The following is a 56,031-nucleotide window of genomic DNA, read 5'->3' as shown; positions in this document are numbered from 1 at the left end:
CGGCATGGCTGCACTGTTCGCCAACGCCAAGCAGTTGAAGAAATGAGCGGCACGCAGGAGGTGGGCGCGAGCAGCGCCTTCTCCCGCCTGCTCGGGCTGGAGATTTTGCAAGTCGGTGGTGGCGAGGCGCGCGTGCGCCTGGCGCTGACCGACGACTTGCGCAACCTGCACGGCAAGCTGCATGGCGGCGCACTGTTTTCGCTGATCGACACGGCCATGGGCCAGGCCAGCCACAGCCTGGGCGATGGCGGGCCAAGCAGTGTGACGCTGGAATGCAAGATCAACTACATCCGCCCGGTCAGCGAGGGCAGCGTGCTGTGCCACGCCAAGGTGCTGCACGCCGGGCGTCGCACGCAGGTGGTCGAAGCCGAGGTGTGGCAGGACGACAAACTGGTCGCCAAGGCACAAGGCACCTTCGCCTGCATATAAGCAGCCGCAAGCTGCAAGCCATAAGCTGCACCTAAATGCCCGCGCGCCTTTACTTGTAGCTTGCGGCTTGAAGCTTGCCGCTGCAGTCCTCATATTGTGGCGACTGCCCAGTTAGGAATTGCATCTTGAGCGATCTTCTCTCCCGCCGCCTGGCCCAGCTCGGTGAGTCGGCCAATCTGTCCCTGCTGGGTAAATGTCTGCACGGCATCGAGCGCGAATGCCTGCGCGTCGACCGCGACGGCCAACTGGCCCTGACCCCGCACCCGCAGGCGCTGGGCTCGGCACTGACCCACGCGCAGATCACCACCGACTATTCCGAGTCGTTGCTGGAATTCATCACCGGCACCGCCACCAACCCGGCCAGCACGCTGGACGAACTCGAGCGCATCCATCGCTTCACCTACACCAAGCTCGGCAGCGAACTGCTGTGGAGCCCGTCGATGCCCTGCCAACTGCCGGACGAGGACACCATCCCCATCGCCCGCTATGGCAGCTCGCATATCGGCCAGCTCAAGTACGTCTACCGCAAGGGTCTGGCCCTGCGTTACGGCAAGACCATGCAGTGCATCGCCGGCATCCACTACAACTTCTCCTTGCCCGAAGGCCTGTGGCAACTGCAGCAGCAGGCCGAAGGCGACACAGTGAGTGCACGCGATTACCAATCGGCACGCTATATCGCGCTGATCCGCAATTTCCGCCGTTACAGTTGGCTGCTGATGTACCTGTTCGGCGCCTCGCCAGCGCTGGACAAAGGCTTTATGCGCGGTCGCCCGCACCAATTGCAGGAGCTGGACGCCAGCACCCTGTACCTGCCCTACGCCACCAGTCTGCGCATGAGCGACCTGGGCTACCAGAGCAGCGCACAGTCCGGTCTCACCCCGTGCTACAACGACCTGGCCAGCTACACCGACAGCCTGCGCCTGGCGGTCGGCACGCCCTACCCGGCCTATGTCGAGGCAGGCACCAAACGCGGCGACGAGTGGCTGCAACTGAACACCAACATCCTGCAGATCGAAAACGAGTACTACTCGAGCATTCGCCCGAAGCGCGTGACCTACAGTGGCGAGCGTCCGATCCAGGCGCTGATGAGCCGTGGCGTGCAGTATGTGGAAGTGCGCTGCCTGGACATCAACCCCTTCCTGCCCCTGGGCATCGACCTGGCGCAGGCGCGCTTCATCGACGCCTTCCTGCTGTTCTGCGCGCTGGAAGACAGCCCGCAGTTGGCGAACAGCGAATGCAGCAACTGCACCGACAACTTCCTCAAGGTGGTTACACAAGGACGCCGCCCCGGCCTGCAATTGCAGCGCGCGGGTCAGCCGGTAGAGCTGAAGAGCTGGGCAGGCGAGTTGCTCGAACGCATACGCCCGCTGGCCGAGCTACTGGACCGCGCTCATGGCAGTGACGCCCATGCACAGGCTCTGGCCCAACAGCAAGCCAAGGTCGACGACGCCGAGCGCACCCCATCTGCGCAGGTGCTGGCAGCGCTGCGCCAGGGCATGAGTTTTACCGAGTTTGCCCTGCAACAGAGCCGCCAACATGCCGCATACTTCCAGGCCCATCCATTGGAGGCTGAACAGCACGCAGCACTGGAGCTGGCAGCCCACCAATCGCTGGCCGAACAGTCAGCGCTTGAAGGACAGCAGGAAGGTGACTTCGATGCCTTTGTCGCGGCGTACCAGGCAAGCATCCTTGCTGTCGCCGTGTGAGCGCCGTCACAAAAGCCAGCCAACGGAGCAAAAGGGCAGATAAGCGGCCATACGCGCCTGTGTGCGGGCAGCTAGCATAAGTCCTAACGGACTGAATGGGAGCACGCCAAATGGTGCCCGCGCAACGCGATACCTCGCCCCAATGGAGCCTGGAAGGCCTCACCAAGGCGTACCAACAAGGGTATATGGCAGGCCTTGCCAGACTACCCCGCACACGCCAACCCTATCGTGACGAAGTGCCCGCCGCCGCCTGGGAAGCGGGCTGGGATGACGGCCACGCACAACTGCGCCTGCATCAGCGCAGCGCAGCGCAGCGCCTGACATCTTAGCCTCCCCTGCGTAGGGGCGGCTTCAGCCGCAAAGCTCGCGGATAAATCCGCTCCTACAGTTCGTTGCACAGCGCTGTAGGGTGGGCTTCAGCCCACCGATTCCATGCCGTCGCCCCGTCACCGACACCCAACAGGCAAAGGATTCGTCGCGTCCCTATAGAGCCTTCTCGAACACCTTCGAATTACGCTGATAGTTGTACAGCGAGGCGCGCGCTGTAGGCATGCGCTCGACACTACTGGGCTCGAAGCCGCGCTCGCGGAACCAGTGCGCGGTGCGAGTGGTAAGCACGAACAACGTCTTAATGCCCTGCGCTCGCGCCCTGGCTTCGATACGTTCAAGCAGTTCGTCGCCGCGACCGCCATGTCGATAGTCAGGATTGACCGCCAGGCAGGCCAGCTCGCCACAGTTGGATTCAGCAATCGGGTACAGCGCGGCGCAGGCGATGATCAGCCCTTCGCGCTCGACGATGCTGAACTGCTCGATCTCCCGCTCCAACACCTCGCGCGAACGACGAACCAGGATGCCCTGCTCTTCCAGCGGGCGGATCAGCTCGATCAAGCCACCGACATCCTCGATGGTGGCCTCACGCAGCGACTCGAACTGTTCCTGGGCCACCAGCGTGCCGTTACCGGCGCGGGTAAACAGCTCGCTGAGCAGGGCGCCATCCTCGGCATAGCTGACGATATGGCTGCGCTTGACCCCACCACGACAGGCCTGGGCGGCGGCATCGAGCAATTCGCCCTGATAGTTGCTGCCCAGACGCGCCAGGTGCGCAGGCACTTGCTGTGGCCGCAACTCGCGCACCAGCTTGCCGCTCTCGTCGAGCAGACCATCCTCGGCGCCGAACAGCAGCAGCTTGTCGGCGCCCAGATCGATAGCCGCACGGGTGGCAACGTCTTCGCAGGCCAGGTTGAAAATCTCCCCGGTAGGCGAATAGCCCAGTGGCGACAACAGCACAATGCTGCGCTCGTCGAGCTGGCGACCGATACCTTTGCGGTCAATACGGCGCACTTCGCCGGTATGGTGGTAGTCGATGCCATCGACCACACCGATTGGTCGCGCGGTGACGAAGTTGCCGCTGGTCAGGCGCAGACGTGAGCCCTGCATCGGCGAGGCAGCCAGATCCATCGACAGACGCGCCTCGATGGCAATACGCAGTTGGCCCACCGCGTCGATCACGCACTCCAGAGTAGGCGCGTCGGTAATGCGCAGGTCACGGTGATAATGCGGCGTCAGGCCACGCGCAGCCAGACGCGCCTCGATCTGTGGGCGCGAGCCATGCACCAGTACCAAGCGCACGCCGAGGCTGTGCAGCAGTACCAGGTCGTGAACGATATTGGCGAAATTGGGGTGAGCGACACCCTCTCCCGGCAGCATGACCACGAAGGTGCAGTCGCGGTGAGCGTTGATGTAGGGCGAAGCGTGGCGTAACCAGTTGACGTAGTCGTGCATGTAAAAATCCGTGAGCGTCGAAACGTAGGGCGGGTGCAACCCGCCATGGACATTCGGCGGGTTGCACCCGCCCTAGCTCTCATCGTCGTTGCACCTCATCACTCCGGCTCAGGCAATAGTGCTGGATCAATTGGCGCAGCAGCGTCACGGTGGGTTCGATGCGGGCCAGCTCCAGGTGTTCCCCCGGCTGATGCGCGCAGTCGATATCGCCTGGGCCGAGCACCAACGTCTCGCAACCGACGCGCTGCAGGTAAGGCGCTTCGGTGCCGAATGCCACCGCCTGCGCGGTATGCCCGGTCAGGCGTTCGGCCAGGCGCACCAGCTCGGCATCGGCGGCCTGCTCGAACGGCGGCACCGCCGGGAATAGCGGGCCGTAGTCGATACGCACCTGATGCTTGAGCGCCAACGGCTGCAGCTTGCTGCGGATTGCCTCGCGCAGTTGCTCAGGATCCATACCGGGCAGGGGCCGCAGATCGAACTCCAGCGCGCACTGGCCGCAGATGCGGTTGGGGTTGTCGCCGCCGTGAATGCACCCCAGATTGAGGGTCGGCTGCGGCACGCTGAACTGCGGGTTGTTGTACTCGCGCTGCCACTGCGCGCGCAGGCCGCGCAGCTCACCCATCACATCCTGCATGGCTTCGAGCGCGCTATGGCCGAGCGCCGGGTTCGAGGAGTGACCGCTCTGCCCGAGAATATCGATGCGCTCCATCATCACGCCCTTGTGCAGGCGCACGGGCTTGAGGCCGGTCGGCTCACCGATGACCGCCGCGCGGCCAAGCGGACGCCCAGCATCGGCCAGCGCACGGGCGCCAGACATCGAGCTTTCCTCATCACAGGTGGCGAGAATCAGCAGCGGCTGCTGGAAAGGCTGATCGAGCAAAGGCCGCACGGCTTCAATGGCCAGGGCGAAGAAGCCTTTCATGTCGCAACTGCCCAGACCCACCCAGCGGTCGCCTACTTCGGTCAGCTTGAGCGGGTCGGTCTGCCATAGGGCGGCATCGAAGGGCACGGTATCACTGTGACCGGCTAGCACCAGACCACCGGGACCGGAGCCATAGCTGGCGAGCAGGTTGAACTTGCCGGGAGCGATCTGCTGGGTTTCGCAGGTAAAACCGAGATCGCCAAGCCAAGCTGCGAGCAGCTCGATGACGGGGGCGTTGCTTTGATCCCAATTGGGCTGGGTACAGCTCACCGACGGTGCTGCGATCAGCGCGGAGAACTGCTCTCGGAAGGACGGCAGGGGCATCGGCGATCTCCTAAAAACGATGCCCCATCATAGGGGCATCGTCTTGTCGGTGAAACCGCCGAAGTGGAATCAGGCCCCGCCGAACAGCGCGCGCAGGATGAAGAAGAAGATGATCGACAGCACCGCGCCAGCCGGCAAGGTGATGATCCAGGACAGGAAGATCTTGCCGATCATGCCCAGATTCAGCGCACCAATACCGCGCGCCAGGCCAACACCGAGAATGGCGCCGACCAGGGTGTGCGTGGTGGAGACCGGCAGACCCAACCCCGAAGCGCTGACCACGGTGGTGGCGGCAGCCAGTTCGGCAGCGAAGCCACGGCTAGGGGTCAGCTCAGTGATTTCCTTGCCGATGGTGGCGATCACCTTGTAGCCGTAGGTGGCCAGGCCGACCACGATACCCAGCGCGCCTAGCAGCAGGATCCAACCCGGCACCATGGCCTTGCTGCCCACGGCCAGATCACCGCCGCTCTGGATCACACCTACAATCGCCGCCAGCGGGCCGACGGCATTGGCCACGTCGTTGGAGCCGTGGGCGAAGGCCATGGAGCAGGCGGTGAAGATCATCAGGATGGCGAACACCTTCTCCACACTGGAGAAATGGAAGGCCTTGTCCGCCTCGGCATCGACGTGGATGCGGCTGAGCAGAGCGATGCCGAGCAGCATGACCAGCACGCCGATACCCAGCGAAAGCAAGAAGCCTTCAGTGCTAGTGAGATTCAGGCCAACATGCTTGAGGCCCTTGCTCAGAGTCATCAGCGAGATCATGAAACCGGTGATGAACATATACAGCGGCACGAAGCGCTTGGCGTTCTTGAACGGGTTGTCGGTATCGATGATCAGCTTCTGCACGCTGACGAACAGGCAGAAGGAGATGATTCCGGCCAGCATCGGGGTGACCACCCAGCTCGCGACGATCGGGCCAACACCGCTCCAGTGCACGGCATCCACCGACACGCCGACGGCAGCGAAGCCAATCACCGCACCGACGATGGTGTGGGTGGTGGACACCGGCCAGCCGCGCATCGACGCCACCAGCAGCCAAGTACCGGCGGCCAACAGCGCCGACATCATGCCCAGCACCATCAGGTTAGGACTGATCAGGTTGGCATCGACGATGCCACTTTTGATGGTTTCGGTCACTTCGCCGCCGGCCAGGTAAGCCCCGCAGAACTCGAAGACCATGGCAATGATGATCGCCTGACGAATGGTCAACGCACGCGAGCCGACCGAAGTACCCATAGCGTTGGCCACGTCATTCGCGCCAACGCCCCAGGCCATGAAAAAGCCAAAAAGGCAGGCAAGTACGAGCAAAATCAGCCCGTAGTCCGCAATCAGAGACATAAATTAGTTTCCGTAGATCCCAGAAAGGATACTGGCGCTTAGCGCGCCAGCAGTTGTTCCAGTCGGTTGCCCACTCGTTGGGCTCGGTCGGCGACGTCGCCGACCCAATCGATGATCTGATAGAGGAACATCACATCGACCGGGGGAAGATCCTTCTCCAGCTTGAACAGGGCGCGACGCACATCGATCTGCAGGCGATCGGTGTCATGCTCGATCACTCCAAGCTCCTCGATCAGCGTTTCCACCAGCACGGCCTCACGGCCGGCAAAACCGGTTTCGAGCAACTCGTCGAGCTCGTTCATCGCCTTCAGCGCCTGCGCGCTGGCATCCACGCTGCGCTGCACATAGGTACGCATCAAGGGCTGCAGCGCCTGCGGAATGGCCATCTGCCGCCCCAGCATCAGGCCGGCGATGTCCTTGGCACGGTTGGCGACTTTGTCCTGTACACTGAGCAGCTCAAGCAGATCCGAACGCGGAACCGGCAGGAACAGGCTCTTGGGCAGATGCAGACGGACGCTTTTCTTCAGCTTGTCCGCTTCATGCTCCAGCCGGGACATGTCCTGTTGCACTTGCTCGACCTTGGCCCAGTCCTCGACCATCACGGCCTCGAAGAAGGGCACCAGATTCGCCGCACACTCATGCGCCTTGGCGATATGCTGCTGCATAGGGCCGATGGGCGAACGGCCGAACAGGCTGACAAAAGGATTGATAGGCATAGGGCTAACCCCTGTTTTGAGAAGGCCGCAAGTATAGGGATCGACTTCGCAGGCCGCCAGCGTGCGTCATCGGACTGTCACAATTTCATATCTAGGCGTCATAGCTCCTGATCATGGTCAAAGAAACCGAAATCAAACTGCGCGCCAGCCGCGCCACCCTGGCCGCACTGCGTGAGCACCCGCTGCTGAAAAAGCGCAACAAGAGCGGCTGGCAGCACACACCGCTGTTCAACCAGTACTACGACACGCCCGCGCGTGACCTGGCCGGTGCCAAGGTCGCCCTGCGCCTTCGCCGCGACGGCGAGCAGTTCATCCAGACCCTGAAAAGCCGTGGCCAGAGCGTAGCCGGGCTGTCCGAGCGTAACGAGTGGGACTGGTACCTGGACAAACCCGAGCTCGACCTCGGCAAGCTCGACGACCAATGCTGGCCGGCCAGCCTGGCCGAGCTGGACAAAACCAGCCTGATGCCGCTGTTCACCACCGACTTCATCCGTGAAAAAGCCGAAATTGCCTGGGGCCGCGGCAAAGCCAAGGTGGTCATCGAGGCAGCCCTGGATCTGGGCAAAGTGATCGCCGGTGAAGGCGAGGAAGAAATCTGCGAGCTGGAGCTGGAGCTGCGTCAAGGCGAGCCTGCCGCATTGTTGGAGCTGGCCTGCGAGCTGGCCGAAGGCCTGCCGTTGATGCCCTGCGACATCAGCAAGGCCGAGCGCGGCTATCGCCTGTTCGATGCCGCCAGCTACAGCCTGAGCCTACCGGCGCCGACGCTGAGCGCCGATATGAGCCTGGACGATGCCTTCGCCGCCCTCGCCTGGCATTTGCTCGGCGCCAGCCAGCGCCTGGCCGAACAATACCGCTGGAACGGCCACTGGCGCCTGCTGGCCGAATGGATCGAGCGCCTGGGCGAATTGCGCGCCCTGCTCGGCAGCCTCGGCCAAGCCGCACCGCGTGCCAGCAGCCGCGAACTGCGCCAGGGTCTGGACGCCCTGCTCGACGACTGGCGCCCACGCCTGTCGGCTGGCCAGGATGACGAAACGATGCGCCAGGCAGCACCCGCCCTGTTCGCCAGTGAACTCGACTCGCCACGCTGGGGCCTGCTGTCGCTGCAACTGGCACGCTGGCTGCTGGCGGCAGGCTGGCGCGAGGGCCGCAACGCGCGAGGTCAGCGTCAGGGCGAGGCCGCACTGGTCAACTGGCTGAGCACACTACTGGCCGACGAGGCCACCCAGCTCAATCTGCGCAGCTACCAGACCCAACCACTGCGCCTCACCGAACAGCAGCCGCGCCTGGAGCGCCTGCTGGTCTGGCTACGTCTGGCCCGCCAGGTACTCGACCTGGCAGAAGCCGACCGCCTGTATGGCGAACTGGCCAAGTTGAGCGAACTGGCACAACAGGCCGACACAACCGGCGCAGTCGCCGAGCAATGCATCAAGGTGCAGCAACTGCGCGCCTGGAAAGCCCTGCTGCGCTAAACCGACGCCTACTGCGCCCACAGTGGCTGCGAGAGGGTTAGCCTCACTCGCAGCCACTGCCACCACCCCGAACAGCGCACTCACCACCTGGATCACAGCTTGCGTGCCGCTGCAGCCTGAAACAGGCACGCGTTCACGCCAAGCCTTCGCGCAACCCTGATTTTTCGGGCATCCTAGCTCGGCCATCCTTGTCCAGGCCGACTCGAGGAACCCGCATGCCTGCCATACACACCCCGCCTGCCGACCGCGTATTGGATCTCTCCGACCTGCTGCGCGAGCTGGTCAGTGAAGGCCGCGTGGAGCAGGACGTGGCCGAGCAGTGCCTGGCGATCCGCCGCAGCACACTGAACAACCAGCAGCATCCGCTGGAGTTTCTCGCCGCACAGCAAGTGGACGATCAGGCCCGCCCAGGCAAGAAGCTCGACCTGGAAACCCTCACCCTATGGCTGGCCAAGTTCACCGGCCAACCCTATTTGCGCATCGACCCGCTAAAAATCGACGTGCCAAGCATTACCCCGCTGATGTCCTACGCCTTCGCCCAGCGCCACAAGATCCTCGCCGTAGCGGTGGATAGCGAGAGCGTGACCATCGCCAGCAGCCAGCCGCTGGTGCATAGCTGGGAAGCCAACCTGATCCACGTGCTCAAACGCCCGATCAAGCGGGTAGTGGCCAACCCGGTGGACATCCAGCGCTTCACCACCGAATTCTATCGCCTGGCGCGCTCGGTCAGCGGTGCCAACGCCATCGACCAGAAGGTCAGCAGCGTCGGCAACTTCGAACAATTGCTCAGCCTCGGCGCGCAGGATCAGGAGCCAGATGCCAACGACGCGCACATCATCAACATCGTCGACTGGCTGTTCCAGTATGCCTTTCAACAGCGCGCCAGCGATATCCACATCGAGCCACGCCGCGAACAAGGCACCGTGCGCTTTCGCATCGACGGCGTACTGCACACCGTCTACCAATTCCCGGCGCAGGTCACCATGGCGGTGGTCAGCCGCCTGAAAAACCTGGGCCGCATGAACATCGCCGAGAAGCGCAAACCGCAGGACGGCCGGGTCAAGACCAAAACCCCGGACGGCAGCGAGGTGGAGCTGCGCCTGTCGACACTGCCCACCGCCTTCGGCGAGAAGATGGTGATGCGGATTTTCGACCCGGAAGTGTTGCTGAAAACCCCGGATCAGCTCGGTTTTTCCCCTGAAGACCGGCGCCGCTGGGAAAGCATGACCAGCCAGCCCAATGGCATCATTTTGGTCACCGGCCCCACCGGTTCAGGCAAGACCACCACGCTGTACACCACGCTCAAGCAACTTGCGACCGAAGAGGTGAACGTCTGCACCATCGAAGACCCCATCGAGATGATCGAAGGCGCCTTTAACCAGATGCAGGTGCAGCACAACATTGACCTCACCTTTGCCAGCGGCGTGCGCGCGCTGATGCGCCAGGACCCGGACATCATCATGGTCGGCGAGATCCGCGACCTGGAAACCGCCGAAATGGCCATTCAGGCGGCGCTGACCGGCCACCTGGTGCTCTCCACCCTGCACACCAACGACGCCCCCAGCGCCATCACCCGCCTGCTCGAACTGGGCGTACCGCACTATCTACTCAAAGCCACCCTGCTCGGCGTGATGGCACAGCGCCTGGTGCGAACCCTGTGCCCACATTGCAAGGCTCCGGTACAACTGGACGAGGATACCTGGAACGGCCTGACTCGCCCCTGGAGCTCGCCCCTGCCGAATCAGGCACAGCATGCCGTCGGCTGCCTGGAATGCCGTGAAACTGGCTATCGCGGGCGCGCCGGCGTGTACGAAATCATGCTGCTGGGCGATGCAATCAAAGCGCTGATCACTGCCGATACCGATATCACCGCTCTGCGCCGCGCCGCCTTCAAAGACGGCATGCGCAGCCTGCGCCTGTCCGGTGCGCAGAAGGTCGCCGCAGGCCTGACCACCATCGAGGAAGTGCTGCGCGTTACCCCGCAAAGCGAGCAGCGTTAAGGCCACCGGAGAGACCTAACCCCCGAACGCCCAAGCATCGCGCCAATACCTGTAAGTACCGTTGTAGTAACCGCACACGCAGATCAGCCTGAGCCACGCCAGGCTAGCCGATACAGCAAGAAACACCCTTTCTGCCCAGCCTGCGAAGGGGTCGGCAGCGCCCCAAGTAGGTCTATGCTTAGATGCACGACCGCAACTGGAGCCCAGCGATGTTCAGCAGCACGAACCGCGAAGACCGCAGCAGCACATCCACCAGACGCCTCATATGATCACTTACCTGCAGCACCTCGCATGCTGGGATTGGCTCGCCCTGACAACTGTATGCCTGGTTATCGAGGTATTCGGCACAGGCGGCTATCTGCTGTGGGTAGGACTCAGCGCCGTCACGCTGGGCGCACTGACCTTTCTAATCCCTGACCTGCCCTGGGCACTGCAAGTCTTGCTGTTTCTCATCGCCGCCATGCTCAGCACCCTACTCTGGTGGCGCCACCAGCAGAGCGCTCGCCGAAGCCACTAACCGGCCATCGCCTCGCGGGAACCACATCAGCGCTTCGCCACTCCTAGCATTACCTATCCACCGCACAGGAGTGCCACCATGCGAGTACTGAGCCGAGCCGCCCTCGTGCTGGGCGGTTGCATGATCGTTCAGGCAGCGTCAGCCGACGGGATGCTACGCGACATCCTCTCATCGGGCGCAACCACCGCCTCCACCTACCTCACCTTCAAAGACCGCAAGCTAGTCGCCGCAGCCGAAGAAGATGCCAGCAGCTTCGTGGCCAGCAATGGAGAGATCCGCGGCCCACATTTGGAGGCGGCCCTGCAGAAGCTGCGCGCAGGCAACCCACAACTGCAAAAGACTGACGACATGACTCTGGCCAGCGCCATATTGGCAGAATCGACGAGCACCGCTTCGCCGACCATGAGCGCAGAATGAAAAAGCCCGCATCGATATGATGCGGGCTTTTTATGACAGCCAGGCAGGGACTAAGCCCACCGGCCCTCGCTTATAGCAGCGGCAGGGTGTAGCTGACGATCAGGCGGTTCTGATCGATGTCAGTGCCCGCGTTGCCACGCAGGACACCATAACGCCAGGCCAAACCGAGACCTTTCAGAGCACCGCCCTGGAACGCATAATCCAGACCGATATCACGCTCCCACTCTTTGGCATCAGTGGTATTGGTACGCTTGATATTCGTGCCCTTGAGGTAAGCGACAGAGGCTTTCAGGCCAGGAGCACCCAAGGAAGCGAAGTCATAGCTGTACTGACCAAAGGTAGTGCGCTCACCCGCACGGATGAAGGCACTAACCTGGCGGTCGGTCGGCAGATAAACGCTCGAACCGCTAGAACCTTCAATGTTGCCCTGATTCAACTGAATGAAGTTGCTGTTATCGGATACGCGCTGATGCCCCAGCATCACGGAGTGGCTCTTCAGGGTATAAGTGAAGGCCGCGCTCCAGGTGTTGTTGTCGATTTCACCAGAACCGTCGTTGGTGTAACCGCTCACACCATAGCCTTCTGCGCGACCAGCAGCGTTGCTGTTCTTGCCATCCGAAGTGGTGCGGAAATAACGCAGATCAGTCTTCAGCGAGCCCTCACCCAGCGCCAGGCTGTGGCCAAGACCGGCAAAGTGCTGCTTGTAGTAATCCTCAAGGTTGGCGTAGTAATACTGCGCAGTCAGATCCTTGGTGATCTTCCAATCACCACCAGCGAAGTAGAACTTGTTGCTTTCCTGAGTACCGCCGGCCGCTGCCAGGCCGGTGCTATTGCTGGAGGCACGGCTAGTTGCGTGCTCGATCTGGCCTGCATTCAAGGTCAGATTGTCGATCTCGTTGGAGGTAATCATGCCGCCTTCGAACATCTGCGGCAGCAAACGACCATCGTTGGACTTCAGGATCGGCAGATTCGGCATCAGAGTACCGATGCGCGCCTCGGTCTTGGAGAAACGAACCTTGCCGGTCAGGCCACCCTTGCTGAAGTCATCCACAGCACTGCCGTCGGTCTCCAGCGGGAAAAGCTGACCTGGAGTACGATCACGGTCAGTCTTGCCAACACGACCACCACCATCCAGACGCACACCCAACATGCCAACGGCATCAACGCCGAAGCCAACAGTGCCTTCGGTGAAACCGGAGCTGTAGTTGAAGATGAAACCCTGGCCCCACTCGCTGGCCTCGCCGTCGTTATTGGCGGTGTTCTTCGTGTTCTGGTCGAAGTAGTAGTTGCGCAGAGTCAGGTTGGCCTTGCTGTCACCGACAAAGTCAGCGAAAGCCACTTGGCTCAAGCCCAGGGTGCTGGCGGCTACGGCCAGTGCCAGGGAGGTCTTTCTCATTATGTTTCTCTCCAGTGTGTTTAAGGTGTTGCATCCGCGCCGGGCAGCGGCTTCGCTACGAAGAGGCAGGCCCAGGTCGAATAAGGGTAGCGCACGCACGAGCAATCAACGCGAGCACGCATCGCTAGCAGTACGGCTTAAATCAGAAAGAAGGTACGAGGGACAGGCCCGCAGAGAGGAACAGGCAGCAACACTTGATTGCTTGGTTCATACGTTGGCACTCACATCGTTTTTATTGTGAGCCAGCATCGATAGTGCTGACCCTGGATGCCGAAGGCCAAGGCAGATTGCGTGCCAGCTCCACCCTATTAAGTAAGAGAGCCCTCTGGCACGCGATGTTACACTTTTCAGGCACAAGCGTGAAATCTTGATGAATCATTCACGCAAGCAAAATTCCGCTCATAAAAAAGCCTTTTATGGCGAAATATCGCCGCTTCAACCAATCACGATTTGGTTCTTACCCTGGCGTTTGGCCTGATACATCGCCGCGTCGGCACGGGCGTAAAGTGCCTCCAGGCTAGCGTCGCCAGGACGCAGCACCGTCAGCCCCTGACTGACAGTAATACCGAAGGTTGTGCCGTCATGCTGAAAGCTCAAGCGCTGCACTTCCCGCTGCAAGCGTTCGGCAACTTGCAGGGCGACGTCCGGCTCACAACCCGGAAACAGAGCAGCGAACTCCTCGCCACCAATGCGCCCGAACAGATCATCACGGCGCAATGCGGTAGCACCACAATGAGCAAGGCGCTGCAACACCTGATCCCCCATCTGGTGGCCATAACGGTCGTTGATCTTCTTGAAGTCATCCAGATCCAACAGCAGCAAAGCCATTGACCCACCGTGCTGACGAGCCTGATCGAATTCACGTCGCGCGCATTCGAAGAAGTAACGCCGGTTGCTGCTTTCAGTCAGCACATCCGTGGTGGCCAGGCGATGTAGCTCGCCTTCAAGACGCTTCTTTTCCGTGATGTCTTCGGCAATGCCGACGATGATCGGGCCACGCCCAGGCTCCTGACGCGGGCTGACAAAGCATTTGTCACTGAGCCAGCGCAGTTGCCCATCACTACGAATGATGCGGTATTCACGCTGCTCAACAGCACCGGCCTCCAAGACCGTGGCCAGGCTCTCGGCCGCATAGTCGAGATCGTCAGGGTAAATGCTGTTGCGCCATTCATCGTAGTTGGCCAGCAGCAGGGCGGCAGAACGGCCAAAGATGCGCTCGTAGGCTGGGCTGACATAGATGATCCGCTGCTCGTCCCAATCGAACGCCCACAGCACTGCATTGACGCTGCCCAGCAGGCTGCTGAACAACTGCTCTCGCTCGCCCAGACGCTCAACCTCCGAACGGCTGTGCAACAGCGCCAGCGTAAGCTCTTCCCATTCGGTTACCGCATTGTCGTGTTCGTCCATTACCGCGGCCATACAGCCCCTCTAGCACTCAAGGTATGCATCGTGAGGGCTTGGACAAACGCAAAGGCCCGCCGTTCGGCAGGCCTTTTGCCAGCTTTCGGCCTTATCAGACCGGGACGGTGGCGGGGCGTAGCGAGTAGGTCTTGAGTTGCTCGGCAAACTCTCGCAGCGACTGTATGCCGCTGGCTTCGGCGTCATGCACCCACTGCTTCATCGCTTCGAGCATATCGTGCCCGTTACTGCTGGTTTTCACCCAGATTTGCTGCAGGGCCAGACGCTTCTCGTAAATCACCTTGAGTGCCTGACTCTGCGCCAGCAGGTCGGCGATACGGGCGTGTTGCTGATCGTGCAACAGGCTCGGCTCACGCGACAGAAGGCGCTTGGCGCGGTGAAAAAGGTGACGAACGGACACATCGGCCTTGCCCAATTCCTGCTTGACCAACGGTGCGATAACCAGCTTGCGATACTGCGCCATGATCTGGAAGCGGTTGTTGAGAATGGCCATGGCGGTATCCATGTCCAGGCTGTGCTTACCTTCGACGCGATGGGCAATCGGCGCCACACGCTGCACCTTGGCGAGCCCCAGGAAGCTGAAGAGCTTGATCCAGGCCCAGCCCATGTCGAACTCCCACTTTTTCACCGACAGCTTGGCGCTGTTGGGATAGGTGTGGTGGTTGTTGTGCAGCTCTTCGCCGCCAATGATGATGCCCCAGGGCACCAGATTGGTCGCCGCGTCGCGGCACTCGAAGTTACGGTAGCCTACGGCATGACCCAGACCGTTGATCACACCGGCAGCCCAGAATGGAATCCACATCATCTGCACGGCCCAAACGGTCATGCCAAGCACGCCGAACAAGGCCAGGTCGATGATGGCCATAAGTGTCACACCGCCGATAGGAAAGCGGCTGTATACATTGCGCTCGACCCAGTCATCCGGGCAGTTCTTGCCGTAGATGCGCAGCGTATCCTGATTTTTCGCCTCGGCCTGGTAGAGTTCCGCACCCTTGCGCATGACCGTACCGAGGCCCTTGATTACCGGGCTGTGCGGATCGTCCTCGGTTTCGCACTTGGCATGATGTTTACGGTGAATCGCAGTCCATTCGCGAGTATTCTGGCCCGTACTCAACCACAGCCAGAAACGGAAGAAATGTTTGAGCGCTGGGTGCAGTTCCAGTGCACGGTGCGCGGAGTAGCGGTGCAGGTAGACCGTGACGCTAACGATGGTCACGTGAGTCATAAGCAAGGTCACTGCTACTAACTGCCAGACCGACAGATCAAGTAAACCGTTGTACCACATGGGCGCTGTGCCTCTTGAAGGGGGAACACGGTTTGTCCTACAAGGACAAACCTCGCTGCATTATCCCCGACACACCCCAGAAAACCAGTTGGTCTTTTAGATAAGAATGTTTCAACCTGGCCCGCCTAAATTGCCAGCATTACTATAAGGAGCGTTAACGCTCAGCCATGCGTATCGATGCCACCGCCCTGCGTCTGACTCTGGGCTATCTGGTGCTGGCCGCACTTTGGGTGCTGCTCAGTGATAGGTTCTTGCTCGCCCTCGACTTGTCGAGCAGCCATCAAGAAGGCCTGCAATCGCTCAAAGGATTGCTGTTCGTCATACTCACCGCAGCCCTGCTCTACACAACCCTTCGGCGCCACACCATCCGCTATAACGAGAAAAAGCAGGCACTGAGCGCCAATGAAGAACGCTTGCGCCTGGCACTGGAGGCCTCCCATAGCGGTCTGTGGGATATGGACATGGCCAGCCAACGCATCTTCTTTTCCGAGTGCTATACAGATCTACTCGGTATCGACCAGGCGACCCTTGGCCATACCCGTGAACAGTGGGCCACTTTCCTGCACCCAGACGACCGCGAGCGTGTGCTGCAGAAGATCGAAGTCAGCCTACAGCTCCCGGACTACCAAAACACCTACCGCATGCGCCATGCCGATGGCAGTTATCGCTGGATTCATTCGCGCGGGCGCCTGCTCTTCACGGCAGATGGCAAGCCGATGCGCTTTATCGGCGTAGTCAGCGATATCACCCAGCGCCGCACTGACGAAGACAGCCTGCGCCAAGCGGCTGCGGTGTTCGATGCCACTCAGGAAGGCGTGCTGGTGACCGACGCCAAACGTCGCATCGTGCACATCAACCCCGCTTTTTCCCGCATAACCGGGTACAGCCGCGATGAAATCATCGGCCAAACACCAGGGTTGCTCAAATCAGGCCGCCACGGCGAAGCCTTCTACCAGGACATCTGGAAATCGCTGAGAAAGCACGGCACCTGGGCTGGCGAGATCTGGAACCGGCGCAAGAGCGGCGAAATCTACCCGCAATGGCAGAGCATCCGCGTAATCCATGATACGCAAGGCAATATCAGTCATTACGTTGCGGTGTTCTCCGACATCACCGCGCTCAAGCGCTCGCAACGTGAGCTGGATTACCTGGCTCACCACGACCCGCTGAGCAACCTGCCCAACCGCCTGCTGTTCACCGAGCGCGTGACCCATGCCCTGGAGCGCAGCAGTACCGAGCAGCCGGGCACCGTGCTGCTGATCGACCTGGACCACTTCAAGCACATCAACGAAAGCCTTGGCCACAACGTCGGCGACTTGTTGCTCAGAGCCGTCGGCGAGCGATTGCTGAAGGCCATCCCCAGCGGCTGCACGCTGGCACGCCTGGGCGGCGACGAATTTGGCCTACTTCAAGATCAATGCGGCGAAGCAGCGCTGGCAGCCGAGCTGGCGCAACAACTGCTGCACAGCCTGGAAGCACCGTTCTGTCTCGACAGCCACGAGTTGTACATCAGCGCCAGCATCGGCATCAGCCTGTTTCCGCACGATGCCGATAGCGTGGAACAGGTGTTGCGCAACGCCGACTCAGCCCTGTTCAAGGCCAAGAGTAGCGGCCGCGAAAGCTTCGCCTTCTACGAGCAGGAACTGACCGACTACGCCCGGCAACGCGTGGAACTGGCCAGCAGCCTGCGGCACGCCTTCGAAAACGAAGAACTGCGGGTCTTCTACCAGCCCCTGCACGACCTACGCGACGGCCAAGTGGTCGGTTTTGAAGCGCTGGTGCGTTGGCAACACCCCGAACGCGGCCTGCTGCCACCGGGTGAATTTATCCCGATAGCCGAAGATAACGGCATGATCGGCGCCATTGACCTCTGGGTACTGGAGCAGGCCTGCCGCCAGATGGTGCGTTGGGATCAGAGCAAGAGCGGCCCGAGCTTCGTCGCAGTAAACGTCTCCAGCCGTCTGTTTGGCCGTGGCGAACTGGATCTGCGGGTGGCTCAGGTGCTGGCCGAGACCGGCCTCGCCCCCGCAAAGCTAGAGCTTGAAGTCACGGAGAGCGCCGTGATGGACGACCCGGCCGCGGCGCTCTCACTGCTCACGCGCCTGCAAGCACTGGGCGTGCGCCTGGCAATCGACGACTTCGGCACCGGCTATAGCTCACTGGCGCGCCTCAAACGCCTGCCGGTGCATAAACTCAAGCTCGATCAGAGCTTCGTGCGTGGGCTACCGCACGACTCGGAAGATGCCGCCATCGCCCGCGCGGTGATAACCCTGGGCCACAGCCTGGGGCTCAAGGTGCTGGCCGAAGGTATCGAAGCCGCCGAACAGGCCGAGTTTCTGCGCAATCTCGGCTGCGACTACGGCCAGGGCTACCACTTCGGCCGCCCACAACCGGCAGCGCCGGTCACCGCGCGACACGCTGATGAGTCAAACCCTGTGCCACCACTCGGGCCGCTCGCTGACTGAGCGGCTTTACACGCGCACAACGCTAAGCCACTCACGCAACGCAAAGGCCCAAATGCAGTTGGCCGCCCGCAGGCGGCCAATTCATAGCGACATCACACCTCTTACAGCTTGGCGATAGACACCTCGGTGGATTTAACGAAGGCAATCACCTCGCTACCCACCTGCAGCTCCAGCTCGCGCACGGAACGGGTGGTAATCACCGAGGTGACGATACCGGCAGCAGTCTGCACGTCGATCTCCGACAGCACGTCGCCAATGACGATCTCCTTGATGGTGCCTTTGAACTGGTTACGCACGTTGATGGCTTTGATGGTCATGGGATTTTCTCCTCAGGTCGTTTTACAGGTAGCCCGGATAAAATCCGGGGAAATTGCATAACCGCTCCCGGATTGCATCCGGGCTACGGCATCACAGCGCCCAACGCAGTTGCGTGGGCAGGGGGGATAAAGGTTCGGGCGCGGTCGGCAAATCCGGTTGCGCCAGCACACGGTCAAGCACGCGTGCCTCCAGTGCGGCCAGCAAGGGCGAGCCATGCTGCCGAGGACGGGCCAGTTGCACGTCGAGATCGAGGCCGATCTGGCCGTCTTCGATGAGGATGACGCGGTCGGCCACGGCCACCGCCTCGGCGACATCGTGAGTCACCAGCAGCACAGTGAAACCATGCTGCTGCCACAGCCGTTCGATCAGGCGCTGCATCTCGATACGGGTCAGCGCGTCCAGCGCACCTAGTGGCTCGTCGAGCAGCAGCAGGCGCGGGCGATGGATCAGTGCACGGGCCAGAGCCACGCGCTGTTTCTGCCCGCCGGACAGTGCCGCCGGCCATTCATTGGCGCGATCGGCCAGGCCGACCGCTGCCAGCGCTTGCTCAGCCTGCGCCCGCCAGTTGTCGACAAGGCCCAGACCGACGTTGTCGATCACGCGCTTCCAGGGCAGCAGGCGTGAGTCCTGAAACATCAGGCGAATATCCTCGCGCACCGCGTCGAGCGAACCATTGCCAGCCAGCAACCGGCCAGCGCTGGGCTGCTCCAGCCCAGCCAACAGGCGCAGCAGGGTGCTCTTGCCGCAGCCGCTGCGGCCGACCACCGCGACGAACTGGCCCGCCGGAATATGCAGGTCGATGCCCTTGAGCACCTGGCGCTCGCCAAAGGACTTCTCGATGTTCTCGATGGCCAGGGGTACGCCCTGGCGAATGCTCTGCAATGCAGTCATTGCCCACCTGCCTTGGCCTGATAGGCCGGGTGCCAGCGCAACCAGACGCGCTCAAGACTACGGGCGGCAACGTCGGCCAGCTTGCCGAGCACCGCGTACAGCAGGATCGCCACCACCACCACATCGGTCTGCAGGAACTCGCGGGCGTTCATCGCCAGGTAACCGATACCAGCGCTGGCCGAGATGGTTTCGGCGACGATCAGCGTCAGCCACATGAAGCCGAGGGCAAAACGCACGCCCACCAGAATCGAGGGCAGCGCGCCGGGCAGGATCACCTGGCGGAACAGCGCGAAGCCGGACAACCCATAACTGCGCGCCATCTCCACCAGCGCCGGGTCGACGTTGCGGATGCCGTGGTAGGTGTTGAGGTAGATGGGGAACAGCGTGCCGAGCGCGACCAGGAACACCTTGGCCGCCTCATCGATGCCGAACCACAGAATCACCAGCGGGATCAGCGCCAGGTGCGGCACGTTGCGGATCATCTGCACCGAACTGTCGAGCAGGCGCTCGCCCCACTTTGACAGCCCGGTGATAAAGCCCAGCAGCAAACCGATGCCGCCACCGATGACGAAACCACTGATAGCGCGCTGACCGCTGATCGCCAGGTGCCGCCAGATTTCGCCGCTGGCCAGTAGCTCCCAGCCAGCCGCGACCACGGCGCTGGGCGCTGGCAGAACGCGGCTGGAGAGCACGCCAGTGGCCACCGCCAGTTGCCAGGCCGCCAGCAGCCCCAGCGGCAAGGCCCAGGGCGCAGCGCGCAGGGCCAGTGTGTTGATCGTTATGTTGCTCATATTGGCCTCGAAAAATCCTGTGGTTCTGTCCCCGGATTGCATCCGGGCTACATCGACTGCAGATCGCGCCAGGTAGCAGCCGTAGTCCGTAGCCCGGATGCAATCCGGGAAGACCTCTGCCTACGCCACCCTCAACTCGCCGCAGCCGCCTTCGGCAGAATGTCGTTGGCGATCATTTCGCCGAACGGGCTGACATAGCCGCGACTCGCCGGGCGCTCCACCTGAGCCACATCCAGATGCGGGAACAACAGCTCGGCGACCCGATACGACTCTTCCAGATGCGGATAGCCGGAGAAGATGAAGGTGTCGATGCCCAGATCGGCGTATTCCTTGACCCGCGCCGCCACGGTCGAGCCATCGCCGACCAGCGCGGTGCCAGCGCCGCCGCGCACCAGGCCAACCCCGGCCCACAGGTTCGGCGACACTTCCAGGTTGTCGCGACTGCCGCCGTGCAGCGCGGCCATGCGCTGCTGCCCGACGGAGTCAAAGCGCGCCAGCGCGGCCTGGGCGCGGTCGATGGTGGCCTGATCCAGATGGCTGATCAGGCGATCCGCCGCCGCCCAGGCCTCGTCATTGGTTTCACGCACGATCACATGCAGGCGAATGCCGAAGCGCACTTCGCGGCCCTGCTTGGCCGCCTTCTCGCGCACCTGAGCGATCTTCTCGGCCACAGCGGCCGGCGGCTCGCCCCAGGTCAGGTACAGCTCGACCTGCTCGGCAGCCAGATCCTGCGCAGCATCGGAAGATCCACCGAAATACAACGGTGGACGCGGCTGCTGGATCGGCGGGTAAAGCAGCTTGGCGCCCTTGACCTGAATGTGCTTGCCGTCGTAATCGACGGTTTCACCTTCCAGCACGCGGCGCCAGATGCGGGTGAACTCCACCGAAGCCTCATAGCGCTCGGCATGCGACAGGTGCAGGCCGTCGCCAGCCAGCTCGTCCGGGTCGCCGCCGGTCACCAGGTTGAACAGCGCACGGCCGTTGGACAGACGATCCAGGGTCGCCGCCTGGCGCGCAGCAACGGTCGGCGAAATGATCCCTGGGCGCAGCGCAACGAGGAACTTGAGGTGCTGCGTGACCGGGATCAGTGACGCTGCCACCAGCCAGGAATCCTCGCAGGAACGTCCGGTGGGGATCAGCACACCGCCGAAGCCGAGACGGTCGGCGGCCTGAGCGATTTGTCCGAGATAGGCATGGTCGACGGCACGCGCACCAGCGCTGCTGCCCAGGTATTGGCCGTCGCCGTGGGTGGGCAGGAACCAGAAAATATTGAGGCTCATGGAAGGGTCTCCTTGCTGAAATTGTCGGTGTAGAGCTGGCCTACTGGGCCTGGGCGAGCTTGCTCGGTGCCTGCCAGACCACTTCGGCGATATTCAGGCGCTTGGGGATCAGCTTGAGATCGCTGAAGGTGTCGGCGATCTGCTGCTGCGCGGCCACCACCTGCGGGGTAATCAGTTGCGCGCCGTAGCTCTGCCGCTCGACGGCAGCACGGGTGATATCGGCAGACAAGCCCAGCAGCGGCGCGACCTGCGCGGTGGTTGCGTCGTGGTGCGTGCGCGTCCACTCACCGGTCTTGCGGATTTCCTCGACCAGGGCGGCCACCACCTGCGGGTGTTTCTCGGCAAAGGGCCGCGCCGCCAGATAGAACTGGTGGTTGTTCACCAGACCACGGCCATTACGCAGGATGCGCGCCTGCAACTGCTGCTCGGCAGCGGCCAGAAAGGGATCCCAGATCACCCAGGCATCGACGCTGCCGCGCTCGAAGGCGGCGCGAGCATCGGCGGGCGGCAGATAGACCGGTGTGATGTCGCTGTACTTGAGGCCGGCGTCTTCCAGCGCACGCACCAGCAGGTAGTGCACGTTGGAGCCTTTGTTCAGGGCGATTTTCTTGTCCTTGAGCTCGGCCACCGACTGGATTGGCGAATCCTTGGGCAGCAGGATCGCCTCACTCAACGGTGCCGACGGCTCGAAAGCCACATAGAGCAGATCAGCCCCCGCTGCCTGGGCGAAGACGGGCGGCGTTTCACCCGTGGTGCCGAAATCGATGGAGCCGACGTTCAACCCCTCAAGCAATTGCGGCCCAGCCGGAAACTCCGTCCATTGCACGTCCACGCCCTGCGCGGCGAGACGCTTCTCCAACTCACCGCTGGACTTGAGCAGCACCAGCGGGCCGTATTTCTGATAACCGATACGCAGCGTCTCGGCCTGTGCATAACTGATGGCGCCGAAAGAAAGAGTCGCGGCAAACAGGGCGACCAGACTCCGACGCAAAGTGTTGGCGCCCATGGCGACCTCCTTTGCAGATTGAGTGTGGGCCTGCTTGCCCGTTGGCGGGCGAGTAAGGCGGGGTATTACGGATGTTTCAGATGCTCCAGCGGGCGTTTACCAGCCGCTCGCTCAACAGCTTCGGGTCAAGCGGTCTGGGCCGTCGCGCCAGGGCGGCAAGCAGTTGTTCCAGCGCCTCATCGAGGCGTTCGCGCAATTCGTCGTCGATGTGCGCGGGGTTGCCTCCTTGTGGGTAGGCGATTTGCTTATCTACGGCGAACACACCGCTGAGCATTTCCTGCGCCTTCAGCGCGGCCAGCACCGGCTTGAGCGCGTAATCCACAGCCAGCAGATGCGCCGGGCTGCCGCCACCGGCCAGGGGTAGCACCACCTTGTGCGCCAGAGCGCGCTCAGGCAGCAGATCCAGCAGCACCTTCAGCGCACCGCTGAAGGACGCCTTGTACACCGGCGTACCGACCACCAGGCCATCGGCGCTAGCCACCAAGGCTTGAAGCTGTTGCACCGTCGGACTATCGAAACGCGCATGCAGCAGATCCTCGGCGGGGAAATCCCGCACCCGCAGCAGGCTCACTTCCACCTGCTGCGCCTCCAGGCGCTGGCGGACGTAATCCAGCAGCAGCTCTGTACGCGAACGCGCGGCGGGGCTGCCGGAGAGCAACACGACGTGCATGCTCAATCCTTATTTGTTGGGTTGCGGCGTTAAACGTAGATAGGGTTTGACCGCGCGATAGCCTTTCGGGAAGCGCTGAGCAATTTCGGCTTCATCCTTGAGCGACGGCACGATCACCACCTCATCACCGTCCTGCCAGTTGGCCGGCGTGGCCACCTTATAGTTGTCGGTCAGTTGCAACGAATCGACCACGCGCAGGATTTCGTTGAAGTTGCGCCCGGTGCTGGCCGGATAGGTGATGGTCAGGCGCACCTTCTTGTTCGGGTCGATGACGAACAGCGAACGCACGGTCAGGGTGTCGTTGGCGTTCGGGTGGATCAGGTCGTAGAGGTCGGACACCTTGCGGTCGGCATCGGCGATGATCGGGAAGTTGACCGCGGTGTTCTGCGTCTCGTTGATGTCGTCGATCCACTTGACGTGCGAATCCACCGGGTCGACCGACAAGGCGATGGCCTTGACGCCGCGCTTGGCAAATTCATCCTTGAGCTTGGCGGTGAAGCCCAGTTCGGTGGTGCACACCGGGGTGAAGTCAGCCGGGTGAGAGAACAAAATGCCCCAGCTCTCGCCCAACCATTCGTGGAAACGGATGCGTCCTTCGCTGGAATCCTGTTCGAAGTCAGGGGCGATGTCGCCCAAACGGATGGTCATATTCGTGCTCCTTGGCAGTCGCTTGCGTGGCGCTCACTATTGCCCAGGAACAAACAAAAATAAAAAGAATAAATAATGATTTATCTATAACCAAAACACCTAACAGCCATCGGCGCGCAGCCGGTAACCGACACCGGCTTCGGTGATCAGGTAGCGCGGCGCGGCCGAGTCGTCGCCGAGCTTCGGCCGCAGATGGCCGACCACCACGCGCAGGCAATGGCTGTCGCCGACATGGCTCGGCCCCCAGATATCGCGCAGCAGTTGCTGCTGCGTTACCACCCGCCCGAGATACTGGGCGAGCAGCGCCAGGGCGTAGCCGCGCCAGCTCTGCTCCTGCTGCGGGTCGACGTCGGCCACGCGATAGCACAGGCGCTCCACCGGCAGCAGCACAGGGCTGAGCCAGGTGCGCTGGCCCTCCGTCACGCGGTAGAAGTAGCGCCCGAGAAAAGGGGCCGGTGCCAGCACCAGCAGGGAAAAGGCCGCCAGCAGCAGCCAGTCGTAGTCATGCATGGCCGTCTCCTCAGCCGCGCCCTGCGGTGAGCAGCTCCACCAGCAGATAGGCGAAGAGACCGACCACCAGGATCAGCGACACACCATCGATTGCGTTCATGTGCAAAGCTCCACGATGCGGGGAATCCGCTCGCGAGCATTGTCGAAAGGCTGCCCGTAAAAATTCGATTGCCGCCCCGCCGCCAGGGCGTAAAGAAATCGTATTGATGCACCGGGATCAGCCCTGTGGGAGGCGCTTCAGCGGCGACTTATTCATGCGTCGCGGCTACGACTGCATGGATGCAGGAGGTAGAGCGAAGCAGGATGCCCGAGCCGAAAGCCCCTCCCACAAAAGCCCTGGCAGCGCGCACCCGTAGGGTGGGTTAGCGGCGCAAAACACCGCCACCACAGCCACGCACTCACTCAACGCGCCGCGTAACCCACCAAGCGATGCCAAGCCAGACACTCAACCCAACAAGCGAACCACCAACCCCACCAACGCACAGGCCAACAGCGTCTCGATCACCCCACGCTTGAAGCCCAGCAACGCCACACCCGCACCCAGGGTAATCAACGCCGATACCCCATCGAACTCACCAGCAAAGCCCTGCGGCCAAAGCACGTGATAAGCGAAGAACAGCGCCAGATTGACAATCACCCCGACCACCGCAGCGGTGATGCCGGTCAGCGGCGCGGTGAACTGCAACTGCCCGTGGGTCGACTCCACCAACGGCCCACCAGCGAGGATGAACAAAAACGACGGCAGGAAGGTGAACCAGGTGACCAGCGCCGCCGCCAGCGCTCCGCTGACGAAGGCCGAATCGCCCCCGAACAGCGGCTGGTCGTAAGCGCCGACGAACGCGACGAACGCCACCACCATGATCAGCGGCCCCGGCGTGGTTTCACCCAGCGCCAGGCCATCGATCATCTGCCGGGGCGTCAGCCAACCGTAGTGGTCGATGGCGCCCTGGTACACATAAGGCAGCACCGCATAAGCGCCGCCAAAGGTCAGCAGCGCCGCCTTGGTGAAGAACCAGCCCATCTGCGTCAGCGTGCCCTGCCAGCCAAACGCCAGCGTCAGCAGGCCCATCGGCAGCAGCCAGAGCAACGCACCAATTAACAGAATCAACACCAGGCGACCGGAGCGAAAATGCGTGTGCGCCAGGCGCGTGTCGTCATCGATCAACGCTGGCGCATGCGCCCCACCCTTCTCGCCATGCCCGGCGCCAAGCGCAAAATGCTGCGGCGCCAGCCGCCCGCCGATGTACCCCAGCAACGCCGCGCCGAGCACGATCAGCGGGAACGGCAACTGCAACGCAAAAATGGCGACAAAGGCCGCCGCCGCGATGGCCCACAACCTGGCGTTACGCAACACCCGCCCGCCGATACGCCAGGCCGCCTGCACCACGATGGCCGTCACCGCCGGCTTGATGCCATAGAAAATCCCGGCCACCAGCGGCACATCGCCGAACACCAGGTAGACCCAGGACAACGCAATCAGAATCAGCAGCGACGGCAGCACGAACAGCGCCCCGGCAATCACCCCGCCCCAGGTGCGGTGCATCAGCCAGCCAATATAAGTGGCCAACTGCTGCGCCTCCGGCCCCGGCAGCAACATGCAGTAATTCAGCGCATGTAAAAAGCGCCGCTCGGACAACCAGCGGCGCCTGACCACCAACTCCTCATGCATCAACGCAATCTGCCCGGCCGGCCCACCGAAACTGATCAGCCCCAGCCTCAACCAGAACCACAACGCCTGCCGCAAACTGACCGGCGCGGGACGTTCAGACGAGTCAGGCATAGAAGGCTCCAGCGGCTAAAAATCGACCGGCCACTATAGCCGTGAGAAATGACAGCCGCGCGACAGCGTACGAAAAACCACCAGCCCCACGCAGCCCTTGCCCCACCTGGCCTGGACGAGTTTTCCCGCATCTTATCCACAGCACTTTCCCCAGATTCTGTGCACGACACCCAGCAACCCGCCGCCGCCCTGCCCCACTGTTGAAAACCCGCGCCAAGTGATTGATTAAAAGCGATATTCCGCCTGGCAATAACGCCAGCAGAGCGTCATTGGGTAAAAACTGAACGGTCTGCCGTAGCCCGCTTGGATGCTAGGCGCGGAGGGCTTTTGCAAAGGTTATCCACAGGACTTTTCACAGAATCTGTGGGTGGCAGTGGAAAGCTCAGCCTCAATGGTACGGCCACGCCTAGCCGTAACGTGCCGCACTGGCGCAACAGACCACCACGCCAACGCCCCTGGCAGGCCCTGATACCAGAGCCAACCGAGCATTCAAGTTAATGGGCTCGAAGCCGCTAACTTGGCATACAGCAAGTGCGCTTGAAGCCGGGCCCACTCCACGAGTTAGGTGTCGCTGAGCTGCCGACTGGGCGCTTATTAAACGATCAAGGGACGATCTTTCTATGGTCAGCACACCGACATTCACATCACGTACTTTTTCTGAGCCAAGCACCGGCAAGACACTGCGTGCCACCGACATTGCCACGCAGCAATGGACCGAGAGCGACGAGTCCACGGGAAAAGAGGTTACTGTAATGAGCAGTAACCTGCAGATCAGCGAAGAAGCCTACGACCAACTGAAACTGGACAGCCAGGCACAGGCGATAAAAAGCCAGCAGGGCAATACTGGCAATGCGGTCATTTCGCGAAGCGTAGCAATGGATGTTCCCCCGCCGCTGGCAAGCGAGCCTGGCGGATCAGCCGCGGAGAGTGCGCAAGACAAAATCAAGGGCGAAATCAAGCGCGAAATCATTGATCGCTACGGCGCACTGGATCAAAGCATTGCTGACGTGCGCTCAAGCACAAACGCTCTTGCAGCGACTTACGACAGCCTGATGGCACAGGTCAATCAGCACCACCCTGGCCTTGGCAATAGCGCCTTCGGCTTCAGCGTGAATGCCGAAGGCAATATCGTCCTACTCAACACCCAAGGCTTAAAAGACGAAGAAGCCGACTACCTCAGCAAAGTCCTGAATGGCTCGCCAACGCTGGTCAAAGCAGCCATCGATGTTGCCAATGCACATATCGCGCTGGCGAGTAACCAGTCATGGACTCGCGGGTTGCAGCTCAATCGGCAGAACTATGCACAAACCATCGATATAGGTGCCGATCTTTTCTACCAGCGAGAAGCAAAAGCCCTACCGCGTGGCACGGGTGAAATACCAACGAAATCGGTTGATCTGAATAACTACTGGCTCTTTCAGCTCGACAATAAGGGCGTGCGACCGACAACCTTCACCAAGTAGCAAAGCCGCCAGCGGCACTCACTCCAGCCCGTAAGGCTTACCCACGGCCTGAGCAACGGGATACCGCCGGTGGACGGCTGCACGCGGCGCAACCCCAGCCACAAACTAACCAGCCAGCATGCCCGCGAAAGAACGTACCCCGCACGAAAAACCACCAGCCCCACGCAGCCCTTGCCCCACCTGGCCTGGACGAGTTTTCCCGCATCTTATCCACAGCGCTTTCCCCAGATTTTGTGCACGACACCCGGCAAGCCGCCCCAGCCCTGCCCCACGGTTGAAAACCCGCGCCAAGCTATTGATTAAAAGCGATATTCCGCCTGGCAATAACGCCAGCAAAGCGTCATTGGGTAAAAACTGAGCGGCCTGCCGTAGCCCGCTTGAATGCTAGGCGCGGAGGGCTTTTGCAAAGGTTATCCACAGCGCTGTTAACAGAATTTGTGGGTGGGTTTGGGGAGGACTGGATTGCTGCCTCTGGCGCGAGAAAAACAGCCGAGATGGCATTTTGCCCACGAAGCATGGACAGGGCAGCGGTGGATGGAATAGGTTTCTGGCTTGGTTCAGCTGGTGCAGTGATCCAGCAGATTGGGCTTGCCGTTTTCTCTGGCGTGTTTCTCTCCAGAGGCTGTCGCGTTTGTTGCAGGTTACACCAAGCGAAAAAGAAAATTCAGGATACCTGTCGCATAACTAATTTCACGCCCCAACATCACATCAACCAGAAAAGGAAGTAAATATGACAACACTTGCTACAAGAACACGGGAAATTGGAGATCTTGAGGGATTTGATGTCGAGTTTTACGACAAAAATGGCAATCCAGTAGACCCAAAAACCAATGGTATTCCAAAATATAACTTTGATAGAAAAGCAAAAAGCAGCGCCACAATTTCAGAAATAAAAGAAAGCCGATTCAAGAAAATCTACCCTGACTATGAAGTTAAAATCCTGAAGGGAGATGGCAGTATTGCAAATGGCAATACAAAACTCAGTTCCGTACGTGAGAGCTACGAAGAGTAGTCACCAGCCGACTTCAACCATTCTCTCAGCACCCCACGTTGCAGATTTAAAATAGGGGCGAATTTATTTACCGGCACTCCCAAGATCCGAAAATAAATTCGCACCACTTTAACATGAGCGCTAGATAAACCTTTGCACGAGCGAGCATAATGGACGAAAAACAACTTGCATGGGATCACTTCAAATTCAACGCAGAACAGCGCCTTAAGGGATTCAACTTCTTCGTCCTGCTCTCTATTTTTGCCGACGGCGGCGTATTCACAGCTCTCGAAAAAGGATTAAACTCTAAACTCCTAATATTGCTAGGCCTATTTATAATATTGCTTGCAGTTGTCTTCTGGCTTGTTGATAGCCGCAGCCGTCAGCTCATAAGCCTGACCATCCCCGCCCTAAAAGAGATGGAATCTTCTTTCCCCGCTAGCTTCAAGCTATTTGCTATTGACGCTGCGCATCAGGGCTCAATTATTAGATATACCTTTGCCATCCGCACACTACTCGTAGCGCAACTCTTGTTTGGCTTTGGCGTTGCCCTCTATGGCTATTGTCCTTGGTAATAAATTAGCTGAAGAACCTCACCCGAAACGAAATAGGCCCATACTTAATAGCACCGACTCAAAATAACCTCCCACTCGCTACACAACTTAAACCCTACCACCTACCCGGCATAAAGCCTCAAACCCAAAGGAGTAATCCATGAAGAAGGGAATCGCCCTTGCTGTATCGTTGTTTAGCTCTGCCGCCTTCGCCGACCCGACCATTTTCAACATGGAGCTTGGAAAGACTACGGAAAGCCAACTTAAATCCATGTACAAAGCCCAGCACGCAGGAACCAACAAGTACAGCAACGGCAACATGTACTCGCTCCCGACATCTGCCATTAACTTTGAAGGGCTCCAAAAGGTAACGGCTATCTTTGACACACAAGGCGTACTGGTTGCAGTGCTTACCACCTTCCCAAAATAAAAATTCGACTATCTGAATAAAGCACTTGGAGGTAAGTACAAGCGAACCAGCCAAGATATTCCTTTTGTTGGAAACAAATCCGCAACCTACCGCGACGGCGGAACAGAAATCACTCTTGAATCACCGCACATGAGTTTTGAAATGACCATGAATTACATCAGGGACGACTTGATGCACTCGTTCAACCAACAAAGCCAGACTGAAAAGCGCCAGAAGCAGCAAAGTGAAGCCGCGCAACTATAAAAACACAGCGAGATCACTGGATCTGCTTTATTTACACCCGCTCTATGCACACGACACTGGGAAACTCATGATTTTCTTCATTGCATTAATTTTAGGCTTTATACCGGCCACAATTGCAGCGCTCAAGGGTCGACGCTTTTTTGTCTGGTGGATATATGGCGCACTCATTTTCATCATCGCCTTACCGCACTCACTGTTTGCATCAATACTGAAACGCTGCCCACAATGCAAAGAAAGCGCTCAGCGCGATGCGAACATATGCCCACACTGCCGAACAGCATTTACTCACCACCTTGCACCAGCCGCCATACAAAGCTCAAATAAAGCAACTCGCTATTCTTCTAGCAACTGGGAAAAATAATTCTCAGAAAAGAAACGCATGAGAAAACCATGACTTAGAGAACAATTAGTCATGCATACAAAAATTTTCTTGATACACAGCAGGTTTCCATGAAACGAATCGAACGTGATTTTATAACGCTCTTCAACTGCCTTTGGTACCGAGACTTTCCTGTCACGGAAAAAGACGATGTAGCAGGTCGAGCGGACTGGACAATTCACTTAGGCCTGGTCGTAAGGCAGTGCGCGTCGTTACTTGGCGCACGTGCATTATTTGAAAAGGGCGGACGTACCGATGCAGTCATTCGTTTCTCTGAAACGCAAGTCCTCTCTTTCGTGGAGTGGGAGTGGAAGCGAGCGCACACGGATATAAATGAAATAGATAAACTGCTAGAACGTACTGATCAGTGTGTATTTCAAACATTCATAGGCTACAGCCGAATTAACGATATCGATGCAGCCCTTGAGCGCACCCAGCAAAAGTGGAAAGACGCAGACAAGCCGCTTATCGTATTCCTAATCACCTATGAACTAAACGGCCGCATTCGTAGTTTCCAAGAGCTAAGGACATATGTTTTCGCAAAAGGAAAGTACAAAAAAGTACGATCCCAACCGGCGCTACCCTGGCTAATAAATCGCAACAAATTCAACAATGCCGCAGATGACACCTGAAAGGAAACCGGCCAGAAAAAGGGGCGTGTTTATTTACGCCCCTTTCACACAGGGGTAAGGGCAGGGGTAAGGGGGCAGATTTATTTACTGTCATTGCAACCTACCGAGCTCAAAAGCTTGGTACCCACGGCGCCCCCCACACGGGCTCAAAGCCTGCTGGCGATTTCCTTCCAGATGTAGGCGTAGTTGTATTGCAGCCAGCGAACCAGCACTTTATCGAACTGCCGACGAAACCAGTTGCGCTCTCTAGCTGCCAGCCTTTCTTCTATCGACGCTCTAAGTATGTCGGGGTCGAACCCCGTCCATACCGGAGGCACTGCTGCCACGAGATTGGTGAAGCACACCGGCGCGACCTCTGAATAGAGGATTGTGTAAAGTACTTCAGGGTCGACGCCTCTCACCTTATCCGCCACATAGTCATATTCGACGGGAAAATCATTGAAAGGCTCGGAAAGAGCAGCTCTGACTTTCGTCAATAGTGGCTCGGTCAGAAGATGTCCCAATGGGTAAGCTCCGTTTCAAAGAACTGTGGCAATCGCGGCGATGGGTTTCGCGTTGCGAACCCGTGCTACATGCTGCCCCCCCATTGGCACATCATCCACATAAAGGAATCATGCCATGTCATTGACGTTCAATGCAGCCCGTGCACTAAGGGATGGCGGCATCGATGCTTGTGCCGCGCTCGATTCGGCACTGGCCAGGATGTTGGCCGAATTGCCCAGCGAACATCATGCAGAAGTAAAACTCGCTATGGCTCGAACCCTGGCAGCCGTCATGGACGAGACCATAAACAAGGCCGTTGCGGCCTTTGCCGAGTTGTCCCCCGATGAGGAAACATGGCGCGAGGTCGTGAAGTCGCAAGCGATGAAACGCGCGATGTAGCAAGTAGCCCAGACAACCTCGCCCAACGGTGGATGAAAAAAGCGTCATCCACCCTACGCAGGAATACCCGCCGCGTAGGGTGGACAACGCGGAGCTTGTCCACCATGCCTCGTCGGAATAGCAAGTAGCCTGGCTAGAGCAAAGCAATACCCAGGACAATCGTGTTGATGGGTTTCGCGTTGCTCTACCCATCCTACGGTCGTTGATCGGCGCACGTCCGCACGCTCTGGCGGGCTGCTGGCGTCGCAAGTGAGCAGCCCTACGTCATGCGTTCTTGCTTGGCGACGCATCCTCGAAGCGATCCACCTTGCGCAGGCTCTTGAAGCCGAGCATCCAGCCGCCGGTGACCGTCAGGGTGCAGGCGCAGCCAATCAGCGCTGCGGGCACTACGCCGAACCAGGCGGCGCTGGTGCCGGCGCGGAATTCGCCCAGTTCGTTGGAGGAGCCGATAAACAGCATGTTCACCGCGCTAACCCGGCCACGCATGGCGTCCGGGGTGGAGAACTGCACCAGGGATGAGCGGATGTACATGCTCACCATGTCCGCGCCACCCGCCACCACCAGCGCGGCGAAGGACAGCCAGAACAGGCTGGATAGGGCGAACACCAGGTTGGCCAGGCCGAACAGCGCCACCGCGCCGAACATCACCAGGCCGACATGGCGGTTGAAGGGCTTCATGCTCAGGTACAGCCCCACCGATACCTCGCCGATGGCCATGGCGCTGCGCAGCAGGCCGAGGCCGGTCGGGCCGACTTCCAGCACTTCCTGGGCGTAGATCGGCAGCAGCGCCACCACGCCGCCGAGCAGCACGGCGAACAGATCCAGCGAGATGGTGCCGAGGATGATCGGTCGGGTGCGGATGAAGTGGATGCCGGCGGTGAAGCGCGCCCAGGCGGTGGATTCCAGCGCCTGCATCTTCTCGGCATACAGCACCGGCACCCGCTGCAGCAGCACGCAGCCGGCGAGGAAGCAAGCCAGGCACACCGAGTAGGTCAGCCCGCCCCCGCCGATGGCGTAGAGCGCGCCGCCCAGCACCGGGCCGGAAATGGTCGCGCCACGCATGATCATGCTGTTGGCGGCGATGGCCGCAGCCAGGCGCTCGCGCGGCACGATCTGTGGCAGCAGGCTCGATAGCGCCGGGCCGGTGAAGGCGCGACCACAGCCGTAAAGCACCAGCACCGCGTAGTACCAGGTGACGGGCGCCTCATTCAGCGATAGCACCAGCAGCAGCGCCGCGCACACACCTTCTACCAGCCAACTGAGCATCAGAATCAGCTTGCGGTCGTAGCGATCAATCAAATCGCCGGCCGGCATCAACAGCAGCAGCATGGGGATGAACTGGGCCAGGCCGACGTAGGCCAGCGACAGCGGATCGCGGGTCAGGTCGTAGACCTGCCAGGCGACGACGATGGCCTGGATCTGTACGGCGAAGACCACGACGATGCGGGCGATAAGAAATGGCAAAAAGCCAGGAAGGCGGTAAACAGAAGCAGGAGCAGCAGACACGGAGCGAGCCTCGGGCATGACCGGTGAGTGCCGGTCGAGGTGGGGCGGCCAATCTACGGCAAAGCCTCAACACAGAGCAAACCGGCGAACAGGCTGTTGCACTGGTTGTGCTATTGCGTGGTGGTAATGGACATATTTGCAGGGAGGAGGCTGAGCAGACCCTTGAATATTGTGCAGTCGCGGCTAAAGCCCCTCCCACAGTTCGGGCGGCTGCGGGCGGTATGCTTCAATCCTGCTCCGTTCGCGGCGGCCTGTTTTATCGCGGCTGAAGCCGCTCCTACACGCCGACGTTCAGCCCTAGCACCGTAGGAGGCGCTTTAGCGGCGAGCGGTTCCATCGTGGCGAAAGGCAAATAGTGTGTGCGCAGCGGCTCTTGAAGAGGTTAGGCGCCGGCGCAGGCAGTTTTGGTAGCCTTGTCTGATCGGCAGTACAGTTGCCCCTCTTTACGGAAACCTCGCCATGCCCCTGAGCCCCGACGAACTCGCGCAGATCAGCGCCCTCACCCTAGCCCATTACCAGAGCAGCGCCGAGGACTTTCGCGAGGGCACGCGCGACCATGATGTGAGCCAGAACATCGCCGCACTGCTGCGCCATATCGAGGGCGAGAAGCCCTGGCGCATTCTCGACTTCGGCTGCGGGCCGGGGCGCGACCTGCGTACCTTCAGCGGCCTGGGTCACGAAGCCGTCGGCCTGGATGGCTGCGCCGAGTTCGTCGCCATGGCGCGTGCCGACAGCGGCTGCGAGGTGTGGCAGCAGAGCTTTCTCGAACTGGATCTGCCGGCGGCGCACTTCGACGGCATCTTCGCCAACGCCAGCCTGTTCCATGTGCCGGATCAGGAACTGCCGCGCGTGCTCGGCCAGTTGCATGCAGCGCTCAAGGCTGGCGGCGTGCTGTTCAGCTCCAATCCGCGCGGCGAGAACCAGGAAGGCTGGAACGGCCCGCGCTACGGCAGCTATCACGATCTGGAACGCTGGCGCGCGCGGCTCACGGCAGTCGGCTTCGTCGAGCTGGAACACTACTACCGCCCCGCCGGTCTGCCACGCGATCAGCAGCCCTGGCTGGCCAGCGTGTGGCGGCGAGTCGGTTAGCGGCGAGCGATTCCATCGCGGCTGAAGCCGCTCCCACATTACGTGCCCAGGTTGTCGCCGGGCGGCCGCTCGGGCGAGAGGTAGCTGACCAGTTGCCGCGCATGGGACGACAGCGCTTCCCAGTCGCGCACACACAGGCGCAATTCACGGGTGGCCCAGACATCCTCCAGCATCACCACCGCCACCGGCAGTTCCTGGGCAAAACGGGTCGCGGCGACCTCGGGCAGCATGGAGATGCCGACGCCCTGCGCCACCAGTTGGGCGATGGCGTCGAAGCTCGGCGCACGCACGCGCACTTTCAGCGGCAAGGCATTGCGCACCGCCATGTGCTCGATAAAGCGCTGCATCGCGCGCTCGGCCGGCAGGCACACGAAGGGATAATTGAGCGCATTGCGCAGCGAGGCCGGACGCGGGCTGATCAACGCATGCCCGTGCGACACCAGCAGCACCAGGCGGTCGTTGCGAAACGGCAGCGACAGCAGGCCATCGGTGGGCAGATTGCCGTCGTACACGCCGATGTCGATGCGGCCTTCGCTGACGCCGCGCAGCACGTCCTGACTATTGTGCTCGGCCAGTTGCAAATCCACCTCCGGGTAGTCGGCCAGAAAGGGGCCGAGCGCTGCTGGCAGAAAGGTGCTGTTGGCCACGGTGGACGCCGCCAGGCGCAGGGTGATGCGCCGCTCGCCGCTGAGTTCCTGCAGGGTGTCGTTGAGCTGGCGAGCTTCCTTGAGCACGCCCTGGCAGGCTTCCAGCACCAGGCGCCCGGCTGGGGTCAGGCGCATGCCGTCGCTGCCGCGCACGAACAGCGTCAGCCCGCAGCGTTCCTCGAACAGGCGCAGGCGGGTGCTGGCCGCCGACACGGCGACAGGGAAGGTCGCTGCCGCCTTGCTCAGGCTGCCGGTGGCGGCAATCGCCGCGATCAGGCGCAGGTCGGGTAGGTCGAAATGCATTGAGCCTTCTCCAAAACAGAACACCTTCTTCGTTAAATTGCGATTCTGGCCGACTTGTTTTCCACCCAGAATAACAGCTCACTCCCCTGCCGCAGCCCTGCTCATGAATACCATGACCGCCTCGTACCGCCGCAGCCTGGAGAGCGGCGTGCTGTTCGCCGTGCTCTCGGCCACCGGTTTCAGCCTGAAAGCCGTGTTCGTCAAACTCAGCTACGCCGCCGCGCCGGTGGACGCCATCACTGTGCTGAGCCTGCGCATGGGCCTGGCGCTGCCGCTGTTCGCCTGGCTGCTGTGGCTGAGCCGGGGCACCGGGCAAGCGCGCTTGTCGGCCAAGGACTGGGCGCACGTTCTGCTGCTGGGGATGCTCGGCTACTACCTGTCGAGCCTGTTCGACTTCTACGGCCTGCAGTACATCAGCGCCGGGCTGGAGCGGCTGATCCTGTTCACCTACCCGACGCTGGTGCTGCTGTTGCAGATGCTGGCGATGGGCGAGCGACCAGGCCCGCGCACCTTCCTCGCCCTGGGCCTGTGTTACCTGGGCCTGAGCATCGCCCTGGTGCATGACATCCGCGTGGAAGGCGACAGCGAGCAGATCCTGCTGGGCGCCGCCTGGGTGTTCGCCAGCGCGGTGACCTATGCCCTGTATTACCTGGGCACCGGCGTGGTGATTCGCCGGGTCGGCTCGATGCGCCTGGCGGGGCTGGCCGGCGGTTCCTCGGCGGTCATGGTGTTGATCCACTACGCCATCGGCGGTGACCCGACGCAACTGGCGAACCTGCCGAGCGAGGTGTGGCTGTACGGCGCGCTGATGGCGCTGTTGTCGACGGTGCTGCCGATCTACTGGCTGGCCCTGGCCGTGCAGCGCATGGGCGCCAGCCATGCCGCCATGTTCGGCAACCTCGGCCCGGTGCTGACGCTGTTCGCCGCCTGGGTGCTGCTCGGCGAGGCCATCACCCTGTACCAGATCGCCGGCCTGGCGCTGGTGCTGCTGGGCGTCTCGCGCCTGTCGGCGAGCAAGCGCAAGAGCACTGAGGCAAGGGCATCGTCCAGTCACCCGGATGCAATCCGGGAAGACCGTACAAGCTAACCCCCTCCGGGATGCGCCGCAGGTTATGGCGCGCATGGCCTCGTTGCTCGCGGCGATTATGAGTCGAACAATCGCTATATACAAAACAACACAACGAGGTAGGATTGCCACACCTGGCCCACCCCGACCTCAAGTGTTCGTCCAAGAACAACAAGGACTCGCCCATGCTCAAGCCCCTCAAGCACAGCCTGCTAACACTCGGCCTGCTCTTCGCCAGCGGCGCCATGGCCGATGAGGTCAAGGTGGCGGTGGCCGCCAACTTCACCGCGCCGATGCAGGCCCTCGCACCGGCCTTCGAAAAGGCCACTGGGCACAGGCTGGTGGCCTCCTTCGGCGCCACCGGGCAGTTCTATGCGCAGATCAAGAACGGCGCGCCGTTCGAGGTGTTGCTCGCCGCCGACGACAGCACCCCGGCCAAGCTTGAGCGCGAAGGCGAGATCGCCCCTGGCTCGCGCTTCACCTACGCCATTGGCGGCCTGGTGCTGTGGTCGGCTGACCCCGCTTACCTCGATGGCACAGACGCGGCGCTCAAGGCCGGGCAATTCAAGCACCTGGCCATCGCCAACCCGAAAACCGCACCCTATGGCCTGGCAGCCACTCAGGTGCTGGCCAAGCTGGGGCTCAGCGATACGCTCAAGGGCAAGCTGGTGGAGGGACAGAATATCTCCCAGGCTCAGCAGTTCGTCGCCACCGGCAATGCCGAGCTGGGCTTTATCGCGCTGTCGCAGGTATACAAGGACGGCAAGCTCAGCAGCGGCTCGGCCTGGCTCGCGCCCGACACGCTGCACGAGCCGATCCGCCAGGACGCGGTGATCCTCAAGCAGGGCGCGCACAACCCGGCCGCCGCCGCACTGGTCGAGTACCTCAAAGGCGCGCAGGCGGCGCAGATGATCGAGTCCTTTGGCTATAAACTGCCGTAGCCATCTGCCCGAGCCTGCCCCGGATTGCATCCGGGCTACGCGTGCCACCGGAAACCGCCCATGCCACTGTCGAAAAACGATCTCGATGCCATCCTGTTGACCCTGGAGCTGGCCTCGCTGACCACCGTGCTGCTGCTGATCATCGGCACGCCCATCGCCTGGTGGCTGGCGCGCACCGACTCCTGGCTCAAGCGCCCGGTCGGCGCGCTGGTGGCGCTGCCGTTGGTGCTGCCGCCGACGGTCTTGGGCTTCTACCTGCTGGTGAGCATGGGGCCCAACGGATTCTTCGGCCAACTGACGCAGAGCCTCGGCCTGGGCACCTTCACCTTTACCTTCGGCGGCCTGGTGATCGGCTCGATCTTCTACTCCATGCCCTTCGTCATCCAGCCGCTGCAAAACGCCTTCGAAGCCATTGGCCGTGCCCCGCTGGAAGCCGCTGCCACACTGCGCGCAGGCCCGTTGGACGCGTTCTTCAGCGTGGTGCTGCCACTGGCGCGGCCCGGCTTCATCACGGCGGCGATCCTGGCCTTCGCCCATACCATCGGCGAGTTCGGCGTGGTGCTGATGATCGGCGGCAACATCCCCGGCAAGACCCAGGTGGTGTCGGTGCAGATCTACAACCATGTCGAAGCGATGGAGTACGCCCAGGCGCACTGGCTGGCGGGTGGCATGGTGGCGTTTTCCTTCATCGTGCTGCTGGCGCTGTACAGCGGGCGCAGCGCCAAGGTGAGGGCCTGGTGATGTTTGGCTTCGGCACAAGCGCCCCCCAGACCGTGGCCGATGACGGGCGCATTCACGCACGTTTTCGGGTGGCGCACCCCGGCTTCACCCTGAATGTCGACCTCGACCTGCCTGGGCGCGGCGTCAGCGCGCTGTTCGGCCATTCCGGCTCGGGCAAGACCAGTTGCCTGCGCTGCTTTGCCGGGCTCGATCGCCCGCAACACGGTTATCTGCAGGTGGCAGGCGAGCGCTGGCAAGACAGTGAGCGCGGCACCTTCGTGCCCGCCCACCGGCGTGCCATCGGTTATGTGTTTCAGGACGCCAACCTGTTCCCGCACCTGAGCGTACGGCGCAATCTGGAGTACGGGCAGCAGCGCATTGCCGCCGCTCAGCGCAAGGTCGCCCTGGATCAGGCTCTGGAGCTACTGGGCATCGGTCATTTGCTCGAACGCATGCCGGCGGCGCTGTCCGGTGGCGAGCGCCAGCGTGTCGGTATCGCCCGCGCGCTGGTTACCAGCCCACGCCTGCTGTTGATGGACGAGCCGCTGGCCTCGCTCGATCTCAAGCGCAAGCAGGAGGTGCTGCCTTACCTGCAACGCCTGCACGAGGAGTTGGATATCCCCGTGCTCTACGTCAGCCATGCGCCGGATGAAGTGGCGCGCCTGGCCGACCACTTGGTGCTGCTCAATGAAGGCCAGGTACGTGCCAGCGGCCCACTCAAGGAAATCCTCCTGCGACCCGATCTGCCCTTCGCCAGCGAGGACGATGCCGAAGCGGTCATCGACGGCCAGGTTTGCGCTCACGATGCCACCTACGGCCTGTTGCACCTGCAGCTCCCCGGCAGCGCAGCGCACTTGCGCCTGCCCCATGCGCCAGTGCCAGACGGGCAGGCCGTGCGGGTGAAGATCAAGGCGCGCGATGTCAGCCTCAGCCTGCAACGGGCCGAGGGCAGCAGCCTGCTCAACCTGCTGCCGGTGAGCGTGGAGAGCTGGCAGATGATCGGCGCCCAAGCCCTGCTGACCCTGCGCCTGGGTGAGCAGCGGCTGCTGGCGCGGATCACTCGGTACTCCTTCGATCAACTGGGCATCCGCGAGGGGCAGGCCATCTGGGCGCAGATCAAGTCGGTGTCGCTGCTGGCGCCGTAACCCCGACATAGCGTTACCCGCCTCACGAGCCCGCCGCTGTCACTGCACGATCACAGAAATCACCTGGTTTGAGTGACCTATAACGCCACTTCCCATCCATGTGCCGCCTCACATCGGCACATGCTGGCTTATTGCCCAAACTTTCTGGCAAGCCTGCACCTGGCAACTAACCTTATCTCTCGTCAACACGGTTGGGAGGTGTGATGGGCCATAGACGGGCTGGCCAGCCTGACGACGCACCCCATAACTCAATGGAAGGACTCCATCATGACTCAACACCACAACACTGCAGGGCGCCACTCATTCAAACCGAACCCGGCCAAGACGCTCGCCAGCAGCATGCTGCTGTGCATGGCCACCCTTCTCAGCGCTCAGAGCCAGGCCAGCGAGGCAACGACGACTGAAACCAAGCCCTACGCCGTCCAGGTAGCGAGCTGCCCGGTTGATCCCACATGGATCACCAACCCGTCCTTACCGACCGAAGTGAAGAAAAGCGGCGCCGATGGCAGCTCCAACTTCTGCGACTTCTACCAGTTTTCCACGCAGGCTTTTCTGTACCTAATGTCCCCCGCCAAAGACGGCTCGGGGCGTAACTTCCAGCAGCAGAGCCAGTTCCACGTACTGGAGTTCGAGGGCGACAAGCCCGGTAACTCCTGCGACGACAAAGTGACCGGCCTGACCCTGCGCGCCAGCGTCGACAAGAGTGCGCCGGGGTCGTCCATGTCGACCGGCCAGGCGGGCAGCCATGCCTCGATCTATGCCCAGGACGGCAACGTCATCTATTACCAAGTGCGCTTCAACAAATCGCTATGCGACCTGACCGGCAGTGCCGTCGAACAGCAAAAGCAAGGCATCAAGAACTTCCCGGCAGGCACTTACGAGCTGAAGTTCGCCTGGAAGCCGCTGTCTGAAGCCGAAGTGAAAGCCAACGACTTCGTCATGCAAGAAACCACCTTGAACGACAAGCCGGTGACCCTGGGCCTGGTCGGCATGCACATGGCCATCGCCACCCAAGATCACCCGGAGTTTGTCTGGGTAACCTATGAGCACAACCGCAACAGCCCTGACTGCAATGCCAGCGTCGACCAGAGCAAGACGACCTGGACCTTTGCCAACCCCGCATGCACCGCAGGCTTACCCGGCACGGCAGGCGAGAATGCGGCCTGCCAGTTCAACAAACCGCCGAAAAACACATCGAGCCCAAGCGGCGCTGCAACCAACATCTGCCAGGTTCACCCCTATGGCACGGCTAGCACGGATAAAAATGCCAGCGAGAATATCTCCGACATTCAGCAGCAAAATGCCGACATGCAGATGGCCGTGACAAGTAAAGGCGACGCCTCCATGCAAGTGCTGAATAACTACTTCACGGTCGGCGCCCTGTGGGTCAGCGATATCGGCCAGAGCTCGGGCGGCGTGGGAGTGCCCAACGAGCGCGGCTCGCTGCGCCTGGCCAACACCGTGGCGGAAACCGACTTCCAGAACGTGGACATCGACAGCAAGAAGTTCATCAGCAACTGCTTCGGCTGCCACAACTACGCGGGTACCAGCACCCAAACCAGCAACAACATCACCAGCCAGGCGCTCAGCCATATCTTCCAGGACATCGTCATCGGCAAGGGCCTGAGCGTCGATGTCAGCGCTGGCCAACTGATTGCCGACAACAGCAAGGCACCGGCCATCTGTGGCGGCATACCGGATACGCCGCAGAAGAAAGGCACACCAGGCGTTTGTAAAAACAGCGCCAGCTACCTGAAATGGAATGGTCAGTGGACCAACATCAACAGCAGCGCGGGCTCCGTCTGTGGCTGCGAGGTCAACACGCAGTAGCGCATACTGGCCGTGGCCGCTTATGCGGCTGCGGCCATCACACCGCCTCGCGGCACATTCGCTCATCCCTGGCCGGGCAACTGCAGATGCTCGGGACGAATCTCCTCGTTCCCCGCCAGCAGCAGGGCGAAATGCATGACGTTCTCCAGCTCACGCGTATTGCCGGGCCAGCCATGCGCCTTCAGCAACGCCTGAGCCTGCGCGCTGATACCGGCGATGCTCAAACCCAAACGCTGGGCGTGAATCCCCAAAAAGTATTCGGCCAACGGCAGGATATCCCCGGCCCGCTCGCACAACGCCGGGAACGCCAGCAGGCCGTCACACAGATAGGCGTACAAACGCTCATCAAAAGTACCGGCGGCCACTGCGCGGGCCAGGTCGATGCTGCTCGCCGCAACCAGGCGCACATCCACCGGCAATGCCTGGCGCGCACCGACGCGATACACCTCACGCGTTTCCAACGCGGCCAGCAACTTGCCCTGCAGCGCGCGCGGCAAGTCGGCGACTTCATCGAGATAAAGCGTGCCGCCATTGGCCGAGCCGAACCAGCCGGCACGACTGCTGGCCGCACCGACATGCGCGCCGCCAACATGCCCGAACAATTCAGCCTCGCCCCATTGCGGGCTGAGCGCCGCGCAGCTCACCGCCACGAACAACCCTGAGCGCTCGCTCTGACGATGGATATAACGCGCCAACAGCTCCTTGCCGGTCCCCGTGGCGCCGACAATCAGCAGCGGCTGGCTACTCGCCGCCAACGCCTCGGCCTGTGCACGCAAGCGCTGCGAACGCGCATCAACGAACACCAGCGCCTTGGCGCGAATGCTCAGCGGGCTTTTATCGGAGTCGGCAAAGGTCAAAGGCAGGCCCGACGCGACGCTCATGGCATCACGCTCCATAACCGCCCACTCCAGCAGAGGCGCAGGCCGCAATAAAAAGGAAGCGGGTGGTTGCCTAACCCATTCCCGCTCCAAGCATTCATGCCCACCGCCTGTGCTGCCGCTCGATGCGCTGCTGCAGACGATAGAGATAAGCGAAACCCTGCTCCCAATAGTGATGCCCGGATTTGACATTGATATGACCGGCGCCCTTGAGGATCACGGCATCACTGCCCCACTGGCGCGCCAGCTCGATAGCCCGCGCGGCACTGGCGGCAGCATCGTCGTCGGAGCCGACCAATTGACTGGGGAAGGGCAACAAGCCCGTGGCAATCGGCGCGAAGTTCTGCAACGGCGCGGGGCAACCGGCTCGCTCGACATCGGCCGGCGCCACCAACAAGGCCCCCTGCACGCGGCGCAGCAGCTCGACCGGCGCCCGCTGCGCCCAGTGCGCGACAGTGATGCAGCCCAGGCTATGGGCAATAAGAATGGCCGGGCGCGGATCGGCAGCCACGGCAGCGTTCAGCGCGGCGACCCAATCCTGGCGTCGAGGGGTGTTCCAGTCACCTTGTTCGACCCGCACGCTGTTCGGCAGGCTGCGTTGCCAGTGGCTTTGCCAGTGCTCCTCGGGTGAGCCCTGCCAACCCGGCAGGATCAGATAACGGATTGCTTCGCTGCGCATGACCGGCGCCTCCTGAACGTCGTATGGCGGCAGTCTAGGCGCCAGAGAATCAATACAAAAAGAATAAGAACTTATTTACTTATTCCACAAAAAAAGGCACGCATATTCTATAAACGAATATAAATGTTCTTAAAGATTCTTTTTAAGAATATCAGCTTCTGCCTATTCTCCGCTCCACACCAGCGTCGCCGCCTTGCCCGCAACGCGGCCTCAACCACAAGGAGCCTGGATATGAGCGCCACTCTGAGAACCCTGGAAGGCCAGGATGAAGCCGTCATCCTGCGCGAGATCCAGACCGCCCTGCAGGGCCTGAAATTCGGCTCGGTGGAAATCACCGTGCACAACGGCCAGGTGGTGCAGATCGAGCGCAAGGAAAAGATTCGCCTGCAGCAACCCAACCACAAAACCAGCTAACCGCCCCCTCATGATGCAGCCCGACTGGACAACCAGAGGGCTAGAACACACGCCAACACAAACATTGCGCCTTTAGGAGCTGCACCATGTCCATTCGCCGTTTTGCCCTGGCCGCGCTGGCCAGCACCCTGCTCGCCGGGCCAGTCGCCGCCGAAACCCTGCTCAACGTCTCCTACGACCCAACCCGCGAGCTGTACGTCGAGTACAACGCTGCCTTCAACAAGTTCTGGCAAGCCAAGGGCCAGCCGGCACTGACCATCCAGCAATCCCACGGCGGCTCGGGCAAACAGGCCCGTGCGGTGATCGACGGCCTGCGCGCCGACGTGGTGACCCTGGCGCTGTCCGGTGATATCGACGCGCTGAACCTCAACCAGCAATTGATCGACCCGAACTGGCAGACGCGCCTGCCGGACAACAGCACGCCGTACACCTCGACCATCGTGTTCTTGGTACGCAAGGGCAACCCGAAAGGCATCAAGGATTGGGGCGATCTGGTCAAAGATGGCGTGCAAATCATCACCCCGAACCCGAAAACCTCCGGCGGCGCACGCTGGAACTTCCTTGCTGCCTGGGCCTATGCGCGGCAGCAATACGGCAGCGAAGACAAGGCCCTGGAGTTCGTCACCGAGCTGTACCGCCATGCCCCGGTGCTCGATACCGGCGCGCGCGGCTCGACCATCAGCTTCGTCCAGCGCGGCCTGGGCGACGTGCTGCTGGCCTGGGAGAACGAAGCCTATCTGTCGCTGGCCGAAGAAGGTGGCGACCAATTGGAGATCGTCACCCCGTCGCTGTCGATCCTCGCCGAGCCGCCGGTGGCGGTGGTCGATGCCAACGTCGACCGCAAGGGCACCCGTGAAGTGGCCGAGGCCTACTTACAGCACCTGTACAGCGAGGAAGGTCAGCGCATCGCCGCGAAGCACTTCTACCGCCCGCGTAACGAGAAGGTCGCCGCCGAGTTCAAGGATCAGTTTCAGGATTTGAAACTGGTGACCATCGACAAGGAGTTCGGCGGCTGGAAGCAGGCGCAGCCCAAGTTCTTCGCCGATGGCGGCGTGTTCGACCAGATCTTCAGCAAGATCAACCAGTAGCCTGGGTAGAGCGCAGCGAAACCCGGGAAAGTCCGGGCTTCGCACCTGATCGTTAGCAACGGAAGAAGTCTCCATGTCTCGTCGAACTTCCCCGGTCATACCCGGCTTCGGGCTGACCCTGGGCTACACCCTGATCTACCTGGCGCTGATCGTGCTGATCCCACTGGGCGCCATGTTCGCCTACTCGCTGCAACTGAGCGCCGAGCAATGGTGGGATCTGCTGAGCAGCCGCCAGGTGCTGTTCTCGCTCAAGCTGTCGTTCGGCACCGCCCTGCTGGCGGCGCTGCTCAACGGCATTCTCGGCACCATCATCGCCTGGGTGTTGGTGCGCTACACCTTCCCCGGTCGGCGCATCATCGATGCCATGGTCGACATGCCCTTCGCCCTGCCCACCGCCGTGGCCGGCATCGCCCTGACCGCGCTGTACGCGCCTAACGGCCTGATCGGCTCGCTGTTCCCGTTCAAGATCGCCTACACCCCGCTGGGCATCACCCTGGCGCTGGTGTTCGTCACCCTGCCGTTCGTGGTTCGCACGCTGCAACCGGTGCTGGCCGACATCCCCAAGGAAGTCGAGGAAGCCGCCGCCTGCCTCGGCGCCAAGCCCTTGCAGGTGTTCCGTCACGTACTGCTGCCGAGCCTGCTGCCCGCCTGGAGTACCGGCTTCGCCCTGGCGTTTGCCCGTGGTGTCGGTGAATACGGCTCGGTGGTGTTCATCGCCGGCAACATTCCGCTGAAAACCGAGATCCTGCCGCTGTTGATCGTCTCCAAGCTGGATCAGTACGACTACCCCGGCGCCACCGCCATCGGCGTGATCATGCTGGCGGTGTCGTTCTTGCTGCTGCTGTTGATCAATCTGCTGCAACGCCGCATCCAGCCCACTATCTAAGGAGCACGACATGAGCCTTGCATCCCTTGGCCGCAACGCGCCTGCGCGCCCGGCCAAACGGTCGGTCGGCGCCATCATCCTGATCGGCATTGCCTGGGCGGTCTTTGCGGCGATCCTGCTGCTGCCGCTGTACATGGTGGTGACTCAGGGCCTGAGCCGTGGCCTGGCGTTTTTCTGGGGGGCGATCCGTGAGCCGGACGCCATCTCGGCGCTGAAGCTCACCCTGCTGGCCACGGCCATCGCCGTGCCGCTGAATCTGGTCTTCGGCCTGGCCGCTGCCTGGGCGGTGACCAAGTTCGAGTTTCCCGGCAAAAGCATTCTGGTGACGCTGATCGACATGCCGTTCTCGGTTTCGCCCGTGGTCGCCGGCCTGATCTACGTGCTGCTGTTCGGTTCGCAGAGCGTGCTCGCGCCGTACCTCGACACGCACAACCTGCAGATCGTCTACGCCGTGCCCGGCATCGTGCTGGCCACCACCTTCGTCACCTTCCCCTTCGTCGCGCGCGAACTGATCCCGCTGATGGAGCAACAAGGCACCACCGAAGAAGAGGCCGCGCGCCTGCTCGGCGCCAACGGCTGGCAGATGTTCTGGCATGTCACGCTGCCCAACGTGAAATGGGCGTTGATCTACGGCGTGGTGCTGTGTACCGCCCGCGCGATGGGCGAGTTTGGCGCGGTGTCGGTGGTATCCGGGCATATCCGTGGCTACACCAACACCCTGCCGCTGCATATCGAGATTCTCTACAACGAATACAACATCGTCGCCGCCTTCAGCGTCGCGATCCTGCTGCTCGCCATGGCCCTGGTCGTACTGCTGCTGCGCCAATGGAGCGAAGCACGCCTGAGCCGTCAGCTACACGCCAACCGAGAAGACTGAGCGCCGTTGCGCCGCCAGACAGCGGCCCGGCCCACGGAGTATTAGTCATGAGTATCGAAGTCACAGGCGTCAACAAGCAGTTCGGCCAGTTCAAGGCGCTGAACGAGATCAACCTGAGCATCCAGAGCGGCGAACTGGTCGCCCTGCTCGGCCCGTCCGGCTGCGGCAAGACCACTCTGCTGCGCATCATCGCCGGCCTGGAAAGCCCGGACAGCGGCCATATCGGCTTTCACGGCGAGGATGTTTCCGAGCACGACGTGCGTGATCGCAACGTCGGCTTCGTGTTCCAGCACTACGCGCTGTTCCGCCACATGACGGTGTTCGACAACGTCGCCTTCGGCCTACGCATGAAGCCCAAGCGCGAGCGCCCGAGTGAAGCGCAGATCGCCGAGAAGGTGCACGAGTTGCTCAACCTGGTGCAGCTCGATTGGCTCGGCGACCGCTACCCGGAGCAGCTCTCCGGCGGCCAACGCCAGCGTATCGCCCTGGCCCGCGCCCTGGCGGTGGAACCGAAAGTGCTGCTGCTCGACGAACCCTTCGGCGCACTGGATGCCAAGGTGCGCAAGGAGCTGCGCCGCTGGCTGGCGCGCCTGCACGAGGAAGTGCACCTGACCAGCGTATTCGTCACCCACGACCAGGAAGAAGCCATGGAAGTGGCCGACCGCATCGTGGTGATGAACAAGGGCGTAATCGAACAAATCGGCACCCCCGCCGAGGTCTACGAGCACCCGGCCAGCGATTTTGTCTACCACTTCCTCGGCGACGCCAACCGCCTCTACGTCGGTGGCGACCACCATGTGCTGTTCCGCCCGCACGAGGTGGATCTGTCCAACGCACCGAGCCCGGAGCACAAGGCCGGCGAAGTACGCGACATCCGCCTGCTCGGCGCCATCACCCGCATCACCCTGAAAGTCGAAGGCCAGGACGAACTGATCGAAGCCGAAGTGGCCAAGGATCACCACAGCCTGAACAACCTGGGGCGCGGCACCACGCTGTACTTCAAACCCAAGGGCGGCAAACCGGTCAGCGCTCAGGCGTAGCACTTCCCAGGGCAGGCGTAGAGTGAGCGTAGGGTGGGCGTAGGGTGGGCTTCAGCCCACCAACTACACGAGAGTTCAACCTTTATTGGTGGGCTAAAGCCCACCCTACAAAGCTCGCCGCCCGGCCCACCCTACGAAGCTACAAAGCCGCAATCGCCATGATCGCCTGGCGGCGCTGACGGCCGACCTGCTGCAAATCGATACCCAGCACCTGCTCGCCGGCCGGGCGCGCGCCCAGACCATGGCGGCACGCCCAGCGTCAGCGAGCAGTGCGGCAATCGAACTGAAACCCGGCGCGTATTCCATAATTCACCTCATGACGAAACATGGCGTGCAACAAATGTGGATACTGGCAGGCAACTTCAGCCAGAGCCAGAGAGAAAGCCGATGCTCACCGTGATCGTCGAAGTCGAGAGCAAGTCCGGCCAGCAGCAGGGAACAACGTGATGACAGAGCACCTGCCGTTGATTCTCGCCACCTTCCTGCTCGCCGGCATGATCAAGGGCGTGGTCGGCCTCGGCCTGCCGACCATCGCCGTCGGCCTGCTCGGCCTGGTGATGGCGCCACTACAAGCCGCCGCGCTGCTGATCATCCCGTCGATGGTGACCAACATCTGGCAACTGTGCGACGGCCGCAGCCCACTGCCGATGCTGCGCCGTCTGTGGCCGATGCTGCTGGGCATCCTGCTCGGCACGCTAGTGGTCGCCGCCTTGCTGCCACGCCTTGATCTGCCTGGCGCAACGCGCTGGCTGGGCGTTGCGCTAGTGGTCTATGCCGGACTTGGCCTGGCCAAGGTGCAATTTCGCGTCGCCGCGCGGCAAGAACCCTGGTTAGCGCCGCTGATCGGCGCCATCACCGGAGCGATCACGGCGGTCACCGGCGTCTTCGCCCTACCGGCTGTCCCCTACTTACAGGCCATCGGCCTGGAGAAAGACCACCTGATACAGGCCCTGGGACTGTCGTTCAGTGTCTCCACCTTGGCCCTGGCGGTTGCCATCGGCCACAGCGGCGAACTGCTACAACCAGCAGTGCTAGGCCTCTCGGCACTGACACTGCTCCCCGCCCTACTGGGCATGGCCGTCGGCCAGTGGCTGCGTAAACGCATCAGCGCAGAGCGCTTCAAACGCTGGTTCTTCATCGGCCTGCTGCTGCTCGGCGCCAACCTAGCACTGCGCGGGCTGAACTAAAAACCACCCACGGACAGATTGATTGTTGGCTACCTGTGATGTGGGGAAATAAATCGGTCACCTTTTCGCTGAATAAACTGGCGCGAGGTAATACGCTGTACCTCAAGCGTAAGGGCGACAAGCCCTCCGATGGGAGGCGATATAGCGATTTGGGCGATGTATTAGCTCAAGGCTGGAAACGGCGCAGTTTACCCAGAGAGTAACCCAATGCTTCCAGAGTAGCGTGGAGTGTCTGGCTGTATTGGTCCAACTCTGCCTTCGATAGCTTAAGCGCCAGGCGCCACTGCTTGCCCTCGTTATCCTCGATAACCAGGCCACGGTCGCGGCTAAACAGCCAACCTTGCTGCTGGTATGACGCCACCGAGGCAATTTGCTTGCGTAGCAGCTTTTCCTCCCAGATGACTTGGTTGTCACAGAGCACGCGCAAATACATGCCATTGCGCCGCAACTCGATTAATGGATCACCACTGCGCAATGGATCTTTCGATCCGTTCATCCAGTAGATCAGCCCACCGACGAAAACACTGACAACCAATGAGAGCAGCAACTCCTTCCCGCCATTGAGCTGGAATAATCCCATAAAGGTTAAACCGAAGGTCATCAGCGTCGAACTCCAACGAATGGCACTGGAATGGTCAGATACACCATGACGGTAGATACGTTCTAGCATTTGTTTATCGAGACGTAGGCTCATATTCATTCCTTGAAATAGATGTTCGTTCTATAGACCCGAATTGGACGCTAGACTCGCGATGGTCTCTCGCACAATCTAGGCTCTATTGCAGATTGAGCGTTGCGGACCGCGTCATTTGACCTGGTCGTCAGTCATCAGCCCCGCCAAATATTACGAAACCAGCTATATGAAGATTCCACAGTTGATTGGCGAAAGGTGTGGCAACGGCGAAGCCAGGTAATTAACTCGCCCGCCCGGAAAGCCCTGGCTATCCCCTGCCTTGTGTGGCTTATCCAGGCCGGGTGGGGTGGTGGTTTGGGTGTCAGCGGTTTGCGGCACTGGCCCGTTTCCTATCGGTTGCAGTCATGCGCCCCACCTCGGCCATCAAATCGAATATCGAACCCTGTGGATGGCGTTGGCGCAGGTTGGCCAGCAGCTCGCGTTGCCTGAGCAGATCGGCGCTGGGTTTGGCCCATTGCTCGGGGGGCAGGGGCTCTGACCAGGCACGCATGGCTTCGGGAACGTTGCGTTGGTGCATGCGCTTGACCCTGCCTATGTCCCACTCGGTGAGGTGGAAGGGCAACGTCCACAAGGTGCATAGATGGTAGAGATACCAGCCAAGCACATACCACTTGCCGACCTCGCCTTCGCGGTAGCGGCGGCGCATGCGCTCTCTGGCGTTGTAGAAAGTGTGCAAGCCCTCATGGGGTGGGTCGTCCGGGCCTTGCAGGTCGAAGGGATCCTGAATGTCCTTGAGGCTATGGATCTCGTGATCCATATAGGCGCGAATGGCTTCCCAGTTGCCGATGGCCATACCCAGGCCGCTGGTGGCGAACTCCAGGGTGTAGTCCTGCCCGCTTGGGGCATGGTGAAAACCCACGCCCATGGCGAACTGACTTTGAACACCGTACTGCGTAACCCCACGCGCCTCGATTACCCAGGCGGAAACCTGTTCCCAAGGGACGAAGATGGGCTCGGTATGGCCCTCTGGCACAAAACAGACTTCACGACGTTGGCGGTTGAAGCGCGATGCAATTACGGTTTTGTGTTGAATGTGATTGTGCCACCAGATGGTTAGGGCGAGGGCTAGCATTGCTAGTGTGCCCATTGAGCCTATTTTTAGCCCCTCCTCGAACATCCCGACGGTCATTTGCCATGTGTCGAGAAGCGTTCCACCGATCAATGGGGTCAGAAGGGCAATCAGAAGAGGAAATAGGATGCCTGGCATGATAATGCCGACGGAAAATGGGCCGCCTAGCCTTAGTTGCCAGCCAAATACAGGTGGCAAGCCAGTACCAAAGCTTAGGTAGGTGTCATTCACCTCACCGATGGCATGGGCATAGTCATGGGGAGGCTCACCCGTTGGCAGTGGTAATGGGGCCAGGTAGCTAACCCGCCCACCAGGGAAGCCCTGGCTATCCCCGGCCTTGTGTGGTTTATCCAGGCCCGGTGGGGTGGTGGTTTGGGTGTCAGCGGTTTGCGGCACTGGCCCGTTTCCTATCGGTTGCAGCCATACGCCCCACCTCGGCCATCAAATCGAAGATCGAGCCCTGTGGATGACGTTGGCGCAGGTTGGCCAGCAGCTCGCGTTGCTTGAGCAGTTCGGCGCTGGGTTTGGCCCATTGCTCGGGGGGTAGGGGCTCTGACCAGGCGCGCATGGCTTCGGGAACATTGCGTTGGTGCATGCGCTTGACCCGCTTTATGTTCCACTCGGTGAGGTGGAAGGGCAGCGTCCACAGCGTGTAAAAGTGGAAAAAGTACCAGCCAAGCACATACCACTTGCCAACTTCACCTTCGCGGTAGCGGCGGCGCATGCGCTCACGGGCGTTGTAGAAAGTGTGCAGGCCCTCATGGGGTGGGTCGTCCGGGCCTTGCAGGTCGAAGGGATCCTGAATGTCCTTGAGGCTATGGATCTCATGATCCATATAGGCGCGAATGGCTTCCCAGTTGCCGATGGCCATGCCCAGGCCGCTGGTGACGAATTCCAGGGTGTAGTCCTGCCCGCTTGGGGCATGGTGAAACCCCACGCCCATGGCGAACTGACTTTGAACACCGTACTGGGTAACCCCACGCGCCTCGATTACCCAGGCAGATACCTGTTCCCAAGGGACGAAGATGGGCTCGGTATGGCCCTCTGGCACAAAGCAAACTTCACGGCGTTGGCGGCTGAAGCGGGTGGCGATAACGGTTTTGTGCTGGCGATAGTTATATAGCCACACGCCCAGAGTTAATGCGAGAAGCGCCGGTGTACCTATCAGGCTAATTTCTAGGCCAGCTTCAAGTGCTCCTGTTGCCATTTGCCAAGTATCTAAGAGAGTTCCACCTACTAAAGGGGTTAGTATGGCTGCGAGAATAGGAGATAGAAGGAGTGGCATGACAACGCCCACGAAAAATGGGCCTGCTAAAGTCATCTGCCAACCAAATACAGGCGGCAAGCCAGTACCAAAACTGAGGTAGACGTCATTCACCTCACCGATGGCGTGGGCGTAGTCATGCGGCGGCTCACCCGTTGGCAGTGGCAGCGGGGCTACGTAGCTGACCCGTCCGCCCGGAAAGCCCTGGCTATCCCCGGCCTTGTGCGGTTTATCCAGGCCGGGTGGAGTGGTGGTTTGGGTGTTAGCGGTTTGCGGCATCTTGGGCATCCAGTAATAGCAAAGGGTCGATCTGCAGCCTGGCTGCGGGCTGACCTTGAATGGTTGCCTGGCTGGCGGGATATTCGCCCGGCTTATTGGGCGCAAGGCGAATGGTATGGCGCTCTTCACGATACTGGCCGCGCTCGTTGCGGCGTTCGACCCTTAGCTCCAGCAGCAGTTCTTCCTGGGTGTACCCGCCAATGGCTGCGTCCATGGGCTGTGGACGTTCGACCCGGAGTGCCAATGGGGAGCTGGCGGCCAGTTCCAGCCCCAGCTCATGGAGCGGGTGCCAGCTGACCATGGACTCCCCTTTTTCATAACGCACGGTGCGGATGCGATAGGCGCTGAGGCTCAGGCGTGCGGCGGGTTGCCCGGCAAGGGGCTGTTCCAGTTCTGCCTGGCTCAGGCCTGGGAACGCCAGGCCGATATCGATACGTTTGGGTGGCAGCAGCAAGTCGCGCCACCAGCTATCGTGGCTGCCATGGGTAACGATTACCGAGGGCCGTTGAATCACCCCGAGCAATGCCTGCTGGTAGGTCTCCAGCGTATAGTCCTTGCGCTTTTGCGCATCCTGGCTCCAGGGCGTGCTGAGCAGCCAGTCGTCATGGGCGTCGGTATTGTTGCGGTTGTACCACCAGGTGCCCCCCAGCTCCAGAGCGGTAAACAGGGCGCCAGCGATATTGAAACGGAAGAAAACGCTTGCCAGACGCGGGCCGGCCAGTGCCCAGGCGGCTTGTCGAGTGGCGAGCGTTTTGACCACGCGTACTTGCCAATAAGCATGGGCTGTATGAGCGACCCCATAAGCATTGGCTCCTAGCATTCCGCTTGAGCCTGCCAAAGCGGTAGCAGCCCCGTACATCGCCTGGGCATTGCCGCTTTGCACGGCTCCCGACCATTCGCTGTAGTGTGTTTTGCTACTAATTAAAGATGCAATTGCTCCGGCACCGTATGCAAAAAGACCAAGGTTGACGTGCAGTTTCCCCATCTGTACGCGAGTGGCCGTTAACGCGTGATCCTGTAACCCTTTGGCTAGCTGTACCGTTCTGGCCTCAAGTGCCGTATTGGCAATGGATTGAGCGGCAGCAAATCCAGCAGCGCCGGTAGTCATAACGGCGCCAATGAACGGCATGAGGTCTTTTTTATCGGCTGGCTGGCTCAGAGTCCCCCTCGTTACCTGCACCAAATTCACCAACTGCGCCACAAATACCGCCAGCCCCACGCCGTCACCCAGCTTGCCGAGGGTGCCGGCAGTGCCGTAGCCATTGCGAATATTGCGCAGCCCTGTCGCGACTTCCTGCAGCTCGGCTGGGGGCAGGATCAGGGTGATGCCGGCGCGCCCAGGGGCTGCGCCCGCCACACGCATGCTGTTCTGTGGTAGCTCGGCGATAGGGCTTATGGCTGCCGCCAGACGGGGCTCGAGAATATCGAGCTGGGTGCGAACCCTGTCGATCTCGAGCTGCAACGCGCGTGCGCGCGGTGCTTTATGGCCATTGTCGGCATTGCTGATGACCACTCCCCGCTGCTTCTTGAGGTGCTTGAGCTCCGCGCGATTGTCCAGCACTTCTTTCAGGTCTTCTATCAACGCGGCCTTTTCCGCCTCGCTGGCGACGGCGAAGGTCAGGCCTTCACGTTTCGCCGCGTCGAGCAGTCGCTTAGGCAGGGCTTTTGGCAAACGGCGAAACAACTCGTCGAGATCCGGTACCTTCTGTTGCCCCACTTCCTCGAAGAAGGTCTGCATGGCTTTGCTGATGCCAAAGCTCAAGGCGGGGTCGAGCGTGGACAGAGCGCTATGCCCCAGGGCTCGGGTCGTTTCAGGCAGCTCGTCGAGTGCCGGGATCTTGCCTTGCTCGATTTCGTTCAGCTTGGCCAGCCAGTGGTCGATGGCGACAGCGGCGCCATAGGTGGACAAGCCCAACAGCGCATACTGCGCTGCCAGTTCGCTTTGGGTATTCAGCGGTAAGGTGTGGAACAGCGGGCGGTCGTACTGAGGCTTTTCTTCCAACCAGGCATGGAGTTTTTCATTGGCGGCATCACAGCGGCCGATATCCTTCAGGCAGGCATATTGGGTTGCGAATGCGAGGCCAACCTGCTCGGCCTGCTGGGCATCGTAATACCAGGCCGCGCGATGAAAGCGCAGTTCGGTGGTCATGTTCGTGCGGTCGGCACTGATCCGCTCCAGCAGCGCGTCCCAGCGTTGCAGCTTGGCCCGATTGGTGGTCAGAAAGGCCTCCATGGCGGGGCGGTCGATCAGGTCATTGATGCCACGCTGGCCCAGTTTCGCGCCATTGAGTGCATCTCTGATCTGGCGATTGTGCTCTTTCTTGAGCCGCTTCAGGGTGTCGTAATGTTTTCTGACGAAGCCGCTGTTGGCGCCTGCCAAGACCTGGTTGGCGTAGTAACGCTCGATCGCCGTGTTTAGCTCGTCCACGATTCCGTAGGCATTGATTCTGGTCGCTCTGGAACGAATCTCATCCAGTTCGGCTTTCAAGTCTGGAGGCAGGTTCGGATCGCTCGGGCTCGGGTGGCGGCCGCTGTCGCTATCGCTGTTGAGGTAGTCGAGAACTGCTTGGCGAGTATTGCCTTGATCAGGCTCCGGTAGTTGCTGCAGGTCATCCAGCATCGCCTGAGCATCAGCGTCGTCCAGCATGGACAATTCGTCAGGGCTGATTTGCGTCCGCGATTCGATATAGCAGGCGATCATGTAGTCACGTTCGTTGGCGCCTGGTTGCGTGCCACCCTCACGCCATTCGCCGATCCAGCCGACCACCTTGTCCTGAAATTGTGCCAGGTCGCGCATGACGCCAATATCGTCGCGCAGCACCAGAAAGAGTGCGTCATGCTCGTATGCTGGCAGAATCTTGGCCGTCAACTCACCGATATGGGTGTCACGGAACTGTGCAGGGTCTTCCCAGACATAGTCCTGAAGTTCCTCCGGGTGCGGTTCTACCAGGGCGGGACGGTTCTGGTGATCGGGGTAGGTTTGCTGACCCTGCTCATCACGATGAACCTTGTTCTGGACGACTTCAGCCAGCCATTTTTCCGTCTGCTCACGCGTCAGGAGGTGGGTGCCGCCCCGTTTGGGATCGGCCTGTTTCAGATCCACCCGCTGCATGAAATAGTCGCGATCCTCCTGGCTGGCCAGCACCTGCGTGCATTTGCGTGCTGTCCATTGCAGTTCTGAGTAAGCCACATGCAGTGTACTGGATCTTGGGAAGATCAAATGCGGCTCGCCAATGGCGTTGGTACGCGTATCGGCACGAACTTCGGCATCCTTCCACAGCAGTTTGGTAATGGCGCCTTTTTCGATCTGGTACTCGTGGAGATAACCCGTGCCGCTGTCGATGATGTAGAGAAAACCATCGCGTACAAGGCGAATGCCCAGAGGCCGGGTTTTCAGCGTGAAAGGCACTGGCAGCTCAGAGGATGGATCGACCCATTCGGTCAGCCCGTAGCGCAGTGGCAGCAGTTGCACTTCTGCCTTCATCAATGGGCATGTGCTGGTGGCCGAACGGCTGTCGCTACAGGAGGCCGCCTTGGCTGCCAGGTTGGCGTTATTGCGAGGAGGTGTCTGCGCTGTCATGAGGTCATTCCTTGTCTCTGCGTGGCGCGCTGCTCTGCCAGGTATGCAGCTTGCTCGACTCGTTCTAGCGGAAGGCGTGGCGAAGAGGCTTTGAGCAGTTGAGCGATGTCCGAATGCTGTTCCAGTGCGGCTTCGCCAAGAAAACCGAAAATATTGGCGAACAGGAAAATTTCTCGCTCGGCACACAGGTTGAGCTGGTAAGCCTTATTGGCCAGTGCGCGTAGGTGTCGATGACGCTCGATGCCATGGAGTGCCGCCTGGTATTGGGGAAAGAACGTCCGGAGGTGTTCATCCAAGGCCAGGATCGTTTGGCGGAAGCTGACTTCTTCGAGCGCTGCCACCTCCGTGTCACTCAAGCGGTAAGGGTGACTATGATCCTTGGCGGGCTTTGTATTCGGGGCATGGTGCACATGCCAGTTCGCTTCTACGCCATCGGGTATGCAGAGGTGCTCGATCGGGCCGAAAAATAAGGGGTTGCCAATACTGAATAGCGCGTGAGCTACGGCTGGATCCGCCTGGCGCAGGATGAAAGCCTGTTGCGCTGTGGTTTGCACTTTTACAAGCCAGCGCAAATGCTGGGTAACTTCATCGAGCGCGGCGCTGGTGAATATCAGGTAACCCCATTCCTCGGTTGCGTTGGCAAGGAAGGCTTGCAGGACGGGATCGCCTGGGCTGTCAATGGCGATCAGGCAGGGAGAGAGCTCGTTGAGTTCGCTCAAGTCCGTTCCGAGATACAGCGGCTCGAAATTCGGTTGTTCCGACCACTGATAGAGCTTTTGCGGAAGGTTCTCCACGCTTACGCCATCGAGCAACAAGTAGCAGTTGCTATGCCAAGGCAGGTCATGGGGCAAGGCGTTCATATTCTCAGACATTTCCGGCCCTCGCCTTGGCTGCCTCGCAGATGGCGCAGAGTGGTTTTTTCTGCAACAACGCCTGCTTCTGCGCTGGCACGAGCAACTCACCCGCCTTATCCGCATCCGCCGGCTTGGCTGCACCCGGCAGGATGGGCGCCGCCCCCGAGCCATTGCCCGCTGCACCACCGGAGTTGACCTTGATCACCGGCCCCACCAGCGTTGCGCCGCCGCCGTCGAGTTTGATGAAGCTGCCGCCGCCTTTGAGGGTCAGTTCGCTGCCGGCTTCGAGCACCACTTTCAGGCCGCTGGAGAGGTGGATTTCCTGGCCAGCCTTGATGA

General features: G+C 60.9%; 55 protein-coding genes and 2 pseudogenes (1 of these 57 only partly in view). 28 read left to right on the top strand and 29 right to left on the bottom strand.

Going from position 1 to position 56,031, the window contains the following annotated elements; genetic code table 11:
- The 4 genes from AERO9A_RS00285 to rmf all read left to right on the top strand — a co-directional run.
- Positions 1-46 carry the 3' end of a Tex family protein gene (locus tag AERO9A_RS00285; RefSeq protein WP_159969925.1) on the top strand. Its footprint begins 2,282 nt before the window's first position, so 46 of the gene's 2,328 nt are visible here — the last part of the coding sequence; the start codon falls outside the window, past its left edge; it ends in the stop codon at positions 44-46.
- Positions 43-429: a PaaI family thioesterase gene (locus AERO9A_RS00280; protein ID WP_159969924.1), complete on the top strand. Its 387-nt coding sequence runs from the start codon at positions 43-45 to the stop codon at positions 427-429. Before AERO9A_RS00285 ends, AERO9A_RS00280 begins: the two co-directional genes overlap by 4 nt.
- Positions 430-554: 125 nt before the next feature.
- The gene (gshA, locus tag AERO9A_RS00275; RefSeq protein WP_159969923.1) at positions 555-2,135 is read left to right on the top strand and encodes a glutamate--cysteine ligase; all 1,581 of its coding nucleotides are present in this window, start codon (positions 555-557) and stop codon (positions 2,133-2,135) included.
- A 110-nt stretch (positions 2,136-2,245) separates the two neighbouring features.
- Positions 2,246-2,464, top strand: coding sequence for a ribosome modulation factor (rmf, locus tag AERO9A_RS00270; protein ID WP_159969922.1), 219 nt, complete (start codon positions 2,246-2,248; stop codon positions 2,462-2,464).
- A gap of 154 nt (positions 2,465-2,618) precedes the next feature.
- On the opposite strand, the gene argA is transcribed toward rmf, so the two are convergent.
- From argA to AERO9A_RS00250, 4 genes are all read right to left on the bottom strand, one after another.
- Complete coding sequence (gene argA / locus AERO9A_RS00265) at positions 2,619-3,917, bottom strand: amino-acid N-acetyltransferase (protein WP_159969921.1); 1,299 nt, start codon at positions 3,915-3,917, stop codon at positions 2,619-2,621.
- 79 nt (positions 3,918-3,996) lie between these two features.
- Entirely contained in the window at positions 3,997-5,163 is a 1,167-nt protein-coding gene (argE, locus tag AERO9A_RS00260; protein ID WP_159969920.1) for an acetylornithine deacetylase, read from the bottom strand.
- 69 nt (positions 5,164-5,232) lie between these two features.
- Positions 5,233-6,504, bottom strand: a complete 1,272-nt coding sequence (locus AERO9A_RS00255; RefSeq protein WP_159969919.1) for an inorganic phosphate transporter — start codon at positions 6,502-6,504, stop codon at positions 5,233-5,235.
- A gap of 38 nt (positions 6,505-6,542) precedes the next feature.
- A complete protein-coding gene (locus AERO9A_RS00250) occupies positions 6,543-7,220 on the bottom strand; it encodes a TIGR00153 family protein (RefSeq protein WP_159969918.1) in 678 nt (225 codons plus the stop codon).
- 113 nt (positions 7,221-7,333) lie between these two features.
- Here AERO9A_RS00250 and AERO9A_RS00245 point away from each other — a divergent pair, with 113 nt between their 5' ends.
- The 4 genes from AERO9A_RS00245 (at position 7,334) to AERO9A_RS00230 (ending at position 11,623) form a co-directional block, all read left to right on the top strand.
- Positions 7,334-8,689: an inorganic triphosphatase gene (locus AERO9A_RS00245; protein WP_159969917.1), complete on the top strand. Its 1,356-nt coding sequence runs from the start codon at positions 7,334-7,336 to the stop codon at positions 8,687-8,689.
- 215 nt (positions 8,690-8,904) lie between these two features.
- A complete protein-coding gene (locus AERO9A_RS00240) occupies positions 8,905-10,689 on the top strand; it encodes a GspE/PulE family protein (RefSeq protein WP_159969916.1) in 1,785 nt (594 codons plus the stop codon).
- 265 nt (positions 10,690-10,954) lie between these two features.
- Positions 10,955-11,206, top strand: a complete 252-nt coding sequence (locus tag AERO9A_RS00235; protein WP_159969915.1) for an NfeD family protein — start codon at positions 10,955-10,957, stop codon at positions 11,204-11,206.
- 78 nt (positions 11,207-11,284) lie between these two features.
- A complete protein-coding gene (locus tag AERO9A_RS00230) occupies positions 11,285-11,623 on the top strand; it encodes a DUF2388 domain-containing protein (RefSeq protein ID WP_159969914.1) in 339 nt (112 codons plus the stop codon).
- A gap of 70 nt (positions 11,624-11,693) precedes the next feature.
- On the opposite strand, the gene AERO9A_RS00225 is transcribed toward AERO9A_RS00230, so the two are convergent.
- The 3 genes from AERO9A_RS00225 to desA all read right to left on the bottom strand — a co-directional run bounded on the left by AERO9A_RS00225 (position 11,694) and on the right by desA (position 15,723).
- Positions 11,694-13,019: an OprD family porin gene (locus AERO9A_RS00225; protein ID WP_159969913.1), complete on the bottom strand. Its 1,326-nt coding sequence runs from the start codon at positions 13,017-13,019 to the stop codon at positions 11,694-11,696.
- 435 nt (positions 13,020-13,454) lie between these two features.
- A complete protein-coding gene (locus tag AERO9A_RS00220) occupies positions 13,455-14,426 on the bottom strand; it encodes a sensor domain-containing diguanylate cyclase (protein WP_159970660.1) in 972 nt (323 codons plus the stop codon).
- A 106-nt stretch (positions 14,427-14,532) separates the two neighbouring features.
- Positions 14,533-15,723: a delta-9 fatty acid desaturase DesA gene (desA, locus tag AERO9A_RS00215; RefSeq protein ID WP_159969912.1), complete on the bottom strand. Its 1,191-nt coding sequence runs from the start codon at positions 15,721-15,723 to the stop codon at positions 14,533-14,535.
- 167 nt (positions 15,724-15,890) lie between these two features.
- On the opposite strand from desA, the gene AERO9A_RS00210 reads away from it, so the two are divergent.
- Entirely contained in the window at positions 15,891-18,188 is a 2,298-nt protein-coding gene (locus AERO9A_RS00210; protein WP_159969911.1) for a bifunctional diguanylate cyclase/phosphodiesterase, read from the top strand.
- Positions 18,189-18,289: 101 nt separating this feature from the next.
- On the opposite strand, the gene AERO9A_RS00205 is transcribed toward AERO9A_RS00210, so the two are convergent.
- The 10 genes from AERO9A_RS00205 to chrA form a co-directional block, all read right to left on the bottom strand.
- Positions 18,290-18,505: a molybdopterin-binding protein gene (locus AERO9A_RS00205; protein ID WP_076427208.1), complete on the bottom strand. Its 216-nt coding sequence runs from the start codon at positions 18,503-18,505 to the stop codon at positions 18,290-18,292.
- 91 nt (positions 18,506-18,596) lie between these two features.
- Positions 18,597-19,397: an aliphatic sulfonates ABC transporter ATP-binding protein gene (ssuB, locus tag AERO9A_RS00200; RefSeq protein WP_159969910.1), complete on the bottom strand. Its 801-nt coding sequence runs from the start codon at positions 19,395-19,397 to the stop codon at positions 18,597-18,599.
- Positions 19,394-20,188, bottom strand: a complete 795-nt coding sequence (gene ssuC, locus AERO9A_RS00195) for an aliphatic sulfonate ABC transporter permease SsuC (protein ID WP_159969909.1) — start codon at positions 20,186-20,188, stop codon at positions 19,394-19,396. The genes ssuB and ssuC overlap by 4 nt, the downstream gene beginning before the upstream one ends.
- 131 nt (positions 20,189-20,319) lie before the next feature.
- The gene (ssuD, locus tag AERO9A_RS00190; RefSeq protein WP_159969908.1) at positions 20,320-21,468 is read right to left on the bottom strand and encodes an FMNH2-dependent alkanesulfonate monooxygenase; all 1,149 of its coding nucleotides are present in this window, start codon (positions 21,466-21,468) and stop codon (positions 20,320-20,322) included.
- Positions 21,469-21,508: 40 nt separating this feature from the next.
- The gene (locus AERO9A_RS00185) at positions 21,509-22,474 is read right to left on the bottom strand and encodes a sulfonate ABC transporter substrate-binding protein (RefSeq protein ID WP_159969907.1); all 966 of its coding nucleotides are present in this window, start codon (positions 22,472-22,474) and stop codon (positions 21,509-21,511) included.
- 76 nt (positions 22,475-22,550) lie between these two features.
- Positions 22,551-23,144 (bottom strand): NADPH-dependent FMN reductase, encoded by a 594-nt coding sequence (gene ssuE / locus AERO9A_RS00180; RefSeq protein ID WP_159969906.1) that lies wholly within the window; start codon positions 23,142-23,144, stop codon positions 22,551-22,553.
- A 9-nt stretch (positions 23,145-23,153) separates the two neighbouring features.
- Positions 23,154-23,792, bottom strand: a complete 639-nt coding sequence (locus AERO9A_RS00175) for a peroxiredoxin (RefSeq protein ID WP_159969905.1) — start codon at positions 23,790-23,792, stop codon at positions 23,154-23,156.
- A gap of 99 nt (positions 23,793-23,891) precedes the next feature.
- Positions 23,892-24,302 (bottom strand): winged helix-turn-helix domain-containing protein, encoded by a 411-nt coding sequence (locus tag AERO9A_RS22360; RefSeq protein ID WP_159969904.1) that lies wholly within the window; start codon positions 24,300-24,302, stop codon positions 23,892-23,894.
- 10 nt (positions 24,303-24,312) lie between these two features.
- Positions 24,313-24,402, bottom strand: a complete 90-nt coding sequence (locus AERO9A_RS00160; protein ID WP_159969903.1) for a K(+)-transporting ATPase subunit F — start codon at positions 24,400-24,402, stop codon at positions 24,313-24,315.
- A 345-nt stretch (positions 24,403-24,747) separates the two neighbouring features.
- A complete protein-coding gene (gene chrA, locus AERO9A_RS00155) occupies positions 24,748-26,082 on the bottom strand; it encodes a chromate efflux transporter (RefSeq protein ID WP_159969902.1) in 1,335 nt (444 codons plus the stop codon).
- A gap of 620 nt (positions 26,083-26,702) precedes the next feature.
- On the opposite strand from chrA, the gene AERO9A_RS00150 reads away from it, so the two are divergent.
- The 6 genes from AERO9A_RS00150 to AERO9A_RS00125 all read left to right on the top strand — a co-directional run bounded on the left by AERO9A_RS00150 (position 26,703) and on the right by AERO9A_RS00125 (position 30,774).
- Positions 26,703-27,545 (top strand): hypothetical protein, encoded by an 843-nt coding sequence (locus AERO9A_RS00150; protein WP_159969901.1) that lies wholly within the window; start codon positions 26,703-26,705, stop codon positions 27,543-27,545.
- Between the two features lie 730 nt (positions 27,546-28,275).
- Entirely contained in the window at positions 28,276-28,557 is a 282-nt protein-coding gene (locus AERO9A_RS00145; RefSeq protein ID WP_159969900.1) for a hypothetical protein, read from the top strand.
- A 149-nt stretch (positions 28,558-28,706) separates the two neighbouring features.
- Entirely contained in the window at positions 28,707-29,111 is a 405-nt protein-coding gene (locus tag AERO9A_RS00140) for a hypothetical protein (RefSeq protein WP_159969899.1), read from the top strand.
- A gap of 139 nt (positions 29,112-29,250) precedes the next feature.
- The gene (locus AERO9A_RS00135) at positions 29,251-29,520 is read left to right on the top strand and encodes a hypothetical protein (RefSeq protein WP_218580121.1); all 270 of its coding nucleotides are present in this window, start codon (positions 29,251-29,253) and stop codon (positions 29,518-29,520) included.
- Positions 29,521-29,743: 223 nt separating this feature from the next.
- Positions 29,744-30,124 (top strand): zinc ribbon domain-containing protein, encoded by a 381-nt coding sequence (locus AERO9A_RS00130; RefSeq protein WP_218580120.1) that lies wholly within the window; start codon positions 29,744-29,746, stop codon positions 30,122-30,124.
- An 89-nt stretch (positions 30,125-30,213) separates the two neighbouring features.
- Positions 30,214-30,774, top strand: coding sequence for a hypothetical protein (locus AERO9A_RS00125; RefSeq protein WP_178111076.1), 561 nt, complete (start codon positions 30,214-30,216; stop codon positions 30,772-30,774).
- A gap of 146 nt (positions 30,775-30,920) precedes the next feature.
- Here AERO9A_RS00125 and AERO9A_RS00120 read toward each other — a convergent pair whose 3' ends face one another.
- Positions 30,921-31,277, bottom strand: a complete 357-nt coding sequence (locus AERO9A_RS00120) for a hypothetical protein (protein ID WP_159969898.1) — start codon at positions 31,275-31,277, stop codon at positions 30,921-30,923.
- A gap of 115 nt (positions 31,278-31,392) precedes the next feature.
- Here AERO9A_RS00120 and AERO9A_RS00115 point away from each other — a divergent pair, with 115 nt between their 5' ends.
- Positions 31,393-31,656, top strand: a complete 264-nt coding sequence (locus tag AERO9A_RS00115) for a hypothetical protein (protein ID WP_159969897.1) — start codon at positions 31,393-31,395, stop codon at positions 31,654-31,656.
- Positions 31,657-31,920: 264 nt separating this feature from the next.
- Here the strand turns inward: AERO9A_RS00115 and AERO9A_RS00110 are convergent, their stop codons facing one another.
- A complete protein-coding gene (locus tag AERO9A_RS00110) occupies positions 31,921-33,180 on the bottom strand; it encodes an MFS transporter (protein WP_159969896.1) in 1,260 nt (419 codons plus the stop codon).
- Positions 33,181-33,621: 441 nt separating this feature from the next.
- Between AERO9A_RS00110 and AERO9A_RS00105 the strand changes: the two genes are divergently transcribed.
- Positions 33,622-34,251 (top strand): bifunctional 2-polyprenyl-6-hydroxyphenol methylase/3-demethylubiquinol 3-O-methyltransferase UbiG, encoded by a 630-nt coding sequence (locus AERO9A_RS00105; RefSeq protein ID WP_159969895.1) that lies wholly within the window; start codon positions 33,622-33,624, stop codon positions 34,249-34,251.
- A 38-nt stretch (positions 34,252-34,289) separates the two neighbouring features.
- On the opposite strand, the gene AERO9A_RS00100 is transcribed toward AERO9A_RS00105, so the two are convergent.
- Positions 34,290-35,201 (bottom strand): LysR family transcriptional regulator, encoded by a 912-nt coding sequence (locus tag AERO9A_RS00100; protein ID WP_159969894.1) that lies wholly within the window; start codon positions 35,199-35,201, stop codon positions 34,290-34,292.
- Between the two features lie 103 nt (positions 35,202-35,304).
- Between AERO9A_RS00100 and AERO9A_RS00095 the strand changes: the two genes are divergently transcribed.
- The 5 genes from AERO9A_RS00095 to AERO9A_RS00075 all read left to right on the top strand — a co-directional run bounded on the left by AERO9A_RS00095 (position 35,305) and on the right by AERO9A_RS00075 (position 40,903).
- Entirely contained in the window at positions 35,305-36,288 is a 984-nt protein-coding gene (locus AERO9A_RS00095; protein WP_159969893.1) for a DMT family transporter, read from the top strand.
- A gap of 164 nt (positions 36,289-36,452) precedes the next feature.
- Positions 36,453-37,208 (top strand): molybdate ABC transporter substrate-binding protein, encoded by a 756-nt coding sequence (gene modA, locus AERO9A_RS00090; RefSeq protein ID WP_159969892.1) that lies wholly within the window; start codon positions 36,453-36,455, stop codon positions 37,206-37,208.
- Positions 37,209-37,268: 60 nt separating this feature from the next.
- Positions 37,269-37,949 carry a molybdate ABC transporter permease subunit gene (gene modB, locus AERO9A_RS00085; protein WP_159969891.1) on the top strand — a complete coding sequence of 227 codons (681 nt, stop codon included), beginning with the start codon at positions 37,269-37,271 and terminating at the stop codon, positions 37,947-37,949.
- Positions 37,949-39,073 carry a molybdenum ABC transporter ATP-binding protein gene (modC, locus tag AERO9A_RS00080; protein WP_159970657.1) on the top strand — a complete coding sequence of 375 codons (1,125 nt, stop codon included), beginning with the start codon at positions 37,949-37,951 and terminating at the stop codon, positions 39,071-39,073. Before modB ends, modC begins: the two co-directional genes overlap by 1 nt.
- A gap of 267 nt (positions 39,074-39,340) precedes the next feature.
- A complete protein-coding gene (locus AERO9A_RS00075) occupies positions 39,341-40,903 on the top strand; it encodes a mannan-binding protein (RefSeq protein WP_218580119.1) in 1,563 nt (520 codons plus the stop codon).
- Between the two features lie 62 nt (positions 40,904-40,965).
- Here AERO9A_RS00075 and AERO9A_RS00070 read toward each other — a convergent pair whose 3' ends face one another.
- Together AERO9A_RS00070 and AERO9A_RS00065 are read right to left on the bottom strand one after the other, a co-directional pair.
- A complete protein-coding gene (locus AERO9A_RS00070; RefSeq protein WP_159969890.1) occupies positions 40,966-41,784 on the bottom strand; it encodes a sigma 54-interacting transcriptional regulator in 819 nt (272 codons plus the stop codon).
- A gap of 94 nt (positions 41,785-41,878) precedes the next feature.
- On the bottom strand, positions 41,879-42,460 hold the full coding sequence (locus tag AERO9A_RS00065; RefSeq protein ID WP_159969889.1) for an alpha/beta hydrolase: 582 nt from the start codon (positions 42,458-42,460) through the stop codon (positions 41,879-41,881).
- A gap of 231 nt (positions 42,461-42,691) precedes the next feature.
- Between AERO9A_RS00065 and oscA the strand changes: the two genes are divergently transcribed.
- From oscA to AERO9A_RS00040, 5 genes are all read left to right on the top strand, one after another.
- Positions 42,692-42,874 (top strand): sulfur starvation response protein OscA, encoded by a 183-nt coding sequence (gene oscA, locus AERO9A_RS00060; RefSeq protein ID WP_159969888.1) that lies wholly within the window; start codon positions 42,692-42,694, stop codon positions 42,872-42,874.
- Positions 42,875-42,960: 86 nt separating this feature from the next.
- Positions 42,961-43,962, top strand: coding sequence for a sulfate ABC transporter substrate-binding protein (locus AERO9A_RS00055; protein ID WP_159969887.1), 1,002 nt, complete (start codon positions 42,961-42,963; stop codon positions 43,960-43,962).
- 73 nt (positions 43,963-44,035) lie between these two features.
- Positions 44,036-44,848 carry a sulfate ABC transporter permease subunit CysT gene (cysT, locus tag AERO9A_RS00050; protein WP_159969886.1) on the top strand — a complete coding sequence of 271 codons (813 nt, stop codon included), beginning with the start codon at positions 44,036-44,038 and terminating at the stop codon, positions 44,846-44,848.
- Between the two features lie 10 nt (positions 44,849-44,858).
- Positions 44,859-45,725, top strand: coding sequence for a sulfate ABC transporter permease subunit CysW (cysW, locus tag AERO9A_RS00045; protein WP_159969885.1), 867 nt, complete (start codon positions 44,859-44,861; stop codon positions 45,723-45,725).
- Positions 45,726-45,772: 47 nt separating this feature from the next.
- Positions 45,773-46,765, top strand: a complete 993-nt coding sequence (locus AERO9A_RS00040) for a sulfate/molybdate ABC transporter ATP-binding protein (protein WP_159969884.1) — start codon at positions 45,773-45,775, stop codon at positions 46,763-46,765.
- 213 nt (positions 46,766-46,978) lie between these two features.
- Here the strand turns inward: AERO9A_RS00040 and AERO9A_RS22600 are convergent.
- A pseudogene (locus AERO9A_RS22600) lies at positions 46,979-47,071 on the bottom strand (transcriptional regulator); the annotation flags it as partial.
- A gap of 140 nt (positions 47,072-47,211) precedes the next feature.
- On the opposite strand from AERO9A_RS22600, the gene AERO9A_RS00035 reads away from it, so the two are divergent.
- On the top strand, positions 47,212-47,952 hold the full coding sequence (locus AERO9A_RS00035) for a sulfite exporter TauE/SafE family protein (RefSeq protein ID WP_159969883.1): 741 nt from the start codon (positions 47,212-47,214) through the stop codon (positions 47,950-47,952).
- Between the two features lie 166 nt (positions 47,953-48,118).
- On the opposite strand, the gene AERO9A_RS00030 is transcribed toward AERO9A_RS00035, so the two are convergent.
- From AERO9A_RS00030 to AERO9A_RS00005, 6 genes and pseudogenes are all read right to left on the bottom strand, one after another.
- On the bottom strand, positions 48,119-48,646 hold the full coding sequence (locus AERO9A_RS00030) for a hypothetical protein (protein WP_159969882.1): 528 nt from the start codon (positions 48,644-48,646) through the stop codon (positions 48,119-48,121).
- A gap of 301 nt (positions 48,647-48,947) precedes the next feature.
- Positions 48,948-50,111: a hypothetical protein gene (locus AERO9A_RS00025; RefSeq protein WP_256665810.1), complete on the bottom strand. Its 1,164-nt coding sequence runs from the start codon at positions 50,109-50,111 to the stop codon at positions 48,948-48,950.
- On the bottom strand, positions 50,095-50,922 hold the full coding sequence (locus AERO9A_RS00020; protein ID WP_256665809.1) for a hypothetical protein: 828 nt from the start codon (positions 50,920-50,922) through the stop codon (positions 50,095-50,097). Before AERO9A_RS00020 ends, AERO9A_RS00025 begins: the two co-directional genes overlap by 17 nt.
- Positions 50,923-51,241: 319 nt before the next feature.
- A complete protein-coding gene (locus AERO9A_RS00015) occupies positions 51,242-54,838 on the bottom strand; it encodes a toxin VasX (protein ID WP_159969881.1) in 3,597 nt (1,198 codons plus the stop codon).
- The gene (locus AERO9A_RS00010; protein ID WP_159969880.1) at positions 54,835-55,710 is read right to left on the bottom strand and encodes a DUF4123 domain-containing protein; all 876 of its coding nucleotides are present in this window, start codon (positions 55,708-55,710) and stop codon (positions 54,835-54,837) included. The genes AERO9A_RS00015 and AERO9A_RS00010 overlap by 4 nt, the downstream gene beginning before the upstream one ends.
- Positions 55,703-56,031, bottom strand: a pseudogene (locus tag AERO9A_RS00005) (DUF2345 domain-containing protein); the annotation flags it as partial. The pseudogene AERO9A_RS00005 and the gene AERO9A_RS00010, both read right to left, overlap by 8 nt.

The sequence above is a fragment of the Pseudomonas sp. 8Z genome (assembly GCF_902506535.1).
GTDB lineage: Bacteria > Pseudomonadota > Gammaproteobacteria > Pseudomonadales > Pseudomonadaceae > Aquipseudomonas.
Note: the sequence above shows the minus strand (reverse complement) of the source record. Positions and strands in the feature narration are given on the sequence as shown.

What these genes read in the sequence shown, in the direction of transcription:
- AERO9A_RS00280 (WP_159969924.1), top strand. Translation starts at nt 43, where the DNA reads ATGAGCGGCACGCAGGAGGTGGGCGCGAGCAGCGCCTTCTCCCGCCTG.
- rmf (WP_159969922.1), top strand. Translation starts at nt 2,246, where the DNA reads ATGGTGCCCGCGCAACGCGATACCTCGCCCCAATGGAGCCTGGAAGGC.
- argA (WP_159969921.1), bottom strand. Translation starts at nt 3,917, where the DNA reads ATGCACGACTACGTCAACTGGTTACGCCACGCTTCGCCCTACATCAAC.
- argE (WP_159969920.1), bottom strand. Translation starts at nt 5,163, where the DNA reads ATGCCCCTGCCGTCCTTCCGAGAGCAGTTCTCCGCGCTGATCGCAGCA.
- AERO9A_RS00255 (WP_159969919.1), bottom strand. Translation starts at nt 6,504, where the DNA reads ATGTCTCTGATTGCGGACTACGGGCTGATTTTGCTCGTACTTGCCTGC.
- AERO9A_RS00250 (WP_159969918.1), bottom strand. Translation starts at nt 7,220, where the DNA reads ATGCCTATCAATCCTTTTGTCAGCCTGTTCGGCCGTTCGCCCATCGGC.
- AERO9A_RS00245 (WP_159969917.1), top strand. Translation starts at nt 7,334, where the DNA reads ATGGTCAAAGAAACCGAAATCAAACTGCGCGCCAGCCGCGCCACCCTG.
- AERO9A_RS00240 (WP_159969916.1), top strand. Translation starts at nt 8,905, where the DNA reads ATGCCTGCCATACACACCCCGCCTGCCGACCGCGTATTGGATCTCTCC.
- AERO9A_RS00235 (WP_159969915.1), top strand. Translation starts at nt 10,955, where the DNA reads ATGATCACTTACCTGCAGCACCTCGCATGCTGGGATTGGCTCGCCCTG.
- AERO9A_RS00230 (WP_159969914.1), top strand. Translation starts at nt 11,285, where the DNA reads ATGCGAGTACTGAGCCGAGCCGCCCTCGTGCTGGGCGGTTGCATGATC.
- AERO9A_RS00225 (WP_159969913.1), bottom strand. Translation starts at nt 13,019, where the DNA reads ATGAGAAAGACCTCCCTGGCACTGGCCGTAGCCGCCAGCACCCTGGGC.
- AERO9A_RS00220 (WP_159970660.1), bottom strand. Translation starts at nt 14,426, where the DNA reads ATGGACGAACACGACAATGCGGTAACCGAATGGGAAGAGCTTACGCTG.
- desA (WP_159969912.1), bottom strand. Translation starts at nt 15,723, where the DNA reads ATGTGGTACAACGGTTTACTTGATCTGTCGGTCTGGCAGTTAGTAGCA.
- AERO9A_RS00210 (WP_159969911.1), top strand. Translation starts at nt 15,891, where the DNA reads ATGCGTATCGATGCCACCGCCCTGCGTCTGACTCTGGGCTATCTGGTG.
- AERO9A_RS00205 (WP_076427208.1), bottom strand. Translation starts at nt 18,505, where the DNA reads ATGACCATCAAAGCCATCAACGTGCGTAACCAGTTCAAAGGCACCATC.
- ssuB (WP_159969910.1), bottom strand. Translation starts at nt 19,397, where the DNA reads ATGACTGCATTGCAGAGCATTCGCCAGGGCGTACCCCTGGCCATCGAG.
- ssuC (WP_159969909.1), bottom strand. Translation starts at nt 20,188, where the DNA reads ATGAGCAACATAACGATCAACACACTGGCCCTGCGCGCTGCGCCCTGG.
- ssuD (WP_159969908.1), bottom strand. Translation starts at nt 21,468, where the DNA reads ATGAGCCTCAATATTTTCTGGTTCCTGCCCACCCACGGCGACGGCCAA.
- AERO9A_RS00185 (WP_159969907.1), bottom strand. Translation starts at nt 22,474, where the DNA reads ATGGGCGCCAACACTTTGCGTCGGAGTCTGGTCGCCCTGTTTGCCGCG.
- ssuE (WP_159969906.1), bottom strand. Translation starts at nt 23,144, where the DNA reads ATGCACGTCGTGTTGCTCTCCGGCAGCCCCGCCGCGCGTTCGCGTACA.
- AERO9A_RS00175 (WP_159969905.1), bottom strand. Translation starts at nt 23,792, where the DNA reads ATGACCATCCGTTTGGGCGACATCGCCCCTGACTTCGAACAGGATTCC.
- AERO9A_RS22360 (WP_159969904.1), bottom strand. Translation starts at nt 24,302, where the DNA reads ATGCATGACTACGACTGGCTGCTGCTGGCGGCCTTTTCCCTGCTGGTG.
- AERO9A_RS00160 (WP_159969903.1), bottom strand. Translation starts at nt 24,402, where the DNA reads ATGAACGCAATCGATGGTGTGTCGCTGATCCTGGTGGTCGGTCTCTTC.
- chrA (WP_159969902.1), bottom strand. Translation starts at nt 26,082, where the DNA reads ATGCCTGACTCGTCTGAACGTCCCGCGCCGGTCAGTTTGCGGCAGGCG.
- AERO9A_RS00150 (WP_159969901.1), top strand. Translation starts at nt 26,703, where the DNA reads ATGGTCAGCACACCGACATTCACATCACGTACTTTTTCTGAGCCAAGC.
- AERO9A_RS00145 (WP_159969900.1), top strand. Translation starts at nt 28,276, where the DNA reads ATGACAACACTTGCTACAAGAACACGGGAAATTGGAGATCTTGAGGGA.
- AERO9A_RS00140 (WP_159969899.1), top strand. Translation starts at nt 28,707, where the DNA reads ATGGACGAAAAACAACTTGCATGGGATCACTTCAAATTCAACGCAGAA.
- AERO9A_RS00135 (WP_218580121.1), top strand. Translation starts at nt 29,251, where the DNA reads ATGAAGAAGGGAATCGCCCTTGCTGTATCGTTGTTTAGCTCTGCCGCC.
- AERO9A_RS00125 (WP_178111076.1), top strand. Translation starts at nt 30,214, where the DNA reads ATGAAACGAATCGAACGTGATTTTATAACGCTCTTCAACTGCCTTTGG.
- AERO9A_RS00115 (WP_159969897.1), top strand. Translation starts at nt 31,393, where the DNA reads ATGTCATTGACGTTCAATGCAGCCCGTGCACTAAGGGATGGCGGCATC.
- AERO9A_RS00110 (WP_159969896.1), bottom strand. Translation starts at nt 33,180, where the DNA reads ATGCCCGAGGCTCGCTCCGTGTCTGCTGCTCCTGCTTCTGTTTACCGC.
- AERO9A_RS00105 (WP_159969895.1), top strand. Translation starts at nt 33,622, where the DNA reads ATGCCCCTGAGCCCCGACGAACTCGCGCAGATCAGCGCCCTCACCCTA.
- AERO9A_RS00100 (WP_159969894.1), bottom strand. Translation starts at nt 35,201, where the DNA reads ATGCATTTCGACCTACCCGACCTGCGCCTGATCGCGGCGATTGCCGCC.
- AERO9A_RS00095 (WP_159969893.1), top strand. Translation starts at nt 35,305, where the DNA reads ATGAATACCATGACCGCCTCGTACCGCCGCAGCCTGGAGAGCGGCGTG.
- modA (WP_159969892.1), top strand. Translation starts at nt 36,453, where the DNA reads ATGCTCAAGCCCCTCAAGCACAGCCTGCTAACACTCGGCCTGCTCTTC.
- modB (WP_159969891.1), top strand. Translation starts at nt 37,269, where the DNA reads ATGCCACTGTCGAAAAACGATCTCGATGCCATCCTGTTGACCCTGGAG.
- modC (WP_159970657.1), top strand. Translation starts at nt 37,949, where the DNA reads ATGTTTGGCTTCGGCACAAGCGCCCCCCAGACCGTGGCCGATGACGGG.
- AERO9A_RS00075 (WP_218580119.1), top strand. Translation starts at nt 39,341, where the DNA reads ATGACTCAACACCACAACACTGCAGGGCGCCACTCATTCAAACCGAAC.
- AERO9A_RS00070 (WP_159969890.1), bottom strand. Translation starts at nt 41,784, where the DNA reads ATGAGCGTCGCGTCGGGCCTGCCTTTGACCTTTGCCGACTCCGATAAA.
- AERO9A_RS00065 (WP_159969889.1), bottom strand. Translation starts at nt 42,460, where the DNA reads ATGCGCAGCGAAGCAATCCGTTATCTGATCCTGCCGGGTTGGCAGGGC.
- oscA (WP_159969888.1), top strand. Translation starts at nt 42,692, where the DNA reads ATGAGCGCCACTCTGAGAACCCTGGAAGGCCAGGATGAAGCCGTCATC.
- AERO9A_RS00055 (WP_159969887.1), top strand. Translation starts at nt 42,961, where the DNA reads ATGTCCATTCGCCGTTTTGCCCTGGCCGCGCTGGCCAGCACCCTGCTC.
- cysT (WP_159969886.1), top strand. Translation starts at nt 44,036, where the DNA reads ATGTCTCGTCGAACTTCCCCGGTCATACCCGGCTTCGGGCTGACCCTG.
- cysW (WP_159969885.1), top strand. Translation starts at nt 44,859, where the DNA reads ATGAGCCTTGCATCCCTTGGCCGCAACGCGCCTGCGCGCCCGGCCAAA.
- AERO9A_RS00040 (WP_159969884.1), top strand. Translation starts at nt 45,773, where the DNA reads ATGAGTATCGAAGTCACAGGCGTCAACAAGCAGTTCGGCCAGTTCAAG.
- AERO9A_RS00035 (WP_159969883.1), top strand. Translation starts at nt 47,212, where the DNA reads ATGACAGAGCACCTGCCGTTGATTCTCGCCACCTTCCTGCTCGCCGGC.
- AERO9A_RS00030 (WP_159969882.1), bottom strand. Translation starts at nt 48,646, where the DNA reads ATGAGCCTACGTCTCGATAAACAAATGCTAGAACGTATCTACCGTCAT.
- AERO9A_RS00020 (WP_256665809.1), bottom strand. Translation starts at nt 50,922, where the DNA reads ATGGCAACAGGAGCACTTGAAGCTGGCCTAGAAATTAGCCTGATAGGT.
- AERO9A_RS00015 (WP_159969881.1), bottom strand. Translation starts at nt 54,838, where the DNA reads ATGACAGCGCAGACACCTCCTCGCAATAACGCCAACCTGGCAGCCAAG.
- AERO9A_RS00010 (WP_159969880.1), bottom strand. Translation starts at nt 55,710, where the DNA reads ATGTCTGAGAATATGAACGCCTTGCCCCATGACCTGCCTTGGCATAGC.